This window comes from Candidatus Allofournierella excrementavium (assembly GCF_048526665.1).
Taxonomy (GTDB): Bacteria; Bacillota; Clostridia; order Oscillospirales; family Ruminococcaceae; genus Allofournierella_A; species Allofournierella_A excrementavium.
In genome coordinates, this window is the sequence record NZ_DBGFPE010000023.1 from 1 (window position 1) to 44921 (window position 44921).

Annotated in this window: 19 protein-coding genes; 8 read left to right on the top strand and 11 right to left on the bottom strand. The window is 65.2% G+C overall.

Going from position 1 to position 44921, the window contains the following annotated elements:
* The 5 genes from ACMI1Q_RS06590 to ACMI1Q_RS06610 all read right to left on the bottom strand — a co-directional run.
* A partial coding sequence (locus tag ACMI1Q_RS06590) for a hypothetical protein (protein WP_419503201.1) occupies nt 1-21497 on the bottom strand: 21497 nt, incomplete at its 3' end.
* Nucleotides 21498-21562: 65 nt separating this feature from the next.
* The gene (locus tag ACMI1Q_RS06595; RefSeq protein ID WP_419503202.1) at nt 21563-22597 is read right to left on the bottom strand and encodes a tetratricopeptide repeat protein; all 1035 of its coding nucleotides are present in this window, start codon (nt 22595-22597) and stop codon (nt 21563-21565) included.
* Nucleotides 22598-22713: 116 nt separating this feature from the next.
* Nucleotides 22714-23379: a response regulator transcription factor gene (locus ACMI1Q_RS06600; protein WP_177521735.1), complete on the bottom strand. Its 666-nt coding sequence runs from the start codon at nt 23377-23379 to the stop codon at nt 22714-22716.
* Nucleotides 23376-25322 (bottom strand): sensor histidine kinase, encoded by a 1947-nt coding sequence (locus ACMI1Q_RS06605; protein ID WP_419503203.1) that lies wholly within the window; start codon nt 25320-25322, stop codon nt 23376-23378. The genes ACMI1Q_RS06600 and ACMI1Q_RS06605 overlap by 4 nt, the downstream gene beginning before the upstream one ends.
* A gap of 79 nt (nt 25323-25401) precedes the next feature.
* Nucleotides 25402-26109, bottom strand: coding sequence for a FadR/GntR family transcriptional regulator (locus ACMI1Q_RS06610; protein ID WP_419503204.1), 708 nt, complete (start codon nt 26107-26109; stop codon nt 25402-25404).
* Nucleotides 26110-26323: 214 nt separating this feature from the next.
* Here ACMI1Q_RS06610 and hypB point away from each other — a divergent pair, with 214 nt between their 5' ends.
* From hypB to ACMI1Q_RS06630, 4 genes are read left to right on the top strand one after another with little or no spacing between them, the layout of a single operon-like run.
* Nucleotides 26324-27022 (top strand): hydrogenase nickel incorporation protein HypB, encoded by a 699-nt coding sequence (gene hypB / locus ACMI1Q_RS06615; RefSeq protein WP_419503211.1) that lies wholly within the window; start codon nt 26324-26326, stop codon nt 27020-27022.
* Complete coding sequence (locus ACMI1Q_RS06620) at nt 27015-29771, top strand: FAD-dependent oxidoreductase (RefSeq protein ID WP_419503205.1); 2757 nt, start codon at nt 27015-27017, stop codon at nt 29769-29771. The genes hypB and ACMI1Q_RS06620 overlap by 8 nt, the downstream gene beginning before the upstream one ends.
* Before the next feature lie 5 nt (nt 29772-29776).
* Complete coding sequence (locus ACMI1Q_RS06625; protein WP_330058362.1) at nt 29777-30136, top strand: hydrogenase maturation nickel metallochaperone HypA; 360 nt, start codon at nt 29777-29779, stop codon at nt 30134-30136.
* Nucleotides 30137-30195: 59 nt separating this feature from the next.
* Nucleotides 30196-31233, top strand: coding sequence for a DUF5692 family protein (locus ACMI1Q_RS06630; RefSeq protein WP_177521729.1), 1038 nt, complete (start codon nt 30196-30198; stop codon nt 31231-31233).
* Nucleotides 31234-31313: 80 nt separating this feature from the next.
* Here ACMI1Q_RS06630 and ACMI1Q_RS06635 read toward each other — a convergent pair whose 3' ends face one another.
* Nucleotides 31314-31904 (bottom strand): TetR-like C-terminal domain-containing protein, encoded by a 591-nt coding sequence (locus ACMI1Q_RS06635; protein ID WP_419503206.1) that lies wholly within the window; start codon nt 31902-31904, stop codon nt 31314-31316.
* Between the two features lie 227 nt (nt 31905-32131).
* On the opposite strand from ACMI1Q_RS06635, the gene ACMI1Q_RS06640 reads away from it, so the two are divergent.
* A complete protein-coding gene (locus tag ACMI1Q_RS06640) occupies nt 32132-34708 on the top strand; it encodes a YhgE/Pip family protein (protein ID WP_419503207.1) in 2577 nt (858 codons plus the stop codon).
* Between the two features lie 219 nt (nt 34709-34927).
* Here the strand turns inward: ACMI1Q_RS06640 and ACMI1Q_RS06645 are convergent, their stop codons facing one another.
* The 4 genes from ACMI1Q_RS06645 to ACMI1Q_RS06660 all read right to left on the bottom strand — a co-directional run bounded on the left by ACMI1Q_RS06645 (nt 34928) and on the right by ACMI1Q_RS06660 (nt 39542).
* Nucleotides 34928-35299, bottom strand: coding sequence for a BlaI/MecI/CopY family transcriptional regulator (locus tag ACMI1Q_RS06645; RefSeq protein ID WP_394980066.1), 372 nt, complete (start codon nt 35297-35299; stop codon nt 34928-34930).
* Between the two features lie 141 nt (nt 35300-35440).
* Complete coding sequence (locus tag ACMI1Q_RS06650; protein WP_394980064.1) at nt 35441-37327, bottom strand: ABC transporter ATP-binding protein; 1887 nt, start codon at nt 37325-37327, stop codon at nt 35441-35443.
* A 17-nt stretch (nt 37328-37344) separates the two neighbouring features.
* Nucleotides 37345-39084 (bottom strand): ABC transporter ATP-binding protein, encoded by a 1740-nt coding sequence (locus tag ACMI1Q_RS06655; protein ID WP_394980063.1) that lies wholly within the window; start codon nt 39082-39084, stop codon nt 37345-37347.
* 14 nt (nt 39085-39098) lie between these two features.
* Nucleotides 39099-39542, bottom strand: coding sequence for a MarR family winged helix-turn-helix transcriptional regulator (locus ACMI1Q_RS06660; protein WP_394980062.1), 444 nt, complete (start codon nt 39540-39542; stop codon nt 39099-39101).
* A 170-nt stretch (nt 39543-39712) separates the two neighbouring features.
* Here ACMI1Q_RS06660 and ACMI1Q_RS06665 point away from each other — a divergent pair, with 170 nt between their 5' ends.
* Both ACMI1Q_RS06665 and ACMI1Q_RS06670 read left to right on the top strand, forming a co-directional pair.
* The gene (locus tag ACMI1Q_RS06665) at nt 39713-40603 is read left to right on the top strand and encodes a LysR family transcriptional regulator (protein WP_419503208.1); all 891 of its coding nucleotides are present in this window, start codon (nt 39713-39715) and stop codon (nt 40601-40603) included.
* 43 nt (nt 40604-40646) lie between these two features.
* Nucleotides 40647-41786, top strand: a complete 1140-nt coding sequence (locus ACMI1Q_RS06670; RefSeq protein WP_419503209.1) for a DUF4317 domain-containing protein — start codon at nt 40647-40649, stop codon at nt 41784-41786.
* Between the two features lie 67 nt (nt 41787-41853).
* Here ACMI1Q_RS06670 and ACMI1Q_RS06675 read toward each other — a convergent pair whose 3' ends face one another.
* Nucleotides 41854-43227: an MATE family efflux transporter gene (locus ACMI1Q_RS06675; RefSeq protein ID WP_419503210.1), complete on the bottom strand. Its 1374-nt coding sequence runs from the start codon at nt 43225-43227 to the stop codon at nt 41854-41856.
* Between the two features lie 308 nt (nt 43228-43535).
* Between ACMI1Q_RS06675 and ACMI1Q_RS06680 the strand changes: the two genes are divergently transcribed.
* Nucleotides 43536-44735: a coenzyme F420-0:L-glutamate ligase gene (locus ACMI1Q_RS06680; protein WP_419503212.1), complete on the top strand. Its 1200-nt coding sequence runs from the start codon at nt 43536-43538 to the stop codon at nt 44733-44735.
* Nucleotides 44736-44921 lie beyond the last annotated feature (186 nt).

Consider the following 44921-nt stretch of genomic DNA (forward strand, 5'->3'; position numbering starts at 1 on the left):
CCGGCATTGATATCCATTTCGGAGCCGTCGGTCAGCTCCAGGTCGCCGCCGGTGTAGTCTTCGCCCGCGTCGATGTCCACGGTGCTGCCATCGCCGGCGGTGATGTCGCCGGTCTCCACCGAGCCCTCGGCGTCGAAGTCCACAGTGCTGCCGCCGCCGGCGGTGATGTCGCCCATGGAAATGCTGCCGTCGGCATCCAGGTCGGCGGTGCCGCCGTTCACCACGTCCAGGGTCTCGCCGGTGATGCTGCCTTCGGTGTCCACATGGAACTCGGCCCCGTCCACCACGGTGGGCTTCAGGGTCACGTCCTCCTTGGAGTTGATGAAGGTATCCATCACGATCTCGTCCACAGGTTCCTGCCCGGGGACGTAGCTCCGGATCACCAGCGCGCCGCCGTTCATGTCGATCTCCAGCGCGTCCAGCGCGGTGCCGATGGTGCCGGCAGCGCTCTTGGGCACCAGGATAATCACGTCGCCGCCGTTGGTGCGGATGTCGGTGTCGTCCTCATGGCCGGTCACGGTGTCGCCGTCCACCAGAGAACCCTGTTCGTTGCTCAGCTGGATGGTGACGCTCTTTTTGTTTGCGGGGTCGGCGCCGTCCAGGTCTTCGCCGGCGCTCACATAGCCGAACAGATACTCCACTTCGGCGTTGGGCTCCAGTTTCAGGGTGCGGCTGTTTTCACCCAGCAGGGTGACGCTGCCGTCGGAACCCACCAGGATCTCCTTCTGGTCCAGCTCGTAGTAGAGGATGGTCTGGCCATAGGTGGCGCTGGTCTCATTGGCGTCCACCGCTTCGGAGATGGTGAGGTAAACGGTGCCGCCCACGCTCACGGTGCCCTTCAGCTGGTGTTCGTGGTCCTGTCCCGCGTAGTTGTAGGTCTTGCTGCCGGTCTGCTGTGTGAATTCAGCTTTGATCCAGCCGCTTTCGCCGTTTTCGGAATAGTAGTAATTGCCCGCCAGGTCCTTGGCGATCTGGTCGGTGAGGCGTTCGAGATACACTTCCTCGCCCGCCTTGATGGTGATGCTGGCGTCGTTGTTTTCGGGCATGGCCTCGTAAAGGATCGCCATGCTCTCTTCGGGGGTGAGCACCACCAGCTGGCCGTTCTCGTCGATATAGGAGAGCTGGTCGCCGTTGAGAGTGTAGGCGGTGGCCTTGCCGTTCACGGTGTAGACCCGCTTGCCTTCCTCGTTGAGGGTGTACTCCCGCAGGGTGCCCAGGTTGCCCAGGCCGGTGGCGATGATCTTGTCAGAGGTGTAGGTGACGCCGTCGAACTTGGCGCTGAAGGTCACCTGACCGTCCGCGTTCAGCACCAGAGTCAGCACCAGGCCGCTCTTGGTGAGGTAGAGGGTGTCGGTGACGCGGTAACCGCCGCCGTTCACCTGATTGTTGGCAGGCAGGGTGATCTCCTTGACGGGGATGTCCTCCAGCGGGCCCATCACCAGCACGGTGGGCTCCTCATCGTCGCCCACAGGGCTGCCGGGACGCAGGATGAGCAGACCGTCGGAGACGTCCTCCGCGGTGCTGTAGCTGCCCTTTTCCATCTGGTTCAGATACACCGTTTCGCCCGCGGCGTTGGTGAACACCGTTCCGTCTTCGGCTCTCAGCAGGGTGTTGCCGGTGGCTTCCTTGTTTTCCACAAGTTCCGCCGCCAGACCGCTGTTTTCGGTGTCGTAGATTTCAAACATGGTCGCCGGGTCGAACAGCAGATAGCGGCTGCCGTCCCAGATCACATACAGGCCCGAAGCGTTGGGCACCAGCGTGCCCTCCCCGTTCAGGGTGCCGATCTGATAGTTGACGCCGGTCTTGTTTCTGCCGGGCGCAAAGTCGATGTAGGCCTGCACGCCGTTCAGCAGGAAGCCGGTGGTCCCGGTGGTGGGGTTGCCGCTTGCATCGTAAACATAGCGGTTCAGCACCGCGCAGCCGGTGTCTGCCAGCACCTTGGCGGGGTCACCCAGCCCGGTGTCGGTGGTGCCGCTCTCGCCGGCGGTGCGCAGATACCACTTGCCCGCCGCGCCGTCTTCGCCGGGGATATAAACGATGGTGTAGGTCTTGCCGTCGCTGCCGGTCTGGCCCTCATACTCGGTCTCGCCAGTGGCGGCGTTGTCGGGAGTCAGGGTGACGGTGACGTCCTCGCCCTCCACCTCAAAGGTGAAGGTCACCTTGCCGGTGTCGTGCTGGTAGTTTTCGTCTTCCGGCAGCACCGTCTCGGGAGCGCTCGTGCTCTGGCGCACCAGGGTGAAGGCGCCGCTCTGGGCGTCCTTTTCAAGGTAGAGCCCGCTGCCGGAGTGGCTGTCCACCAGGAAGTAGGTCTTGCCGTTCACCGTCTGGGCCGTGGCCTCGCTCAGGTAAGACCAGATCTCCTGGCCGTCCACCGTGACGCGGCTGCCGGCGGCGTTCTTCATGTAATACACCTGGCTGATGAGCCGGTACTCGGCCTCGGGGGTCAGCTTGCCGGTGTATTCGTCCCGGATCACGTCGTAGTGCTCGTACAGCGTGCCGTCGGGGCTCTCGTAGATCTCTTCGTCAAAGCCGGTGTACTTCACGCCGCTGGTGTAGTACTCGGTGGAGAGGCTGGAGGTCACCGGCTGCATCTTCACATAGGTGAACTGCAGCGAGTAGCTGTACATGGTGTAGGTGCCGACCGAATATTTCTGGGTGGTGGGTTTGCCCCCATCAGTGTTGAGCCGCGTCCAGGCAAATTCGGCGAAGTTGAACACGTCCCTGCCGTTCTCCTTGCCGTTGGCGGTGTAGGTGATGCCATCCACTTCCACGCTGCTCTCCACCGTCCGCTCCACGTTGGGCATCCAGTAGACGCCGTTGAGCGCCTGGCACAGCGCCGCCGCGTCGCCGGTGAGGGTCTGGCCGGGGGCCACGGTGTAGCCCAGGCCCGGGATGTATACCAGGCCGATGGCGGCGCCGCCGATGGTCATGGTGTTGTCGTAGTTCCAGACCACCTCGTAGCCGGTGCCAAGGAAATTGGTCACCGTGAAGGGGTCGGCGGACGCGTCATCCCGCACCTTGCTCAGGTGGGTGCCCCAGCGCTGCTCGTGCAGGCGTGCCTCTTCGTCGAACGCCGATTCGTAATAGGTCACGCCGTCGCTGAGGGTGTTGGTCACCGGTCTGCCATCGGCGATGTTGAGGTGCTCCCTGTTGAAGGTGTCCTTGTTCACCTGTTCCACGTCCTGGGTCTCGGTGCTGCCGCCGGTGAAGGCGTAGAACCGCAGGCTGTCGCTCTTCTTGTCATGAAGCAGGAAGTAGTAGTAAGTCTTGTCGGAGGCGCCGGTGATGGCGTCCATGGTGGGCTGCAGGCCGCTGAGGTAATAGTAGTCGATGTCGGCGGTGCTCAGCGCCAAAATCACCTGCACGTCCATTTCCTTCAGGGTGTCCTCGTCGGTGAGGTTTTCGCCGCCCGGGCCGGTCACCGTTTCGGCGGTGACCAGACGGATGCGGGCTTCCCCGCCGCCTTGCAGCAGGCCCTTGGAGGTGAACCAGCTGGCGCTGATGGCCTCCAGAAGCACCTCGTAGGAGGCGTCCTCTTCCACGGTGAGATAGCCGGTGGACAGGTTGATGGAGATGCCTTCGCTCAGCTTGATCTCCACCACATTGCCCGAGGCGTCCTTCACGAACTCGAAGTCGCCCACCGACGTTTCGGCCCCGCCCTCTTCGATGCGGGAGACATTGCCCCAGGCGTCCATGTAGAACAGGGTGCCGTTGGGCAGCAGGTAGCGGTAGAGCCGCTCGGCGGCGTCGTAGCCCTGGAGGTAGTAGTCCAGCACGTCCTTGCCGGTGAGGGTGTAGTTGGAGGCCAGCTCCACGGTGACGGTGGTGATGTAGCTCAGGGTGCCGGGCACCGGGATGGTGACGGTGGTGGTGCCGGCGATCATGGTGGCCTGCACGCCTTCCTGGAGGTCCATCTCCACGTTGCCGTTCAGCGAGACCACCCGCTCGATGTAGACCGGGTCGTCGTGGCGCTCCAGCTCCTTGTTGTCTTTATCCACGATGATGAGGGTCACCGGCACGATGTTCACGAACACGTCGCCGCTGGCCTCGATGTTCACCACGCCATTGGAGCCGGAGAACACATAAGCGTTGAAGGCCTGGCTCGCCGTGCCCACGCTGGCCGCGCCCTTGACCAGCAGGTCATGGGCCCAAACCGGCGACACGGTGGCGCCGGAGGAGATGTCGGCCACGCTGTCCACACCGGTGAGGGCGCCGCCCTCTTCGCCGGTCCAGACGAACTCCACATGGCCGTCGGTGTTGGACACAAAGCCGCTGACCTGCACGCCGCCGGTGCCGCTGAACTCGGTGCGCACTTCGGGCTTGTCGTAGGCCACATTGTTGATGGTGTGGCTGATGCCGAACACGGAGGGCTGGATGAAGCCGCTGTTGGAAACGTAGATGCCGTTCAGCTGCACGTCGAAGCCCGAGCTGTTGGTGATGATGACCCGGGGCAGCACCGCCTGGTTGTAGACGATGACGCTGCCGGTGGCGTTTTTGCCGTCGTGGGTGAAGTCGGCCACGCCGGGCAGGTTGTTGCTGATGTCCCGCAGGGTGACGGTGTTGCCGTTGACCGCGTAGTAGCTGTCCGGCTCTTTGACGCCCACCTGGCGCACCGTCAGCTGGCCCTTGTGCTCGGAGATGTCGATGTAGACGCCGCCCGCCGCGTCGCCCAGATAGAGCGCGGTGCCGCCGTTCACCGCGACGGTCCCGTCGCTGGTGAAGGGGTGGCTGGTGCTGGTCTCCTTGATGATGAAGCCGCCTTTGCGGGCGTCCCGCCGGATACGGCTGCGGTCGAACCCGTAGCGGGTGACCGCCACGGTGGCGCCCCGCAGGATGACGCCGCTGCCCAGCACGGTGGTGGAGTGGGCGGTGGTGGTGCCGCCGGCCTTGGCCAGGGCCTCGCCCGCCGCATTCAGCTGGATGGTGGCGCGCACGTCGATGTTGGCGTCCCGATAGGCGGGCTTGGTGGAAGCGTAGATGTGCAGGCTGTCGTGGCCGGTGATGTCGGCCCCGGCGATGTTCACGTCCGCCGTCAGAGTAGTCTTGGGGTTGCTGAGGGCGTTCACCGCCGCGCCCAGGGCCGAGCCCTTGGCGTAGGTGTAGGTGTAGATATCCACTTCGCCGTTGCGGGCGATGATCTCCACATCCCGCCCTTCGATGACCACGCGCTCGCCGGCGGTCCCCGCGATGGCCACGTCGGCGTTTAGGCTGGTGTTCACTTTGGCGGTGGAGTTGGGGGCCACCCCCAGGCCGGAGGCGTCCGCGCTGACGTTGGTCTCCACGCCCGCCTGGGAGGCGTCGGCGATGATGTTCACGGTGCTGAAGCGGGCCCGTATGAGGGCGTTCTTGCCGATCTGGACCTTCACATCGCTGTCGATGTTCACCAGGGCGGTGGCGGTGCCCAGGGCGACCACGCCGCCAGAGGACACTTCGGAGCGGGTGATGATGCTGTCCCGCGTGCCGCCCGCCGCGCTGACCACCAGGTCGCCGTAGTTGGCAAGCAGGGAGCTGTTGTCCCCGATGAGGATGGACACCGCGCGGTTCAGGGTGTTCTTGGACCACAGGGTGGTGCCGCTGAAGAACCCGCCGCCGTCGGCGTAGGTGGCGGCGTTCAGCTGGGCCGCGGAGACGGCCTCCACGGTGAGGGCCTCGCCGGCGTCCAGGGTGCCGTTTACGGTGATGGTGTTGGTGGTGTCGGCGGTGTTTTCGCCGTAGGTGACGCTGGCGTTCACGCCGATGCCGATGGTGGTGCCCCGGGCCTCGCTGCGGCCCTTGGGGGCGTCCTCGCTGAGCACGCTCACGCTGCCGCCGGTGGAGCGCACCACAGCGCCCTCCAGCACGTCCACGCCGGTGTCGTACCAGGCGTTGGTGGGCAGCACGCTCACGGTCAGGCTGCCGGCGGCGATGTTCAGGCCCTTTTCGATGTTGGCCCGGGCGTCGCCGGTGTTGTAGGCCCGCAGGGTCACGTCCCGGGCGGCTTCGATGAAGCTGCGTTTCACGGTGACGCGCACGGTCTGGGGCGCTGCCCCGGAGCCGCCCACCTTCGCGGTGGCGGTGTTCACGCCGGCGGTCACCAGGCCGCCGCCGCCCTCGCTGGCAGCCACAGCCTCGGACACGGTGTTGCCCACCGCTTCGGCGGTGAAGGCGCCGGAGGTTTTGACGGTGATGCCTTCCACCAGCACATCCACCTTGTCGTGGGTGGAGGAGGAGGCGTTCAGGCTGCCCAGCAGCACCAGCCCCACGCTGACGCCGGACTTGGCGGTGGCCTCGGCCTCGGTGAGGCTCTTGGCCCGCACGCTGACGCTGCCCGCGTTCAGGGTGCCCGTGCCGGTGAGGGAGGCGGTGTTGGTGGTGGCGCTTTGGGCGGTGACGTCGTTGACGCCCGCGCCCACCAGGCTCACATCCGCGCCGCCGGAACCGCCCGCCTGGGCGGTGGCGATGCCATAGCCGCCGGAGCGCACGATCTCGGAGTTCACGTTCAGCTGCCCGCCGATGACGGCCTCGCCGTCGAACCGGGCGTCGGCGGTCTGGCCGGTCTTCAGCACCGCGTCCACCACGGTGACGGCGATGCTCACGCCGGAAACGTTCACCTTGCGGGTGCGGCCCAGGGCCTCGGCCAGCAGGTAGCCCAGGTTTTTGATGTTCACGGAATTGGTCACGCTGGCGCTGCCGGTCACCTTCAGAGAGGCGTCGGCAGTGGCGCTGGTCTCGGCGTCGGCGCGGTTGGCGTCGGTGTTGACCAGATTGACCCCCACGCCGCCGGCGGGGCCGGTGGCGGAATGGGACTCGGCATAATAGACGTTCTGGATGTCCACGCTGCCCGCGCTCAAAGCGCCGCTCTGGGCCAGGGCTTTGAAGCTGCCGCCGGCCACGGCCTCGGTGAGCAGCAGGGTGGCATTGACCAGTGTCACGTCCACGCTGGCGTCGGCGATGTCCGCCTTGGCCCAGCTGCGGGCCGCGTTGAGCAGCGCCAGCTGCCCGGCGGTGACGATGCTGCCGGTGGTGCGGATGTGGGCACTGGACGCGCCTTCCATGCGTGCATTGGCCTCGGAGGCCTTGCCGCCGATGATGGACACGGCCACCGAGCTGTCGGAGCCGTTGCTGCCCACAATGGCCTGCGCGCCGGTCTCGGAGCTGTCGTTCAGGCTGGCCCTGATGCTGATGCCGCCCATGGCGGTCACGTTCACCGCGCTGGCTGCACCGCCTTCCGGCTGGCCGATGTAGGCCTGCTGGCAGGCGCTGACGATGGCGTTCACTACGTTCACGGCCAGTTCCGCGCCCTGCACGTTCACCTTGGTGCCGGCGATGAGGGCGTCGGCCACGGCTTTGCCGGTGAGAAGGATGCTCACCGCGCCGCCGGTGGTCACGCTGCCCGCGCTGCCCTTGATGGCCGCTTCGGCCACGGCGCCCGCGTTGGCATAGGCCACGTTGGTGCCCGCGTCCAGCAGGCCCACGCCCTGGCCCGGCTGGCGGGACACCGCCTCGGCCCGGGCGTTGTAGGTGTTGGTGACGGTGATGGAGGCGGCGGAGACGGGTCTGTCTTCCGCCATATTGATGTAGGCGGCAAAGGTGCCGTCCGCCCGGGCGATGATCACGTTCACGCCCAAAGAGAGCAGCTCCACGCTGGTGCCCGGGTCCGCCGCGCTGGCGCTGGCCAGGCTGTTTGCGGTGGCGATGACCGAAAGGGCCGCGCCGGCGGTGACCTTCACGGAATCCATGAAAGCCTTGTTGACACTGCGGTTCAGCGCCACTGCCGTGTTGCTGCGGGCGGAGGCGAGGCTCACGCTCACGCCGCTGCCCTTGATGTTGTTGGCCAGCAGGGCGCTCGCACCCTGGCCGTCGGCGGCGTTCAGCCGCGCGTTCACGGTGACGGCCGCGTTTTCCACTTCCACGCCCTGAATGTAGGCCAGGTTCTCGGCGTCCAGCAGGGCCACCAGCACGTTGGCGGCGATCTTGACGGCGGTGAGGCTGGCCACGGGGGTCACGCTGTAGGCGCGGGAGGTGGCGACGCCCTGGCCGGTGACGGAGAGCGCGCCCGCGCTAAGCAGGCCCGCGCCGGTGACGGCGGCCTTGCCGCGGCTGTCGGCGTTGGCCACGCCCACGTTCACCTGCAGCGCGGCGCCGCTCAGGTCCGCGCCGCCGGCGCTGGGGGCCAGAGCCGCCACGGCGCTGGCGGTGTAGTCGGTGGCAACGGACACGTTGCCCGCCGTTACGCTGCTGCCCGCCGGGATGTCCAGGATGGCAGCGAATTCGCTCTGGGAATAGGCCGTGTTCACGATGACCGCGGCGGTGATGGCCCCGGCGCTCTGGTTGAAGCTCTGAGCCAGCACGTTGGCGGTGCCGCCGGCGAACACGTCCGCCTTGCCGGAAAGGGTCAGGCTGAAGGGCGCGACCACGGCCTGGGTGAGGGCCCGGCCATAGGCCGCGGCCACGTTGACCACGGCGGAGACGGCCCCGCCGCTGCCGGTGATGAGGCCGGCAAAGACGGCTGCGTTCTCCTCGCTGGCGTCCACATCCTCGGCGGGGGCTGCCACGATGTTGCCGCCGGGCAGTTTGTCAAGGTCCACATACTTCATGTGGTCGAGGCCTTCGTTCAGCCCGCTGCGGGCAGTCAGGCTGCCGGCGGTGATGTTGCCGCCGTCCACATTCGCCTGCTGCTCGGCCCGCAGCAGCGCCACGGCGGCAGAACCCAGCACGCTGATGGCGCCGGCGTTCACGCCCCAGACCTGGGCGTTGGCGGTGGCCTGGCCGAAGGAGCCGATGGCCAGCGCGCCGGTGACGTTCAGCAGATGGCTGCCCGCCTCTTTGCCGCCCAGAATGCGGGCGATGTTTTTGGTGTTGTTGTCCGCCACGGCGGCGTTGAGGCCCACGGCCACAGCGCCCGCTTCGGCGGCAAGAGCCAGCGCCTCGGCGCTGGAGGTGTTCTGATCGTTCTGCCGCCCGGTGGTGACGCTCAGGTCCGCGAAGTTCATCTCCACGCCGGTCACGTCCACCTGGGCGATGTTCTCGGCCTGCAGCAGCACGGTGCTGACCACCATGCCCACCGCCACCGCGCCGCCGGTGAGGCTGGCCACATAGGCCCTGCCGCTGGCGTGCAGCGCGCTGTCGACGGCCACGCTGCCGGCGTTCACGTTGACCCGGTCAAGGCCCGCGAACAGGTTTGCGGTGTTGAACACCAGCAGCACCTGGGCGGTGACGCCCACCGCGCCGCCGGTGACATTGGCGGCGTAGCTTTCGGCGGTGGTGTTCACGTCGTTCTGAATGGCGATGCTGCCCGCGTTGATGGTACCGGGGGCCACGAACTGGTCAGCGTCCGGGGCCGCGCCGATGTAGGTGCGCACGGTGGGGGCGGTTTTGGCCAGAGCCACCGCCGCGCCCACGGCCACAGCGCCGCCGGCCACGCCGAGGGTGAAGGCCTTGGCGTCGCTGTTCACCAGCGCGTTCAGGGTGATGTCCGGTGTGCGGACGCTGCCGCCGATGGACACGCCCTGGGCGATGAAGGTCTCCACCAGGCTCTTGTTGATGGCCACTGCCGCGCCCGCGTTCACCGCGCCCATGCCGGCGGCGATGCCCGCCGCGGCGCTTGCGGCGGTGTTGTTCACCTGGGTCTCGACCCGGATGTCCGCCACGTCCCGCAGAGAGCCCGCGCCCTCCACGGAGGCCCGGGTATTGCCGTCAAACACGGTGACGGCCACGCTGGCGGAAACGCCCGCCATGCCGCCGCCCAGGCCCAGGGTCGCGGCCACGATGTGCTGATAATCATTGACGGCGCGGATGACAAGGGCGTTCGCCTCTTCCACGCTGCCCAGCAGCCGGGCGCTGACACTGCTGCCCAGATGCACCACGGCCAGGGCCACGCCCACGCCGGCGGTGCCCGCCGCCCCGCCGCTCACAGAAACGGCATGGATGGTCAGGTCGGTCACATCAAATTCTTCGCTCTGGCTGTTCAAAAAGTCGATGTTTTCCCGGTCGTCTCCGGAGAGGTCGCCGCCGGCCAGCAGCGGGCTTTCGGCAACGGCTTCGATGGTGACGCCGCCCTTGGCGGAGAGGACGGAACCCTCCCCTGCCCAGGCCTCCACGGTGCCGTTGAGGATGGCCACGGCCATGCCCACGCCCACACCCACCGCGCCGGAGGCCCCGAAGGCCACGGTGCCGAGGCTGGCGTTCAGCTGGTCGGTGGCGCGGACGGTAATGCCACCCGCGCTGGTCACGGTGGTGCCTGCGCCGATGAAGGCACGGGTGAAAGCGGCGCTGGCCACGTTCTTGAAGCCCTCGTAGATCTTGTAGGCTTCGTCCGCGTCGGAACTGCCGCTTCCCACCGGGGTAACGGTCAGGTCCGCGCCGGGCTCGCCGGCGGTCACGGTGCCGTCGGCGTTCTGGGTCACCGTGTAATCCTTGTTGAAATCTTCGCTCACATACTGGTCCGCGCCGTCGTATTCGTCGTCCACCGGCACGTCGCTGTAGCGGTTGCCGCTGCCTGCCAGGGCTTCGCTCAGCCAGGCGGCGTCGTGCCCGTCGTAGACGCCCTTTGCCCCGGCGGGGGCCTTGGCCTCCATGCCGGCCAGCAGGTCAGCGGGGTGGAAGTGCTCGGCCAGAGCCTTGGCGGTGTCGTCGTCCAGCTTGCCGCCCACCACCAGCGCCATGATGACCGCGCCGATGCCTGCGGTGGCGCCCGCGCCCACGCTTCCCGCGTAGGTGCGGATATCCCGCTTGCTGAGGGCGTTCACCAGCACGTCGCCGGTGAGAGTCTGCACCGCGTAGTTCTCGCCGATGCCGGCGGCCACCTGGTTGTCGGCCAGGGTGACGATGGCGGTGACGCCCGCGCCGGCGGTGCCGCCAAAGGCCGCGGAGGCCGCCACGCCGATGAGCTGGTAGTCGTCCAGCGCGTCCAGGGTGATGGCCGCTGCCTTGATGACGGGCTTTGTGCCGTCGGCGTTGTCCTGCACGATGGCCAGCACGGTGTTCTCACTGAGGATGACGTCCACAGTGCCGGACACGCCCGCGGTGCCGCCGCCGGAGATGCCCGCGCCGTCGGCGGTGATGAACTCTTTGGAATTTGCCAGGATGTTCAGCTTGCCGGTGGTGTCCACGCTGGAACCCGCCAGCAGCACGGCCTCGGTGAGGCCCTTGAAGCTGGTGACCACCGCCGCGCCGGAAACGCCCGCGGCGGAGGCCCCGGCCACGCTGAGAGCCACGTTGTAAAGGTCGATGAGGGTGTCGGCGGTGACGTTCACATCGCCGCCGCTGGTGATCTGGCCGCCCAGATGTGCCTTGACGGCGTTTTCAAACAGCAGGATGTTGCCCGCCCCGCCCGCGGCCACGGTGCCGCCGGTGACGCCGAAGGTGGCGGCCAGCAGGAACATCTCATCGATGCTGTCGGCGTCCACAGTGATGGACTTTTCGGCATGCACTTCGCTGTCGCCGCCGTCCAGAATGGCGGAGACCTGCTTTTCAAAGAGGATGGTGACCACCGTGCCGCCCAGGGACGCGGTGGCGCTGCCGGAGGCGGAAATGGCTCCGCCGAAGTTCACAACAAAGGTGTCGTCCTTTGCTTCAACGAGTATCTCGCCTTCTCCGTGAGAGTCGTCGGACTGGCCGTCGCCGTCCACGTCCTTCTTTTCGGCGCTGTTAAGGCCCGCGCTGACCCGGCTGTTATTGCCCACATGGGCGTTCACGATGTTCTGCACCAGCAGGGTGTCGGCCACGCCCACCAGGTTCGCGGTGGAAGAGCCGGTCACCGAACCGGCCACCGCCGCCATGTAAATCTCTTCCGCGGAATGGGCATGGACCACCACGCCCCGCCGCCGGTCCTGACGGTTGGCCGTCTGGATGCCCGCGTCGGAGCCGGTGTTCAGGGCGTAAGCGGTGAGGTCGCAGTGTTCGCCCGCCAGGGCCTGCACCACGTTCTTGAAGATGACGGTGGTGGCGCTGCCGCCCAGAGCCGCGGTGGTGCTGCCGGAGCCGGACACCGCGCCCGCGCCGCTGACCACCAGGTTGTCGGCGTCGGCCAGGATGCCGATGCTGTCCCAGGCTTCCGCCCTGGTGTTGTCGCCCAGGCGGGAGACCGCCTCGCTGGCGAACTCGTTGTGGACATAGGTGCCCGCCAGGTCCAGGGTAGTGCTGCCGGTGGGGGCCAGGGCCGCGCCCGCGGCCAGCGAGCGGTTGTTCGCCTTGGATTCCACCAGCACCTTGCCCTTGCGGGCGATGAGGGTGGCGCTCTGGCCGGTGACGGCGCCGTTCTCACTGACGCCCGCGCCGGCGTGGGCTTTCTGGCCAAACTGCTGCACCAGCACGGTGGCGCCCGCCGCGGCAGTGCTGCTGCCGGTGGCGGAAAGGCTCGCCAGAGCCGCCAGCAGGTCGCTTTCGTTGAAGGCGTGGAGCAGCACGTCGCCGGAAAGGGCTTCCAGATAAGCGCCGCTGCCCGCCAGGGCCATGGTCTCGGAGGAGGTGGCAAAATACGCCAGGGTGGCCGCCGCGTTCGCGGTGCCGGAGGGCGCGCCGGAGGCGGAGGCCAGAATCTCCATCACCCGGTCCGCGCTGTCGGCGGTGAGGGCCACGGAATCAGCCTTGACCACGGTGTTGTCGCCCACCCGGGCGCCGGTCTCGTTGCGGATGTCGGTCCAGGCCACGGTGCCGCCCGCCGCCACGTTGGCGCTGCCGGCGGCAAGGCCCATGTTGGCGGCGATGAGGGCCAGTTCGAAATCGTTGTCGGCGTCCACGGCAAAGCTGCCGGCGGCGTTGACGGTGACGCCGTCACCCACCGAGGCCAGCGCCGCGGCGCTGCTCTCCACCAGGTTGAAGCCGCCGCCCAAAGTGAGCAGGGCGGAACCGGTGACCGCGTCGGCGGTGGCCACGTCCCACAGGATGTTTTTGGCGGAGGCGGCAACGGTCACGTCGCCCGCCGCGTTGATGGCGCGGCCCACCTGGCCGCTGCCCACCTTGGCCTCGGCCTTGTCGTTCATCTGCGCCAGGGACACCACGGCCCCCACGCCCGCCTTGGCGGTGCCCAGGCTGGCGGAACCGGCGATGACCCGGCTTTCAGCGGAGGAATCCGCCCGCACGGTGAGGTCTCCGCCCAGGGTGAGGGCGGCGTTGTCGCCGATGGAGGCCAGCACGCTGTTCTCGGCCAGCAGCTGGGCCACGGTGCCCGCCACGTTGGCGGCGCCCGCCGCGCCGTGGTGCAGGCTGCCGGAAATGGCCTCCACATAGTAGTTCACGGTGGCCAGATAGTTGATCATATCCAGCACGTCCAGCAAATCGTCGGTGCCGAGGGTGCACTCCACCTTGATCTGGCGGATGTGGGCCAGGTCGTCGGGCAGGGTGATGTGCATGAGGCCCTTGTCGGTCTCGCCCACGGTGGCGTCCTGGTTGGCAACGGTGAGCAGGTCGCTCCAGTCAAAGGGGAACTGGTACATGCTCTCGTCCACCAGGGGCCGGTCTGCGGTGACGGTGAGGCTGTTTGCCTGGGCGGTGAGATTATCGCCCATCTGGGCGTGGATGTTGCTGAAAGAATGCAGCATGGCAAAGGCCGCGCCAACGCCCACCGTCTGCGCGCCGATGTTGGCGCCCAGGGCGCGGATGGCCAGCTTGCTCAGGTCCTTGGCGGCGACGCGCACGTCGCCCCCGGCGTTGATGGTCACGTTGTCGCCCACCAGGGCCAGGGTGTCGGCTTTGTCGGTGAGCACGGCCACCGCGCCGGCCACGCCCAGCGTGCCCTGCATGCCGGTGGCGATGGAGGCCGCCACGGCCTGGGCGCTCATGTATCCGGGGTAGTTGCCGGTGAGGTTCTGGGTGGTGTCGGCGGTGACGGAAACTTCCTTTGCCGCGTTCAGGGTCACGCCGCTTGCCACATTGGCCTCGGCGGTGTTCTCATTGAGGGTCACGGCCACGGCTGCCGCCACGGTGTTGGCCCCTGCGGGCGCGGTGGTCACGGTGGCGCCGGTGGCCCGGTTGCGGAAGTTGACCACGTTTTCGGCCTTGGCCTGCACGTCGCCCGTCTGAGAGGTGACATTGCCCAGGATGCGTGCCAGGGTGTGGTGCTCGGTGAAGGCCAGGGCGATGGCCGCCGCCACGTTGAGGCTGGAGGTCTGGGGCTGCACGCCCGCCACCTGCGCGCCGGAACCGGACACGGAAGCGTCCAGACCACTGGTCTTGGAGGTGGCCTTGGTCAGGTCCAGCCCGAAGGCCTTGAGCAGATTGGAGGAATAGGGCACCGCGTCCAGCTTGCCGCCGATGCTGCCGCTGACCTGGTTGGCCTTTTCCTGCAGCTTCACCGCGCCCATCTTGTTGGTGGCCGCCACGATCTTGTTGCGGATGGTGCTGGTCTCGGCGGCGCCGGGGCTGATGTAGTTCAGCCCCTCGCGGAACTTCTCCAGCAGGCGGTCCAGGTCCGCGCCGATGGAGGTGGCCATGGCGTAGCTCTCGTCGGTGACGTCGGTGGCGCTGTGCACCCGCACGCTGCCGGCAGCGGCGGTGTCCGCTTCCAGCGAGGCAGTGATGTCGCTGTCCACCAGGCTCACGCCCACCGCCGCGCCCACGGCGGCCCGGCTGCCCGCCGCGAAAGCGGACACGCCGGTGTAGCTGTCGCCGCCGTAAAGGGCCTGCACCAGCACGTTGGCCATGGCGAAGATGTCCTCGCCCTGGGCGTTCTGGCCGGTGACGATGGCGGTCTCGATGGTATCCACGGAATTGGTGGTGGTCAGGCTGCCGCCGGAGAGCAGGGCCGCCTTGACGATGTTGTTCACCACCGCCACGGCCACGCCCGCGTCAAAGGAGATGCCCTTGGTGTTGGTGCCGCTGGCGGCGGCCTGGGCCAGCTGCTTGTTGGTGGCGGAGCCCAGGGTGGGAATGTACTCAAAGGCTTTGTCCCGCCGGGCAATGGGGTCGCTGCCCGCCACGGAGACGGTGTCCACATCGTCGCGGAAGTTGGCCAGGATGGCCAGAGACGCCGCGCGGATGACCCGGTTGCCCAGGGTGGTGACGGCGTCGCCGGCGGTGGTCTCGGTGCCGATCATGGCGGTGACCACGGCGTCGATGAGGTTGGTGGCGAAGGAGGCGCCCACGCCCACCGAGCTGCCGGGCTTGCGGGCGGTGGCTGCCTTGGCGGCCATGCCCAGCGACTTGTCGGCGCTGGCGGAGGCGGTGGTGTAGACCTTCTGTGCCTCGTTGGCTTCCACGCGGATGTCGCCGCCGGCGGTGATGTCCGGCTCGGAGGCGGCGGCGTCCCGCCCGGCGATGGTGGCGCTGGACACGGCGTTGATGGTGGTGATGGCGGCGGAACCCGCCACGCCCACGCTGGAAGCGCCCACGCCGGAAACGGCCTGGGTGGAGATGGTGTGACCCACGCCGTCCAGCTCGCTGCCGGTGGCGAATTTGGTGGTGAGAAGGGCGGCAAAGGCCTCGTAGAGATCGTTCACCGCAAAGCCCAGCTGGGTCATTTCAGCACTGATCTTATCCAGCACCGGCACCTGCAGGCGGTTGCCGTCGCCCAGGTAGGGCATCCAGTTGCTCTCTTCGCCCATCACGGCAAAGACGTCCCCGATGTAGGCCGTCAGCGCGTCGGAATAAAGTTTGGCGTTCTGGTCGGCGGTGTTGGTGTCGCCGGTGAGGCTGGCCTTGATCTGTTCGGTCAGGACGGACTGGTACTCCTTGGCCGCCTGGATGCGCTGGGCCTGTTTTTCCTCTTCGGTGGCTCCGGTAACGCCCAGCAGTTCATCCACCGCCTGCTTCTGCTCCTCGGTGAGGGCGGGGCTGCCGCCCTGGGCCAGCTGGAGCAGAATGGACATGAGTTCATAGCCCAGCACCCGCTTTTCGGCGGCGTAGGCCATCATGGTCTGCAATTCACTTACCAGTTCCGCGGTGAGGGCCTCGTAGCCCCACTGCGCGCCGTATTCCGCATAGGGATTCTCCGCGCCGGTGTAGCTTGCAATGACCTGCGCGATGACATACTGTTCCAGACCATAGACGTGGTCCATGGTCAACGGGGTGTTATTGTCCGCCTGGTAGGCGGCGAAAATGAGTTCTTCCAGAAGTTCGGTGAGGGTGCGCTGGCCCGCGCCGTCCACCACCACGTCGCCCACCTTGACCCATTCTTCTTCCTTCAGGTCCTGCTGCCACAGGGCGATGGCGATCATTTCTTCGATGGCTTTGGCCAGGGTCTGCTTCTCCTCGTCGGTGAGGTCCTCTTTATCCTTCAGGGTCAGGAAGATGTACTCGGTGCTGGTGGTGAGGGCGTTGTCGCCCACCGCGCCCAGCAGCTCCTCCAGATGACCGGTCTGGAGCATGTAGTCCACCAGCAGGTCGTAGGCTTTGTCCAGCAGATCGGCCTGGGCCTTCTCGTAAATTTCAGCAGCCACGGTGATGTTGCCGCCGGCGGTCAGTTTGCCCTTGCCCACCTGGGCGATGTTCTGGTGGTCCACCATGTTCACGGCCACCGCCGCGCCCACGCCCACATAGCTGTTGGTGGTGCCGGCGTTGGAGGTGATCTTGGCGTCGGTGTCGTTGCGGGAGATGACGGTGATACCCGCGCCGGCGGACGCGTCCACATCGGCGATGAGGGCGCGGGAGATGTTGGTCTGCAGGTTCACGGCGATGGCCGCCGCCACCTGGATGCTGCCCTCCATGGTCTCAAAGGGGCTGCGGCTGTTCATTGCCCTTTCCACCGAGGCAGTGTTCACGTTTTTGGTGTTGACGCGGCCCGCCAGGGCCTTGCCGTTGTTCAGTTTCTGGTCGGCGGTCTTGTCCGCCTGGCTTAGGTGTGAGCCGTCGCCGGAAGAGGTGCTGCCGCCGGGGGTGATGGTGCCTCCCACCAGACCCTCGGTGCCCGACGCGCCGGCGCTGCCGGCGTCCTGCCCGGTGCTGCCGCCCGCCGCCGGGGCGCCCTTCACGGAGGCCTTGACGGTCTGGGTGACGCGGCTCACCGACTGGGCGGCCACGGAGATGTTCTTGCCCGCCTTGGCCCGCCGTTTGAGCAGGCTCTCGGCGCTGTCGTTGAACACGCCCACGGCCACAGCCGCGCCCAGGCCCACATTGGTGCCCGCGCTGGCGGCGTCCGCGGTGAGGAAGCGGATCATGCGGTTCTGGGCCGTGAGGGCCACGTCGCCCGCGGCGTCCACGCCCTGGCCGGCGGCTTCGCCCAGCTCGGAAAGGACGTACACGCCGGAAACGCTGGTGGCGGACACGGGGGTGACGGAGGTGCCGCCGGCGGAGCCTGCCGCCGCGAACACCCGCTCGCTGCCCATATAATAGGAATCAACGGTCACATTGCCGAAGGCCGCGTCGGCAGGCTTGGTGCCGTCCAGCGCCAGGAACACCACCCCGTCGGGGACGGAGGCGATGACGTCGATGCCGGTGACGGCCACGGCGATGCCGGCCCCAACGCCAACGCTGGAGCGGCTGTAGGATTTTTCGTCTTCCAGGGGCAGCATGCCCAGAGAGCGGCGGGCCCGCTTGCCGCTGGCGTCCGCCACAGTCTCCAGGCGGCTGTCGGCCACGCGGGAGGCCACGGTCAGGTCGGCGCCCTCGCCCAGCCGGTATTCGGCGGCGGGGGCGAGCTCGGCTTTGGAGTTCAGGGTGATCACGTGCACGGTGATCGCGCCGCCCAACATGGCGGTCTCATCCGGCGGGATGTGGCCGGACTTGGCGATGGCGGAGGAATCCACCCGGCGGTTCTCTACGGTCACGGCCAGCGCCTTGCCCGCGGCTACCACGCCCTGTTCGATGCGGGCAGCGGCGTTGTGGGTGAAGGAGGTAACGTTCACTGCGATGCCCGCGGCGGTGTTGGTGGGGTCCTTGGTGATCTGCACCTTGCCGAAGCCGGGGATGACGGCGATGGTGGAGTTATTGTAGAGAGAGCCGTCCGCCCGGGTCTGGGAGGTGGTCTCGCCATAGGCATGCAGCTGCACGCCGTTCGCGGCGCTCACCACGCCGGCGGTGTCGATGAGGGCCAGGATGTCGTTGTCGATGACGGCCAGCGCCAGCGCGCCCATGGCCTGGGTGCGGGCCACGTCCTGGTCCGGGTCGGTCTCGGCCACGCCCTTGTTGAACAGGCTGCCCAGGGTGTTGCTGCCGGTGATCTTGCTCAACGCCCAGGCGGGGGTGCCGGAGGTACCGGTGCGCATGCCCAGCACCGACTCGGTGAGGCTGACCATGGAGCGCAGCGACTGCTTCTGGGTGGGCTGCTGGGTGAAGGTGGGGTTGCCGTACTCGTCCACATACACGCTGATGGGCGAAGAGATGGCGTAGGTGCGGTTGCGGATGAGGCTGTCGGCCTCGGCGCGGACGGTGCCGCCGGTGCTGACCACCGAGGCGGTGCTGTCTGTCACTTCGCCGTAGTTGCCCACATACACGCCGGTGCGGCCCAAAGCGATGCTCACCGCCACGAACACGCCGCTCTTGGGTTTCATGCGGGCGATGTCGGTGGGGCCGGCAACGCTGGCGGCCTCGGTCTCCATGCGGCTGCGGGCGTCCAGCAGCACGTCGCCGCCGGCGGTGATGGACGCCGCGTCGGTGACGATGGTCTCGGTCTCGGCGATGGCCACCGCGCTGGAAAGGGAGAGCAGCGCCTTGGGGAAGCTGCCCTTATCCACCGCGCTGATGTACACTTCGCTGTCGGTGCGCAGGGCCGTGCCCGCGCCGCTGGTCAGCTTGGCGTCGCCATCCACCAGAAGGGTGGTGCGGGCCTGGCCCCAGGCGAAGGACAGGGGGATGTAGCTGAGCAGCTCGGCGCAGTCAAAATCCACCAGGGTGGAGGCCAGGGCGTGGATGGGGCCCTGGGCGGCGGTGATGCTGCCGTGGAGCAAGATCTCGGCGGTGGGCTGCTTGACGATGACGAAATTGGGGAAGTTGGAGGCCACGCCCGCCATCACGTCCACCATGCCGGAGGTCTGGCGGATGGAGGCGATGAGGTCCACCACGCCGGCGGCGTTGAGGGACGCGCCCTCGGCCACCACGATGCGAACGGTGGGGGACGCCTCGTAAAGGCCCACGCCGTATTCCATGCTGGTCCCGCTGAGTTCGTCTTCCGCCACGGTGACGGTCAGCGCGTCCTCGGCCAGAACGTCCGGGTCCTCGGCCTCGGCCAGGATGAGGATGTGCTCGCCGGACACCGGGCCCAGAATCTCCACTTCGGGCGCCTGGAGGATGACGGTGAGGCCGTCCGCCAGCAGCTTTTCAACGGTGATTTTGCCGGAGGCTTCCACCAGCAGGTTGGACAGGTACGTCGCCATGCCCCGCACGGCGGCGACCAGGTTCACCGTAACGTCCACGGTGGGGTCCAGCGCGCGGCACACCACATAATCGGTGAAGTCCTGCGGGGTGAATTCGGCGGTGGGCACATTGCCCAGGTCGATGGTGCGCTTGTTTTCCAGCCGGTCTGTCACAGCGTCCAGGCCGTCGCCGAAGTGGATGTCCATACTCTGGCGCAGGGCCACCGTGTTCAGAAGTTCCTCCACGATGTCGATGGACAGATCGGGCAGCAGCCAGATAACGCTCTGGGCGTTCAGATGCAGGCCGTCCTCGGTCTTGTAGATGCGCTCTTCAAAGGGCACGTCGCCCAGGATGTCCTCGCCGTTATAGACGTACTTTGCGGCGAGGTTGCCGGTGAGGTGCAGCCGGTCATAGCCGCCGTCCGCTTCCTCGTTGATGGTCACGTCCAGGCCGAACACGTCGTGGAAGGCGCTGGTGGTGTCCAGCGTGATGACGTCGTCGCCGTCGCCGCCGGAAATGACGTACTTGCTGCGGTACTGCAGCTGGTCCTCTTCCAGCCCGTATTTGGAGATGAGCTGAGAGAACTCCTGATAAAGGTTGCGGCCATTAACCATGGTCAGGCCGCCGGTGACGGTCATGGTGTCGGCCCCGGCGCCCAGGTCCACCGTGAGGTCGGTGCCGCCCAGGTCGATGTCGAAGTTATAAAGGGCCATGAACTTGCCGGTGCGGGGGTCGATGCCGCTGCCGGCGTAGACGTTGGTGGAGTTCACCAGACGGACCACCAGGTCGTCGGCGCCGTCGCCGGTGTTCACGTTCACCTTGGTCATGGTGCGATTTTCAATGTCCGCGATGAGCTCTTCCACCCGCTCCTTAATGGCAAGGGCGAACTTGTTGGCGGTGTCCTGCACGACCTCGCCGGTGGAGGAGGACTGGGAGGCGTTGTAGATGTCCTTCACCGCGTCGAAGATGGCCAGCGGGTCGGAATTTCCGATGCCCACCGTGGCGCTGGGCGCCTGGGTCACCTGCAGGCCGATGCGGTCATCGCCGCCGCCGCTGCTCACATTCACCACGGCCACGTTCTCGGTGGTGATGGCCACGTTATCGTCCAGTTCGGTGCCCTCGTATGTAAATTCCAGGGCGTTCTTGATCTGGATCTGCTCTTTGGAGGAGAAGTACAGCCCGGCCAGCAGCACGTCGAAGCCGTCCGACATGAAGTTGCCCTGCATGTTGGCGCTGCCGTCCGAAGCCTGGCCGTTCTTATATTGCTCGGAAACGATGGAGATGGTGGCGTAGGGGTAGACCCGGTCATTCTCGGTGAAGATGACCGAACTGATGGAATTGTCGTTGTCCGCCGGGTCGCCGGGGTCGGGGGCGTCGCCGCCGGTGAGGTGGTAGCCGATGGCGTCCAGCAGAGCGCTGTAGAGCTGGCTGTTTGCGGAGAGGTCCACGTCGCCCTCGTAGGTGCCGGCGGTGACCACGATCTCGATGTTGACCTTTTGCCCTTCCAGTTCGGGCAGGTTGGTTTTGAGGTAATCCACAGCGCCGTTCAGGGCGTTGACGATGGCGCTGTTGGATGTGTCGTTCTTGAAGGCCTCGGAATCCAGCGTTTTGCCGTTCACCGACAAAGTGGCGCTGCCCTCCGGCACCATGAAGTCCTCTTCCACTTCGGAGCCGCCGTTGTCTTCCAGAACGCTGCCGTCGGTGGGGGGCGCGGTGTCTTCCGGCGCGTTCGGGTCCACCACGGAACCGCCCGCGTCTTCCAGCCCCTCCCCGCCGTCGGGTCCCGTGCCATCGGTGGGCTCGGTGCCGCCCGTAGGTTCCGTTCCATCGGTGGGCTCGGTGCCGCCGGTGGGATCCGTGCCGCCCGTGGGCTCGGTGCCGCCCGTGGGCTCGGTGCCGCCGGTGGGCTCGGTGCCGCCGGTGGGGTCCGTGCCGTCCGTGGGCTCGGTGCCGCCGGTAGGCTCGGTGCCGCCGGTAGGCTCGGTGCCGCCGGTGGGGTCCGTGCCATCCGTGGGCTCGGTGCCGCCGGTGGGCTCGGTGCCGCCGGTGGGCTCGGTGCCGCCGGTGGGTTCTGTCCCCGCCGGCGCAGTCGGGGGCGCATCCGCAGGCTCGGTGCCGGTGGGCTGTGTGCCCTGGGTCACAGGCGCGGCAAGGCCGCCGCCCGTCTGGGCAGCGGCGTCTTCGGCATGAACGCTGACAGACAGGAACAAAGCTGCCGTCAGTGCGGCCAGCAGCGCAAGAGCGCGCTGTGCTCCCTTCTTTGCGTTTTTCGCTGTCAAAGAGTCTCTCATGGAAACGCCTCCTTCGGCCCCGGCGCACCCCGCGCCGCTTTATTCTCTCGTTCGGTGGTCCCCGTTTATTCCGTGATGGTGTCCAGCAGGTCTTCGGCCTGCGCGCTGATGACCGGGTCGGCGTCCGCCCCGTCGTATCCGGCGGCAAAGGCAAGGTCCTCGGCGGCCTGCTCCATGTCCGGCTCATCGCGCATCAGTTCCGCCGCGCCCCGCCCGTAATGGCTCATCTGCAACGTGCTTTGCTGCTGGATGGAGCGGCTGTAGTAGTCCACCGCTTCATCGTAGCGTTCCAGCAGCAGGCAGCACAGCCCGGCGTAGTAGCAAAGGGAGTCGACGGTGTCATCCAGCGAAAGGGCCGTCTCAAAAAATTCCAGGGCGCCGGCGGTGTCCTCCCTTTGCAGCTTGGCCAGCCCAAGGCCGGCGAACAGCCCCGCCACGTCGGCGTTCTGCGCGCCGCCGTTGGCCTGCAGCCAGACGGCGTGTTGCAGCGCCTCGCCGCTCTGGCCCTGGGCCAGATAAAGCTGGGCCAGCAGCAGCCGCATATCTGCCGCGACGGGCTGCAGTTCCAGATAACTTTCCAGGTCGGCGGCCAGAGCCTGGGTGTCGCCGCTGCCCGCGTGGAGCTGGGCCAGCACCAGATAGGCGTCCGCCAGGCCGGGGGCCAGCCGCACCACCTGCTCCATGGCTTCTTCCGCTTCGTCTGCCCGGTTCAGGATGGTAAGCAGGCAGCCCTCCTTCAGCAGCAGTTCCGCCTGCAGCGTTGTGCCGTATTCCGGCTCGTAAAGTTCAAGGCAGCGCTGGACGCATTCCAGCGCCTCGCCGTATTCCTCGGCGGCGATGTGGGTCTCGGCCAGCCGGTAGTAGTCTTCCAGGCCGTCGGGCCGGGTGAGGGTCTGCAGTTTGGTGCGCAGCCGCTCCAGTTGGGAGGCGTTGACATAATCGGTCTGCTGGGCCAGGTAGGTCTTTGCGGCGTTGCTCTCCTCCGCCGAAATCTTCACGGTGATCCAGCTTTGGGCGCCGAAGGTGAACGCGAAGGCCAGCGCCAGAAAAGCGGCGGCCCAGCGGACCCACGGCTTTATCCTGCGTTTTTCCTGTTTCATCCTTCGGCCTCCCTCCGCCCCCTGCGGGGGCATACATCTCCGTTTTTATCTTACCAATCAGAAAGTTAAAAAAAGAGAGCCTTACAAAATTGCAAGGCTATCTTTGAAAAAAACTATTATAATTGCTCAAGCAGGTATCCGCCCCGGAGGGAAGCGATCTCCAGCCGGGATTCTTCGCTCCTCAGTTTTTTGCGCAGGCGGGAAACAAGAGTCCACAGGGCGCTGTTCTCCTGGTCCGCGCCGTCGCCCCACACCTCCCGCGCCAACTCGCTGCTGGGCACCCGGCGCTCGGCGTTTTGGGCCAGCAGCAAAAGCACGGTGAATTCCTTTTGGGTGAGCTGGATGTCCTGCCCGTTCACGAATCCGGTCAGAGAAACCGTGTCCAGCCGCAGGCATCCGTAGGAGACATGGCGGCGGTTGTCGTTTCTCTCCCGCAGGCGGGCCTCCACCCGGGCCACGAACACCTCCAGGTCGTAGGGTTTGGACAGATAATCGTCGCCCCCGGCGCGAAGGCCCTCCACCACGTCCTGGTTTTCACCCAGGGCGGTGAGGAACAGAATGGGCACATGGTACTGTTTTTTCAGCTCTCGGCACAAATCCAGACCGTTTGCGTCGGGCAGCATGATGTCCAGCACGATGAGGTCCACCGGATGCCATTGAAGGTGCCCGCGCGCCTCGGCGGCGGTGGACGCCCTCAGCACCTCATAGCCCCGCAGGCCCAGCACTTCGGCGTTGATGCGCAGGATGTGGGGGTTGTCCTCCACCAGCAGGATGGTGTTCATTGCCGTTTCGCCTCCTTCAAAACCGTAAAGGCCATCGTGGTGCCGCCGGGACCGGTGCGTTCCACCCATATCTCGCCGCCGTGGGCTTCCACCGCCTCCCGGCAGATCGTCAGCCCCAGGCCGCTGCCGCCGCCGCTGCTGACGCCCTGTTCAAAAATGTGGGGCAAAAGCGCCGGGTCGATGCCGCAGCCGGTGTCCGCCACGCGGAACAGCACAACGTTCTTCTGCCCAACGTCCTCGGCGCTGATGGTGATCTGGCCGTTTTGGGTGTTCTTGCTGGCGTTCACCACCAGATTGATGAAAATTTGCAGCAGCATCTCAAAGTTGCCGTGCACCTGCCACGGCCCGCAGGGCAGCACCTGCACCGTGTTGTTGTTTTTCACGCACATGGGCACGGCGATGGCGCCCACGCTTTCCAGAAGTTCCTCCGCCTTCACCGGGCCAAAGCTCAGCTCGCTCTTGCGCCCGTAGGAGTACTCCATCAGCCGGGTCACCATGTTTGCCAGCCGCTGGGCTTCCTGCTGGATGGTTTTGAGGTTGGCGGAGGCTTCCTCGGTGACGCGGCCCGCCGCCAGCTGCATGCCGGTGAGCTGTGCATAGCCGGAGATGACCGTCAGCGGCGTTTTCAGCTCGTGGGCCACCTTGTGCAAAAAATCCATGTTCAACTGGTTCATTTTTTCCAGCATCTCGCTGCGGCTGCGGCTGGCGATCAGCTCCGCCTCCTGCCGCTGGCCCCGCAGGCTCATGGCCGCCGCATTGAGGAACACAAAGCCCAGCATGCCGCAGGCGGTGGCGCCGTAACGGGTGATCTGGGCGCTGCGCCCTGTCATGAGCGCCTCGTAGGCCAGCCCCGTCAGCAGCAAAACAAACCCCAGAAGCACCAGCACGTCCGCCGGTTCCAGTTTTTTCCGTCGCAGATAGACCCGCGCGACGCCAAACGCCAGATACGCGAGATAGGGAACGGACAGATAGTACACCAGGGTGGAAACGGTGACCAGCTCCCGGGTGGGCAGCAGGCAGATGAGCACGCCCGCCGCCGCAGCCATTCCCAGATAGGCCCACAGCGGCCCCTGGGCGCTGGCCTTCCAATACTGGCATTTCAACATCAGCAGAACGCAGACCGGCATGAGCATGACGATGAGAATCAGCGCCCGGTAGGCCAGATACCAGGAGGTGTCTGGCGCCAGCAGATGGACCACAAAGAAGTTCTGGTCCCGCAGGGCCGTCAGCACACAGCACAGGGCAAGGCAGAGAAAGCTGGGTTTATTCCGCACCGCCGCGCTGAGCAGAAAGTAGGCCGCCAGCAGCAGAAGGCCGCCGCTGAGGGCCAGGGACACAAGGTCGCCCGCCGCCTTGAATTCCTCGATGTTCTGCGGTGTGGAAAGCTCGAAGGGCGGGATGTGGCCGCCGTCGTTGTGGACGTAATTGGAATATTGAACGATGAGTTCGATCTCGCCGCCTGTGCCGGAGAAGAGCGGAACGGTCATGTAGCCCACCCGGGGCACAAAGCTTTCCTCTGTTTCGGCCACCTGCCCGTATTCCGCCGCCTGCACCCCGTTCACAAAGATGCGGGCGGCATAGTCCGGCGAGAAACCGCAGATAGAGTAATACTGGTTGGGCCGGGCCAGGATGCGCAGCCGGTGGGTGCCGCAGGACCAGTCGGAGGGGGATGCGTCCTGGGCGGGCTGGCCCACGGCCCCTGCCGCGAAGTCCGCCGGGTCATACAGAGCGCCGGGGTAGAATTCCCACTGCCCGTCCACTGCGTAGATATTGGAGGCGACATCCAGCCGGCGGACGTCCAGAACGCCGTTCTCCACGGTTATATCCTTTGCGGAGGCCGTGCGCCCGAAGAAGGCCGCCGCCAGAGCCAGCAGGCTGCAAGCGACCACCACGACCGGCAAAAGCCAGTGGGCCGTTTTGCGCACAACGTCCTTGAAGCCCATGGAACGTCCTCCTTTCCGCCTTTATAAATATTGTATCACATTCACCGCACCGCGCCGGAATCATTGCAAAACTGCAAAGTCACTCGTTGTAAATTTGCTGGCAACCTTCGATGGCCTCCCCCAGATAGGTCTCGATCCAGCGGCGCAGCTGGTGCTCGTCCCGGTTTTTCAGATGGGTGTAGAGAAGCTCGGTGTTGCGGCAGAGGGCCTCAATGCCGTAGCGGCGGCAAAAGCGCACCCACAACACCATGACCGGCGCGCGGAAGGAGTAATAGAACAATGGCAGGATGCTGTTGCCGCTGATGAGGGCCAGCTCATGCTGGAATTCAAAAGCACGCTCCGCCGCCTGCTGGGGCGTCTGGGCCCCGGCGATGTGGGCCACAAGGTCGCCCAGGCGGTCGATGTCCTCGTCGGTGGCGTTGCGCAGGATAAGCCCCACCGCCAGCTGTTCCAGCGCCCGGCGCACCTCCAGGATGGAGCGTATCTCCTCCCGCCCCAGGGTGCCGCCGTTGTACTCCATGATTGCGATGAGGGTGCTCAGGTTTCCGTTGCGCCGGTAGTCCGCCACAAAGGTGCCCTGGCGGGGGCGTATTTCCACAAATCCTTGCGCCGCAAGCTCCGCCAGGCCGCCGTTCACCACCGCCCGGCTCACCTGCATCTGGCGGGCCAGTTCCCGCTCGGGGGGCAGCGCCGTGCCCTGGGCCAGCTCTCCCGAAAGGATCATCCCCTGTATCTGCTTGACGAACAAATCCTTCAGACTGGGGGCCGAGAGTTTTTCAAATTCCACTGTGTCTTCCTCCTCGTATTGGTCATACCAGATACCACACCCTTATTTTACCATGCAAATGGCTGAACGCCAAGGCTGAATTTTGCGCAGAACTCCGAAAAAATCGGCATCTATTGACCTTCTTTGCAGGATAATGTTATTCTTTTAACGTTCAGCCCGGGCCGGGCTTTCTTTCTGGCCCGACCACCGATATGACCCATGGAGTGTGAGAGAATTGGAATCCTTTAAAATTCTTGAGATTCGCCAGAGCGTGTTTGCCTCCAACGACGAGGAGGCGGCGAAACTGCGGGCGGAACTGAAGGAGAAGGGCGTGTTCCTTCTGAACCTGATGTCCAGCCCCGGCTCGGGCAAGACCACCACCCTGACCCGCACCATCGAGGCGCTGAAAGACGAAATGAAAATCGGCGTGATGGAGGCGGACATCGACTCGGACGTGGACGCCCGCACCATCTCGGCGGCGGGTGCAAAGGCCATTCAGCTGCACACCGGCGGCATGTGCCACCTGGACGCGGGCATGACCCGCCAGGGCCTGGAGGGCCTGGGCACCGGGGACGTGGAACTGGCCATTCTGGAGAATGTGGGCAATCTGGTCTGCCCTGCCGAGTTCGACACCGGCGCAGTGAAGAACGCCATGATTTTGTCCGTGCCCGAAGGACACGACAAACCCCTGAAGTACCCGCTGATGTTCCAGGTGTGCGACGTGGTGCTGGTGAACAAGATGGACGTTCTGCCCTACTTCAACTTTGACCTGGAAAAATGCACCGAGTATGTGAAGATGCGCAACCCCAAGGCCCAGGTCATCCCCATCTGCGCCGCCACCGGCGAGGGGATGGACGCCTGGTACGGCTGGCTGCGCCGGGAAGTGCGCGCCTGGCGGGGCGAAGAAACGAAAAAGGAGAACGGCCATGAGTGAGACCCATTTTCCCCTGGACGAGAGCAAGCTGTCCTTTGAGATTCCCCGGGACGAACAGCCCCGGGAGAAGATTTTGAAACTGGGGCGGAAAATCACCGACCGCATCCCCGCCAAATTGAAGGGCGTGACCGGCGACGACCCGGAATACTGGGGTCTGGCGGGCCTTGTGACCGACGAGATGGCGGACGTGGCCCTCAAGATGGAGGTCCGCAAGCCCATGACGCTGCCCCAGCTGGTGAAGGCCACCGGCAGGAGCGCCGAGGAATTGGAACCGCTGCTCTATCAGATGAGCTACATCGGCCTGCTGGAGTACAACTGGGAGAACGAGCGGCACGAAAAGCAGTACGTTCTGCCTATGTTCGTGCCGGGCAGCGCCGAGTTCTTCAACATGCAGAAGCACCAAATTGAGGAGCACCCGGAGGTGACCGCCTTCTTTGAGCGGATGACCTTTCTGCCGCTGGAGCACATCCCCGCCATGGTGCCCCCCGGGGGCGCGGGCATCGGCATGCACGTCATCCCGGTGGAGAAGGCCATCGAGACCGAGAACCAGTCGGTGGACATCGAGCACATCAGCCACTGGCTGAAAAAGTACGACGGCAAGTACGCCGCCAGCCCCTGCAGCTGCCGCATGAGCCGGGCAAAGCTGGGCGAGGGCTGCGGCGACGACCCGGAGGACTGGTGCATCGGCGTGGGCGACATGGCGGACTATCTGGTGGAGACCAAAAAGGGCCACTATGTGGACTACGACGAGGTGCTGCGCATCCTGAAGCGGGCCGAGGACAACGGCTTCGTGCACCAGATCACCAACATCGATGGCGAGAACAAGATCTTCGCCATCTGCAACTGCAACGTGAACGTCTGCAACGCGCTGCGGCTGAGCCAGATGTTCAACACCCCCAACCTGGGCCGCTCGGCCTATGTGGCCCACGTGACCACCGAGAACTGCGTGGCCTGCGGGCGCTGTGTGGAGTTCTGCCCCGCGGGCGCGGTGAAGCTGGGCCAGAAGCTGTGCACCAAGGACGGGCCTGTGGAGTACCCCCGGATGGAGGACCCCGCTGTGACCCCCTGGGGCCCGGAGAAATGGACGGTGGACTACCGGGACAAAAACCGCGTCAACTGCCACGACACCGGCACCGCCCCCTGCAAGACCGCCTGCCCCGCCCACATCGCGGTGCAGGGCTATCTGAAGATGGCGGCCCAGGGGCGCTACACCGAGGCGCTGGCCCTCATCAAGAAGGAGAACCCCTTCCCCGCCGTCTGCGGCCGGGTATGCAACCGCCGCTGTGAGGACGCCTGCACCCGCGGCAGCGTGGACTCCGCCGTGGCCATCGACGCGGTAAAGAAATTCATCGCCCAGAAGGACCTGGACGCCGCCACCCGCTACATCCCGCCCGTCGTGCCCGCCAGCACCGGCGAGGGTTTCAGCGAGAAAATCGCCATCATCGGCGCGGGCCCCGCGGGCCTTTCCTGCGCCTTCTATCTGGCGGAAAAGGGCTACACGCCCACCGTGTTCGAGAAGAACGCCCGGCCCGGCGGCATGCTGGTGTACGGCATCCCCTCCTACAAGCTGGAAAAAGACGTGGTGGAGGCGGAAATCGAGGTCATCCGCGCCATGGGCGTGGACATCCGCTGCGGCGTGGAAGTGGGCAAAGACGTGACCCTGGATCAGCTGCGGGCCGAAGGCTACAAGGCCTTCTACATCGCCATCGGCTGCCAGGGTGGACGCAAGGCCGGCGTGCCCGGCGAGGATGCCGAGGGCGTGTTCACCGCGGTGGACTTCCTGCACGCGGTGGCGGAGAACGAGCACACCCCGGCGGCAAAGCGCACCGTGGTCATCGGCGGCGGCAACGTGGCCATCGACGCGGCCCGCAGCGCCCGCCGCTGCGGCGCGGAAGAAGTTTCCATGTTCTGCCTGGAGGCCAAGGACGCCATGCCCGCCGACCCGGAGGAAGTGGCGGAGGCCCAGGCCGAGCAGGTGCAGCTGCACTGCGGCTGGGGCCCGAAGGAAATTCTCACCGAGAACGGCAAAGTCACCGGCGTGATGTTCAAGCGTTGCCTCTCGGTGCTGAACGCCGAGGGCCGCTTCGCTCCCGTTTACAACGAGGCCGACACCATGACCGTGGCCTGCGAGCAGGTCATCCTGAGCATCGGCCAGAGCATCCTCTGGGGCAACCTTCTGGAAGGCAGCAAGGTGGAGCTGGCCGGCGGCGGGCGCGCCGCGGCGGACGCGCTCACCTACCAGACCGCCCAGCCCGACGTGTTCGTGGGCGGCGACGTGTACACCGGCCCCGGCTTTGCCATCGAGGCCATTGCCGCCGGCAAGGAGGGCGCGGTGTCCATCCACCGCTTCGTCCAGCCGGACACCAGCCTCACCATCGGCCGCAACCGGCGGGACTTTATCCAGCTGGATAAAGACAACCTCTTCCTCACCGGCTACGACAGCGCCGCCCGCCAGGAGGCCGCGGCCCCCGCGCCGGGCCTCTCCTTCCGGGACACCCACGGCACCCTCACCGAGGAGCAGGTGAAGACCGAGACCGTCCGCTGCCTTGGCTGCGGCGCGTCGGTGGTGGACCCGAACAAGTGCATCGGCTGCGGCATCTGCACCACCAAGTGCGAGTTTGACGCCATCCACCTCTCCCGCGACCTGCCCGAGTGCAGCACCATGGTGCGCACCGAGGACAAGTTCAAGGCCATCCTGCCCTACATGGTCAAGCGGGGCCTGCGGCTGAAATTCGGCAAGAAAGGCTGAGCGCCATGCACGAACTGGGCATCGTATTCCACATCATCAAAACGGTGGAGGCCGCCGGGCGGGAAAACGGCGTGAAACGGGTGAAGGCCGTGACGCTGGAACTGGGCGAGGTGTCCGGCGTGGTGGGCGACTACCTCCAGGACTGCTGGAAGTGGGCCGCTGCCCGTTCGGAGATGCTGGACGGGGCGGAATTACGGGTGGAGACCATCCCCGCCCGCACCTTGTGCGAAGCCTGCGGCCATGTGTACGCCACCTTGGAGCACGGGCGCACCTGCCCCGCCTGCGGCAGCGGGCAGACCCACCTTGTGCAGGGCAACGAAATGCTCATCCGGGACATCGCGGTGCCGGACGAGCCGCCCCTTTGAGGGCCATTTTCAATTACAATTTGTAAATTTATGTCGTTTATCGACAAGGAGGAATCATCATGTTGTTTCAAATCTACGGCGAGACCGCCGGTTGGCAGCTGCTGGGCTGGCTGCTGGTGTTCGCGGGGCTGGTGCTGGCCAACGAGGTGGCCCGCCGCACGCCCCAGGGCGGCATCTTCTGCTTTCTCATTCTGCCCGCCGGGCTGACGGTCTACTTCATCTCCATCTATGTGGGCGCGGCCATGGGGGCCGAGTGGGCGCTGAACAATCCCACCTACACCCACATGAACAGCTGGTTCCACTACGCCAAGCTCTACGCCGCCACCGCCGGGTGCATCGGCTTCATGATGCTGAAATACAAGTGGGGCGTGGGCAAGACCCACTGGTTCAAGGCCTTCCCCTTCGTCATCGTGGCCATCAACATCCTCATCGCCGTGGGCAGCGATTTTGAGTCCGGCATCCGGGGCGCCATGGCCCTGGCCGCCACCGGCGAGCGGTGGTGGCTGTCCAGCGAGAACGTCTGGCTCTACGGCGGCTGGTGGAACTGGGTGAACGGCATCGCCGGCATCCTGAACATCCTGTGCATGACCGGCTGGTGGGGCATCTACACCTCCAAAAAGCACGACGACATGCTCTGGCCGGACATGACCATCCTTTACATCATCGCCTACGATTTGTGGAACTTCGAGTACACCTATAACAACCTGCCCACCCACGCCTGGTACTGCGGCCTGGCCCTGCTGCTGGCCCCCACCTTTGCCAACGCGCTGTGGAACAAGGGCGGCTGGATCCAGAACCGGGCCAACACCCTGGCCCTGTGGTGCATGTTCGCCCAGGTGTTCCCCCTGTTCCAGGACGCCAGCGTGTTCAGCACCCTGCCGGTGCTCTACGCCGACGGCGTGATGGACCCCACCGTGCGGCCCACCGCCGCCGACCCCACCATGCAGGGCGTGATCGCCATTCTGGCGCTGGCCGCCAACGTCATCGTGCTGGCCATCATCATCAAGCGCGCCGTGCAGCAGAAAAAGAACCCCTACAAAAACGAGATCTTCTCCGACACCCGCGACTTCCGCCAGGCGATGGCGCGCGCGGAGTGATATATTCTTCTCCCCCATTCTGAAAAACGCCCCGCGGGGCCGTCTTTGGCGGCTTCGCGGGGCGTTTTCCCTTTGTGCGTTCAGTCCTCGCTCACAGGGCGGGCAAGGCCATGGGTCATCATGTTGTGTATCATGCGATAGGTCAGCCGCGTCATCTCCCGGGGCGGTTCGGCGCAGCCGCCCGCCAGCCAGTGCTTGATGAGGCCCACCGCGCCGGTGGTGCAGAAGGCAAAGCCGTAGTCGATGCTGCTGCGCCGCTCGGGAAAATCCTCCCGCAGCTTTTGCAGCACGTTCTCCTCCATCATCCGCTCGATGCGGTGCAGAAAGGCCATGTCCCCGTGGGGGCCCACCAGGGCGGCGCATATCTCCTGATTGTCGTAGAGGATGGAAAAGACCTCCTCGATGAAGGCAAGGCCCTCCTGCTCGAAGGAGCTCACCGGGTGGATGTGCACCGCCGCGTGTATCTCGTCGAACAGCTCCTGTTCCACTGCCGCCAGCAGGTCGAAGATGTCGTTGTAGTGAAGATAGAAGGTGGAGCGGTTGATGTCCGCCAGGTCCACCAGTTCCTTCACCGTTATCTCGCTGGCGCTCTTTTGCTGCATCAGCTGCGCCAGCGCCCGCCGTATCTGCCGGCGGGTGCGCCGGATGCGCCGGTCCTTTGTTTCGTCCATGGCCTCTCCTTTTCTGCCCGCCGGGCAAATTGTAAATCTTTTTTGAATGTTCAACAGTTTCTCGCCACTGTGTTGATTAAACGCCATTTGGGCGAAAAATCAACGGTTGAGTGTTTTTCTCTCTTTCAGTATAATTCTCCTCACGGAAAAAGCAATAGTGCGATGCAAAATCAACGCCGTGTTGCTTTTCGCGAGACTGCACAGGAAAGGGTGCGAAATTTCAGGTCATGCTGAAAAACGAATGGAAAGCTCTGCGGAGCAACTGGATCATGCTGGTGGTGATGGTGGCCGTGGTGGCCATCCCCACCATCTACACCACGCTGTTTCTCGGGTCCATGTGGGACCCCTACGGCAGTGTGGACCGTCTGCCGGTGGCGGTGGTGAACGAGGACCAGCCGGTGGAATACAACGGCGAGACGCTGTCCGTCGGCAGCGAGCTGGCCGACAACCTGCGGGAGGATGGCTCCCTCGATTTTCATTTTGTGGACGCGGACGACGCCCAAAAGGGCCTTGCGGACGGGACCTATTACATGGTCATCACCATCCCAAAGGACTTTTCCGCCAACGCGGCCACCGTCACCGACCCGTCCCCCAAGGCCATGGAGCTGGGCTATGAGACCAACCCCGGCACCAACTACATCGCCTCCAAGCTGGGCGAGAGCGCCATGGCCAAAATCGAGGCCGAGGTGCGGGAGAGCGTGACCCAGACCTACGCCGAGACCATGCTGGAACAGCTGGCGAACATCGGCGACGGGCTGCAGGAAGGGGCCGACGGCGCGGCAAAACTGGAAGAGGGCGCATCCGATCTGGCCGAGGGCGGCCAGACCATCCGGGATAACCTCAAACTCCTGGCGGACAGCACCCTCACCTTCCGCAATGGCAGCACCGAGCTCACCGAGGGCCTTGCCAAGTACACCGCCGGTGTGGACGCGGCGGCTCAGGGCGCGGCCAAGTTGAAAGAGGGAGCGGGCCAGCTGGCCCAGGGCGCCGGGCAGCTGGGCGACGCGGCCCCCGCGCTGACCGAGGGCGCGGGCAAGCTGAGCAAAGGCGTTCAGGACCTGGCCACCGGCGTGGACAGCGCCAAGGCGGGCGGCGACACCCTTGCCGCCGGAGCCGCCCAGGTGGACGACAAACTCACCGAACTGAACAGCGGCCTTGCCCAGCTGCAGGCCCAGACCGCCGCTCTGCCGGACAGTGCGGCGGCGCTGGACGCAGGGGCACAGCAAGCCCAGTCGGGCGCGGCAGCCCTGCAGGCGGGTCTGGAGAGCGCCTCCGCCGGGGCGGCCGCCGCCCGGGAGGGCGCGGCCCAGCTGAACAGCGGCCTGCAGGCCCTGACGGCCAATTCCGCCGCCCTGAACGAAGGCGCCGCGGCCCTGGCCCAGGGGCTGGAGGCCCTTACGGCCCAGGCTCAGAGCCTTCCCCCAGAGACCGCCGCTGTGCTGACCCGGCTGCAGCAGGCCGCGGGCAGTTTGCAGCAGAACCTTGGCGCCTACACCGCCGGGGTGGACACGGCAGCCGCCGGGGCCGCGGCGCTGAACGACGAGAGCACCGGCCTGCCCGCCCTGGCGGAGGGTCTCGGGCAGATGGCGGGCAAGTCCGCCGAACTGACCGGCGGCCTTGCCACCTTGCAGCAGGGCACCGCCGCCCTGGCCCAGCAGGCTCCCCAGCTGGTGCAGGGCATCGACCTGGCGGCCCAGGGCGGTCAGAAGCTGCAGCAGGAGGGCACCAGCGTGGTGCGTCAGGGCGCGCAGGATCTGAGCGGCGGCCTGGAAAAGCTGGCCGGAGGCAGCGCGGCGCTGCAGACCGGGCTGGGCGACCTTTCCGCCAAGCTGCCCGCCCTCACCGACGGGCTCACCCGGCTGCAGACCGGCGTGGGCGAACTGCAAAAGGGCGCCGGCCAGCTGGCGGACGGCACCGGCGAGCTGCAAAAGAACAGCGCGGCGCTGAACAGCGGCGCGGCGGCTCTGGCCAGCGGCGCGGCCCAGATCGGCGACGGCGCTTCCAAGCTCTATGAGGGCAGCGGCGAGTTGACCGACGGCCTGGACCAGCTGAAGGAAGGCTCCTCCACGCTGGGCGCTTCTCTTTCGGACGGCGCGCAGCAAATTGCCGAGACCAATACCGGCGACGAGGTGGCCGAGATGATCGCCGCCCCGGTGAGCGCCGAAGAGGCCAAGCTCACCGAAGTGCCGGACAACGGCCACGCCATGGCCCCCTACATGATGTCGGTGGCGCTGTGGGTGGGGTGCATCGCCTTCAGCCTGATGTATCCCCTCACCGAGTATCAGGGCGAGATGAAGAGCGGTGCGGCCTGGTGGCTGAGCAAGGCCTCTGTGCTCTACCCTGTGGCGCTGCTGCAGGCGGTGGTGATGGTGGGCGCGCTCCACGCGCTGGACGGCTTCGCTCCCGCGCGGATGGGCCAGACCCTGCTCATCGCCTGCCTCGCGTCGGTGACCTTCATGTCGGTGATGTACTTCTTCACCAGCCTGCTGGGCCGCATCGGCAGCTTCTTGATGCTGGTGTTCATGGTGGTGCAGCTGGCCGGTTCGGTGGGCACCTACCCGCTGGAGATCTCCGGCTCCTTCGTGAAATACCTCCACGACTGGGTACCCTTCACCTACACCGTCAAGGCCTTCCGCAGCGCCATCTGCGCCGGGCAGGACGTGAGCGGCTGCGCCGTGTACCTGGCGGCGTGGGCCCTGGTGTTCACCCTGCTCACGCTGGCGGTGTTCACGGTGCGGGCAAAGCACATCCGCGATGGCAAACCCACCCTCACCCCCTGGCTGGAACGCCACCGGCTGGCGTGAGTTTTTCGGAACGAACAAAAAGACCGCGCCCCCTTCGGCCCGTTTGCCGAAGGGGGCGCGGTTCGTTTTTGTGCACGCGGTCAATGGTCCTTTGCCGGCCGGCACCGGAGCCGGATCCGGGGAAAGAGCCCATAAGGCCTTCCGCTCCCTTCACGGTAGTCAGGCCCTCCTCCGCCGGGGCGAAGGAACCGCTTCACGGCCGTTTTGCCGCTCCGCCTTTCAGTTTTTGCTGCGTTTTTCGTCGATCAATGCTTGCAGTTCGTCCAGCGTTTTTTCCGAGAGCTGGTCCGAGTTCAGAAAGTTTGCGAACAGGCTTGCAAAGCTGCCGCCGAACATCCGGTCCACCAGGGTGTTGGTCTCGGCGCTCTGCACCTGCTGCCGGGTGACGATGGGCGTCACCAGATACTTGGGATACTCCCGGGAGATGGCGCCCTTGCCTTCCAGGCGCTTGAGGACGATGTAGGTGGTGCTCTTTTTCCAGTTGTACCGTTTCAGGAACTCCTCGGCCAGGTCCGCGGCGATGCAGGGCCCGTGTTCCCACAGGTATTCCATCAGCAACAGCTCCGAGTCGAAAATTTTGATCTCGCCCATCCTTTCTCCCTCCCGTTTTATTGTTGTAAATTTATATTCAGTTTACCCTTTGTTCTCCCGGCTGTCAAGGCCGGGCAAACGGCAGCGCCCCCGTCCGGCGGGGTCGCCGGGCGGGGGCGCTTGTGCGGTCCGTTGTTTTTTTTACGCCGGCTCCTCGGCGAAGTTGCCGGTGTAGAGCTGGTAGTATTTGCCCTTCTTTTCGATGAGCTCGTCGTGGGTGCCGCGCTCGATGATGCGGCCTTGCTCCAGCACCATGATGCAGTCGGCGTTGCGCACGGTGGACAGGCGGTGGGCGATGACGAAGGTGGTGCGCCCGTACATCAGCGCGTCCATGCCGCTCTGCACCAGCGCCTCGGTGCGGGTGTCGATGGAAGAGGTGGCCTCGTCCAGGATTAGCACCGGCGGGTCCGCCACCGCCGCGCGGGCGATGGCCAGCAGCTGCCGCTGGCCCTGGGAAAGGTTCGCGCCGTCGCCGGTGAGCATGGTGTTGTAGCCGTCCGGCAAGCGGCGGATGAAGCCGTCGGCATTGGCCAGCTTTGCCGCGGCCATGCACTCCTCATCGGTGGCGTCCAGCCGGCCGTAGCGGATGTTGTCCATCACGGTGCCGGTGAAGAGGTGGGTGTCCTGCAGAACGATGCCCAGGCTGCGGCGCAGGTCCGGCTTTTTGATTTTGCCGATGTTGATGCCGTCGTAGCGAATTTTGCCGTCGGCGATGTCGTAGAAGCGGTTGATAAGGTTGGTGATGGTGGTCTTGCCCGCGCCGGTGGCGCCCACGAAGGCAATTTTCTGGCCGGGCTTCGCCCACAGGCTCACGTCGTGGAGCACCAGCTTGTTCTCGTCGTAGCCGAAGTCCACGTCCTCGAACACCACGCTGCCCTCCAGCCTGGTGTAGGTGGTGGTGCCGTCGTGATGGGGATGCTTCCAGGCCCACACATTGGTGCGCTCGGCCACTTCCTCCATCTGGCCGTCGGCGTTCTCCTTGGCGTTCACCAGTTCCACATAGCCCTCGTCGGTCTCATGCTTCTGGTCCATCAGGTCGAACACACGCTGGGCGCCGGCGGCGGCGGTGACCACGAAGTTCGCCTGCTGGCTCACCTGGGTGATGGGCTGGGTGAAGCTCTTGTTCAGGCCCACAAAGGTGACCACGGTGCCCAGGGTCACGCCCGCCAGGCCGTTGATGCCCAGCACAGCGCCCACGATGGCAACCAGGGCGTAGCTCAGCCAGCCGATGTTGGCGTTGATGGGCATCAGCAGGTTGGCGTAACGGTTGGCCATGTCCGCGCTTTCACGCAGGGACTCGTTGACCTTGGCGAAGTCCGCCTTGGCGGCCTCCTCGTGGCAGAACACCTTGACCACCTTCTGGCCGTCCAGCATCTCCTCGATGAAGCCGTCCACCACGCCCAGGTCCCGCTGCTGGCGCATGTAGTATTTGCCGGAGATGCGGGAGAAGTTCTTGGTGACCACCAGCATCACGATGGCGGTGACGATGGAGATGATGGTGAGCACCGGGTTGATGACGATCATGGTCACCAGCGTGGCCACCATGGTGATGGAGGAGTTGATGATCTGCGGCGTGGACTGGCCCAGCATCTGGCGCAGCGTGTCAATGTCGTTGGTGTAGACGGACATGATGTCGCCATGGGCATGGGTGTCAAAATACTTGATGGGCAGCGCTTCCATGTTGTGGAACAGCTCATCGCGCAGCCGGCACATGGTGCCCTGGCTGATGCTGACCATGATGCGGTTGTAGCTGAAAGCCGCCACCACGCCCAGGGCCATGATGACCACAAGGCGCAGGATCTGGGCGGCAAGGCCGCTGAAATCAGTGGAGCCGCTGGCGATCATGGGCATGATGTAATCGTCCACCAGGGTCTGGGGGAAGGTGGCCGCCAGCACGCTGGCGCCGGCATTGATGAGGATGCACAGCACCACCAGCGCAAAGGGCGCCTTGTAGTAGTGCAGCATATAACGGATGACCCGCTTCAGCACCGCGACGGGGTCCGCGGGACGCGACATTTTCGGATTCATATTCTCTCCCCCTCCTTTCACGCGGGCTGGTCGAAGTCGCCGCCGCCCTTGACCTGAGACTCGTAGATCTCCTGGTAGATGGCGTTGGACTTGAGCAGGTTTTCGTGGGTGTCGAAGCCGTTAATGCGGCCGTTGTCCAGCACCAGGATGCGGTCGGCGTGCTCCACGCTGGAAACGCGCTGGGCGATGATGATCTTGGTGGTGCCGGGAATTTTCTTTTCAAAGGCGGCGCGGATCTTCGCGTCGGTGGCGGTGTCCACCGCGCTGGTGGAGTCGTCCAGAATCAGCACCTTGGGCTTTTTCAGCAGCGCCCGGGCGATGCACAAACGCTGCTTCTGGCCGCCGGAGACGTTGTTGCCGCCCCGCTCGATGCGGGTGTTGTAGCCGTCGGGCATGCGGTCGATGAACTCGTCGGCGCAGGCCGCCTTGCAGGCCTCCACGCACTCGGCCTCGGTGGCGTTGGGGTCGCCCCAGCGCAGGTTTTCCAGGATAGTGCCGCTGAACAGGGTGTTCTTTTGCAGCACCACGGCCACCTGGTCGCGCAGGGCCTCCATGTCGTAGCGGCGCACGTCCACGCCGCCCACCTTGACGCAGCCCTCGTCCACGTCGTAAAGCCGGCAGATGAGGTTCACAAGGCTGCTCTTACCACTGCCGGTGCCGCCGATGACGCCGATGGTCTCGCCGGAACGGATGTGCAGGTCGATGCCGGACAGAGCGTTCTTGCCGCTGCCGTGCTTGTAGGAGAAGTTCACGTTGTCAAAGTCGATGCTGCCGTCGGGGATGACGGTGATGGGGTCCTCGGGCTCGGCAAGGTCGGGGGTCTCCCGCAGCACCTCGCCCACACGGTGGATGCTGGCCAGGGAGATGGAGATCATCACCACCACCATGGAGAGCATCATCAGGCTCATCAGCAGGCTCATGATGTAGCTGAACAGGCTGGTCAGATCGCCGGTGGACAGATCGCCCGCCACGATGAACTGAGCGCCCAGCCAGCTGACCATGATGATGCAGAAGTAGACGGCGGTCATCATGGCGGGGTTGTTGAAGGCCAGCAGGCCCTCGGCCTTGACGAACATCTTGCGGATGTTCTCGGAGGCTTTGGAGAACTTCTGGTTCTCATAGGCTTCCCGCACAAAGGCCTTGACCACGCGGATGGCGGAAACGTTCTCCTGCACGCTGGCGTTCAGCTCGTCGTACTTGTGGAACACCTCGTCGAAGATGCGCAGGGTGACCACCATGATGCTGCCCAGCACCACCACCAGGAACACCACCGCGATGAGGAAGGTGGCACTGAGCCTGGGGCTGATGTACACGCACATGGCAAAGCTGAAAACAAACATCAGCGGCGCGCGCACCGCAACGCGGATAATCATCATGAAGGCGTTCTGGATGTTGGTCACATCGGTGGTCATGCGGGTCACAAGGCCGGGCACGCTGAACTTGTCGATGTTGGAAAAAGAGAACGTCTGGATGTTGTCATACAGCCCCTGGCGCAGGTTGGCCGACAGGCCGGACGCCGCCGTGGAGGCAAATTTGCCCGCCGCCGCGCCGAAGACCAGGCCCAAAAAGGCCAGCACCACCATGATGGCGCCGTAGCGGTAGACCGCGCTGATGTTGGCGGCCTCCAGCCCTTCGTCCACGATGCGGGCGGTGACGAACGGCAGCAGGATCTCCATGATCACTTCCAGCGCAGCCATCAGGATGCACAGATAAGTCGGCTTTTTGTATTGCTTGAGTTGGCCGATCACTTGCTTCATTGTATCCACTCCCTTCAAACATTGCCTGGACTTGCCAGGTTTTGCAAAAGGCGCTTTTGCATCGCCTCAAGTTGACACAGTTCCCCCTCGGTGAACCCCTCAAAGGCCGCCTCGCAGCTGCTCTGCAGCGCCCGGTCCAGCGTGGCCCGCACCTGCTCGGCCTTTTCGGTGGCGAACAGCCGCTTGCAGCGGTTGTCGGCTTCGGTGGTCTCCGCACGCACATAGCCGCCCATGCGCAGCCGTTTGAGAATGTTGCTCAGCGCCGCCATGGAATAGCCGCACTGCCGGTGCAGCTCGGTGAGGGTAGTGCCCTCCGGCCCATAGCGCAGAATGCGCATCAGAAGATGCGCCTGCGCTGTGGAAAGCCCCGTGCGCTCCACCATTCGGTCGGTGAGCTGCTCCATGCGGATGCTGATCTGGCGGTTCTGCAGCGCCAGGCTCCTGCGGTCCACTTCCATGCTTCTCGCCTCTCGTTCGAATCAGTTAGGGTGAAAACTGTTCACTGCCTTATCATTTTATAGCACAGCTTTTCTTGCAAGGGAAATTCAAATGTGTTATCATCTATAAAGAGATTTTATTGCATTTACGCATACAATAAAAAATCCTCAAAAACGGGGAGGGGTTTTTGTTGAATACGACACAGCTGGAATGTTTCCTTGCGGTGGCCAATCACCTGAACTTTTCCCGGGCGGCCCAGGAGCTGCACATCACCCAGCCGGCGGTGAGCCACCAGATCAACACCCTGGAGGCGGAACTGGAGGTCAAGCTGTTCCACCGCACCAGCAAGAACGTGCGGCTGACCCAGGCGGGGCACCAGTTCGGCCAGTACGCCCGGGAGATATTGAGGCTGACGGGCATTTCCCGGGCGCGGATGCGCCAGTGGCGGGAGGAACTGCCCCAGCGGCTGGGCCTGGGGTGCCGCAACTTTCTGGTGCTGCGGGCTCTGCAGCCGGCGCTGGCGGTGCTGCGGCAGGAAACGCCCCAGCTGATGCCGGTGCTGCGGCAGGTGCCCTCCGCCTCGCTGGACAACCTTCTGGAAGAGGAGGACGTGCAGGCCATCTTCACCATGCAGCGGGAATCCGGTCCCAAGCTGAGCCGACGCCATCTGGCGGACTGCCCCGTGGTCTGCGTCTGCACGCCGGACCACCCGCTGGCAGGGTATGAGCAGCTGACCGTGGAGCAGCTGAACGCCGTGGGCGGGCGCATCGCCAGCTGCCCGCCGCCCTTGTATTCCCCGCCCTTTCTGGAGGTGTTCAGCTACGCGATGGCCGGCCGAGGTCCGGACCGCATCCTCTACTGCGACAGCCTGGAAATTGCCTGCACCCTGGTGGAGTCGGGCTACGCCTTCACCCTGCTGCCGGACCTGCCGGGGACGCGCCTGCCGGGCCTGCGCTACATCCCGATGCCCCAGTTCCAGCCTCTCTCCTTCGGTGCGCTCTACCGCACCGGCTCTCTGACGCCGCCTCTCAAGCGGCTGTTCACCCTGCTGGAGGGCTCCATGGAGCCTTCCGACGAATGACCCGGGCCCCGCGCCCTTACCAATAAGAAAGGAACACATCCCCATGAACGAAAAAGAGATCGCCGAAATCCGCCGCCGCTACCGCCAAGACAAGTCCAACATCTCCCATGTGGTGGGCTGCTATGTGAACGAGGAGCGCCAGATCGTGGCCCGGTTCGACCAGTCCCTCACCCTCTCCGGCCAGGAGGAGGCGGACAAATTCCTGGCCATCCTGCGCCGCACCCTCTCGGGCACGCTGGGCCGCAACCTGCTGGACATCACCTTCACCACCGCCCAGGTGGCGGGCAATGCGGGCGACGAGCACGCCCTGCTGATGGCCCTGCGAAACTCCCGCCTGCAGGACGAGGCCGCCCGGGAGGAGTTCTTTGCCCGGGCCATCGAGACCATCGATGTGGAGGGCAACTATCTCATCCTGCTCACCTGCGACGCCTACGACGTGCCCGGCTTTTCCAAGGACGGCCAGCGCACCGAGGACGGCAGCGAAGAGATGTACACCGGCATCCTGTGCAGCGTCTGCCCGGTGAAGATGACCAAGCCCGCGCTGAGCTACTTCGTCTACGAAAACCTCTTCCGCAGCCGGGATGTGGACTGGCTGGTGAGCGCCCCGGAGATGGGCTTCCTCTTCCCCGCCTTCGACGACCGCTCCACCAACCTCTACGGTGCGCTCTACTACACCAAGGACACCTCCCACAGCCACACCGCCTTCACCGACCGCATCTTTGCCGCCCCGCTGCCCATGCCCGCCGAGGCCCAGAAGGAGACCTTCGACGCCATCCTCACCGAGGCGCTGGGCGAGGAGTGCAGCTGCCAGGTGGTGCAGTCGGTGCAGGAACAGCTGTGCAGCATGATCGCCGAGCACAAGGAGAGCGGCGAGCCCCAGCCCCTGCTGCTGGACAAGCACGCCGCCGCCCGCGTGCTGGAGGAATGCGGCGTGGAGGACGCCCGTGTGGAGGCCTTCGAGCAGCGCTTTGAGGAGGACTTCGGCCCCGAGGCGGCCCTTCCCCCCAAGAATCTGGTGGACACCAAGCACCTGGAACTGCGCTGCCCCGACGTGACCATCCAGGTGAACCCCGAGCGGGGCGACCTGGTGGAGACCCGGGTCATCGACGGGGTGCGCTACATCCTCATCCGCGCCGAGGAAGGCGTGCAGGTGAACGGCGTGGAAGTGCAGATCGGGGAGTGAGCTCTCATTTCCGCAGAAAAAGGCCCCCGGCTTTTTGAAAGCCGGGGGCCTTTCTTCGCTTCAGAGTTCAGGCCGCTGCCGCAGCCGGTTCTTCGGGGGTCTGCGTGCGCACCTTTTTGCGCAGGATGAGGAAGCAGATGAGGTGCACCGCCGCCGTCAGCCCCCAGGACACCGGGTAGGAGATGTACAGGCAGAGCTGGGTGCGCTCCCACTGAAAGATGGTCATCACCCAGACGATGCGCAGCAGGCAGGCGCCGACGATGGACACCACCATGGGCAGCACCGACGCGCCCAGGCCGCGGACGCTGCAGGCCAGGCAGTCCATCCAGCCGCAAAGGAAGTAGGTGGTGCAGACCACGCTCATGCGGTAGAGGCCGTAGGTGATGACCTGGGCGTCGGAGGTGTAGATGGTCAGCAGCCAGCGGCCTGCCAGATAGGCGCTGGCTCCAAGGCCGATGCCCACCGCCGCCGAGAGCATCATGCACTGCGCCACCACCTTGTCCACCCGGGCGAAGCGGCGGGCGCCCACGTTCTGGCTCACAAAGCTCATGGATGTCTGGGAGACGGCGTTCATGCAGGTATAGACGAAGCCCTCGATGTTGGAGGCGGCGGTGTTGCCCGCCATCACCGACGAGCCGAAGCTGTTCACCGAGGACTGGATAAGCACGTTGGACAGGCTGAACACCATGCCCTGCACGCCGGCAGGCACCCCGATGCGCAAAATTTCCCGGAACTGCGCCGGGTCGATGCGAAGCTCGTGCAGCACCAGCCGGAACGCGCCGGTGTTGTGCCGCAGGCAGACCACGACGAGATAGGCGGAAACTGTCTGGCTGATGATGGTGGCCAGGGCCACGCCCGCCACGCCCAGGGAGAACACGATGACAAACACCAAGTTCAGCACCACATTGATGATGCCCGCCAGGGTGAGGAAGTAGAGGGGCCGCCGGGTGTCGCCCACCGCCCGCAGGATAGCCGCGCCGAAGTTGTAGACCAGCAGGCTGGGCGCGCCCACGAAGTAGATGCGCAGGTAGAGGGCGGCCTGGTCGATCACGTCGTCCGGGGTGCCCATCAGGCTCAGCATGGGGCGGGAGGCCGCCACGCCCACAAAGATCAGGAACACGCCGCCTACCACCGCGGTGAGCATGGCGGTGTGCACGCCCTTGTGCACCGCGTCCATGTTCTTTGCGCCGTAGCTGCGGGCGATGAGCACATTCGCGCCCACCGAAAGGCCCACGAACAGGTTGACGATCAGGTTGATGAGCGCCGAGGTGGAACCCACCGCCGCCAGCGCCGTATGGCCGGTATACCGGCCGACCACGATGATGTCCGCCGCGTTGAACAGCAGCTGCAAAACGCCCGAGCACATCAAAGGGAAGGAAAAGGTCAGGATCTTGCCCAAAAGCGGGCCGCTGGTCATGTTCATCTCATAGCTGCCAGCCAAACCGATGCGCCTTCTTTCTCACACATTCGTTTTCATTCAGAAATAACGTCCGTGTCCTATCATAGCACAAAACCGCCCGGGCGCAAGCCGTTATTTAACATGTTTTTTACATTTCACCGCTTCGCCGGCGGGCGGCGGCGGGTAAAAAGCGTGAAAAAAGCGCCCGCTTCGGCCAAATCCGGCGCTTTGGGCAGTTTGTTCCCTTGCATTTCACCGGGCGTTTCCTATATAATAGGTACGGACTTTTTTCCCGGCAGGCCGGCGGGCCACAGGACCGGGCGCAGATCGAAAGGGTAAAGGAGAACTGAATTATGCGAACTGTCGGCACTACATCCCGCGGCGTGCGCTGCCCGGTCATCCGGGAGGGCGACGACCTGGTCAAAATCGTCACCGACGCCATCCTTGCCTGCGGCAAGGAGCAGAACATCGAATTTCAGGACAAGGACATCGTGGCCGTGACCGAGGCCGTGGTAGCCCGCAGCCAGGGCAATTACGCCAGCGTGGACGCCATCGCCGCCGACTGCGCCGCCAAATTCGGCGCCGACACCATCGGCCTGACCTTCCCCATTCTGAGCCGCAACCGCATCGCTATCTGCCTCAAGGGCATCGCCCGCGCCTTCAAAAAGGCCTATATCCTGATGAGCTACCCCTCCGACGAGGTGGGCAACCACCTGTTCGACGAGGACCTGCTGGACGAAAAGGGCGTGAACCCCTGGAGCGACGTGCTCAGCGAAGAGAAGTACCGCGAGCTGTTCGGCTATGTGAAGCATCCCTTCACCGGCGTGGACTACGTGGAGTACTACGGCGAACTGTTCCGCAGCCAGGGCTGCGAGGTGGAGTTCGTCTTCGCCAACGACGTACGGGCCATCCTGCCCTACACCAAGAACGTGCTGTGCTGCGACATCCACAGCCGTTTCCGCTCCAAGCGCCGCCTGGAGGCCGCGGGCGCCGAGAAGGTGCTGCTGCTCAGCGACATCATGACCGCCCCGGTGAACGGCAGCGGCTGCAACGAGCAGTTCGGCCTGCTGGGCTCCAACAAGGCCACCGAGGAGAGCGTGAAGCTCTTCCCCCGCGACTGCCAGACCTTTGTGGACGCGCTGGCCGACAGCCTGCGCAAGGCCACCGGCAAGCAGATCGAGGCCATGGTCTACGGCGACGGCGCTTTCAAGGACCCCGTGGGCAAGATTTGGGAGCTGGCTGACCCTGTGGTCAGCCCCGCCTACACCTCCGGCCTGGAAGGCCAGCCCAACGAGCTGAAGCTGAAGTATCTGGCGGATAACGACTTCGCCGACCTGTCCGGCGAGGCGCTGACCGCCGCCATCAAGGACAGCATCAACCACAAGGACGCCGACCTGAAGGGCCAGATGGCCAGCCAGGGCACCACCCCCCGCCGCCTGACCGACCTGATCGGCAGCCTGTGCGACCTGACCAGCGGCTCCGGCGACAAGGGCACCCCCATCATCTTCATCCAGGGTTACTTCGACAACTTCGCGAAAGAGACGAAGTAAGGCAGGGCGCATCCATTCAACGTCCGCATCCGAACGATAAACGAAGCCGGCCCCCGCATTTCTGCGGGTGCACCTGTAAACTGAAAGTAGACACTCACAAAAGTGTGGGTGTCTACTTTTTTCGTGGTAAGATGAAGAAAAGGAGGTAGAAAAATGGGAAAGAAAGGGACACCGCATCGAAAGTGG

Excerpts from the sequence above, each read along its gene's own strand:
- ACMI1Q_RS06595 (WP_419503202.1), bottom strand. The coding sequence starts at position 22,597 with ATGAAACAGGAAAAACGCAGGATAAAGCCGTGGGTCCGCTGGGCCGCC.
- ACMI1Q_RS06600 (WP_177521735.1), bottom strand. The coding sequence starts at position 23,379 with ATGAACACCATCCTGCTGGTGGAGGACAACCCCCACATCCTGCGCATC.
- ACMI1Q_RS06605 (WP_419503203.1), bottom strand. The coding sequence starts at position 25,322 with ATGGGCTTCAAGGACGTTGTGCGCAAAACGGCCCACTGGCTTTTGCCG.
- ACMI1Q_RS06620 (WP_419503205.1), top strand. The coding sequence starts at position 27,015 with ATGAGTGAGACCCATTTTCCCCTGGACGAGAGCAAGCTGTCCTTTGAG.
- ACMI1Q_RS06625 (WP_330058362.1), top strand. The coding sequence starts at position 29,777 with ATGCACGAACTGGGCATCGTATTCCACATCATCAAAACGGTGGAGGCC.
- ACMI1Q_RS06630 (WP_177521729.1), top strand. The coding sequence starts at position 30,196 with ATGTTGTTTCAAATCTACGGCGAGACCGCCGGTTGGCAGCTGCTGGGC.
- ACMI1Q_RS06635 (WP_419503206.1), bottom strand. The coding sequence starts at position 31,904 with ATGGACGAAACAAAGGACCGGCGCATCCGGCGCACCCGCCGGCAGATA.
- ACMI1Q_RS06640 (WP_419503207.1), top strand. The coding sequence starts at position 32,132 with ATGCTGAAAAACGAATGGAAAGCTCTGCGGAGCAACTGGATCATGCTG.
- ACMI1Q_RS06645 (WP_394980066.1), bottom strand. The coding sequence starts at position 35,299 with ATGGGCGAGATCAAAATTTTCGACTCGGAGCTGTTGCTGATGGAATAC.
- ACMI1Q_RS06650 (WP_394980064.1), bottom strand. The coding sequence starts at position 37,327 with ATGAATCCGAAAATGTCGCGTCCCGCGGACCCCGTCGCGGTGCTGAAG.
- ACMI1Q_RS06655 (WP_394980063.1), bottom strand. The coding sequence starts at position 39,084 with ATGAAGCAAGTGATCGGCCAACTCAAGCAATACAAAAAGCCGACTTAT.
- ACMI1Q_RS06660 (WP_394980062.1), bottom strand. The coding sequence starts at position 39,542 with ATGGAAGTGGACCGCAGGAGCCTGGCGCTGCAGAACCGCCAGATCAGC.
- ACMI1Q_RS06670 (WP_419503209.1), top strand. The coding sequence starts at position 40,647 with ATGAACGAAAAAGAGATCGCCGAAATCCGCCGCCGCTACCGCCAAGAC.